Origin of the sequence: Rhodospirillum centenum SW (assembly GCF_000016185.1) — a bacterium.
Lineage (GTDB): Bacteria > Pseudomonadota > Alphaproteobacteria > Azospirillales > Azospirillaceae > Rhodocista > Rhodocista centena.
Window position 1 is genome coordinate 3,777,592 of sequence record NC_011420.2, and the last position, 49,909, is coordinate 3,827,500.

The 49,909-nt window shown below is 70.7% G+C and carries 46 protein-coding genes, 1 pseudogene and 1 riboswitch (1 of these 48 cut by a window edge); of the genes and pseudogenes, 25 read left to right on the forward strand and 22 right to left on the reverse strand.

Annotation, left to right across the window (positions count from 1 at the left end; all coding sequences use genetic code 11):
• The first annotated feature begins 8 nt into the window (after positions 1 to 8).
• Positions 9 to 674, forward strand: a complete 666-nt coding sequence (locus RC1_RS17460; protein WP_012568775.1) for a PspA/IM30 family protein — start codon at positions 9 to 11, stop codon at positions 672 to 674.
• A gap of 40 nt (positions 675 to 714) precedes the next feature.
• On the forward strand, positions 715 to 1,023 hold the full coding sequence (locus RC1_RS20445) for a PspC domain-containing protein (RefSeq protein ID WP_012568776.1): 309 nt from the start codon (positions 715 to 717) through the stop codon (positions 1,021 to 1,023).
• A gap of 134 nt (positions 1,024 to 1,157) precedes the next feature.
• Here RC1_RS20445 and RC1_RS17470 read toward each other — a convergent pair whose 3' ends face one another.
• The 3 genes from RC1_RS17470 to ispH are packed head-to-tail and all read right to left on the reverse strand — an operon-like array spanning position 1,158 to position 2,875.
• Positions 1,158 to 1,583, reverse strand: a complete 426-nt coding sequence (locus RC1_RS17470; protein WP_012568777.1) for a hypothetical protein — start codon at positions 1,581 to 1,583, stop codon at positions 1,158 to 1,160.
• The gene (locus RC1_RS17475; RefSeq protein WP_012568778.1) at positions 1,580 to 1,846 is read right to left on the reverse strand and encodes a type II toxin-antitoxin system Phd/YefM family antitoxin; all 267 of its coding nucleotides are present in this window, start codon (positions 1,844 to 1,846) and stop codon (positions 1,580 to 1,582) included. Before RC1_RS17475 ends, RC1_RS17470 begins: the two co-directional genes overlap by 4 nt.
• Positions 1,847 to 1,906: 60 nt before the next feature.
• Complete coding sequence (ispH, locus tag RC1_RS17480) at positions 1,907 to 2,875, reverse strand: 4-hydroxy-3-methylbut-2-enyl diphosphate reductase (RefSeq protein WP_012568779.1); 969 nt, start codon at positions 2,873 to 2,875, stop codon at positions 1,907 to 1,909.
• Positions 2,876 to 3,024: 149 nt separating this feature from the next.
• On the opposite strand from ispH, the gene RC1_RS17485 reads away from it, so the two are divergent.
• From RC1_RS17485 to RC1_RS17510, 6 genes are all read left to right on the forward strand, one after another.
• Positions 3,025 to 3,594 carry a hypothetical protein gene (locus RC1_RS17485; RefSeq protein WP_012568780.1) on the forward strand — a complete coding sequence of 190 codons (570 nt, stop codon included), beginning with the start codon at positions 3,025 to 3,027 and terminating at the stop codon, positions 3,592 to 3,594.
• 170 nt (positions 3,595 to 3,764) lie between these two features.
• Positions 3,765 to 3,871, forward strand: a riboswitch (glycine riboswitch).
• A gap of 171 nt (positions 3,872 to 4,042) precedes the next feature.
• Positions 4,043 to 5,197 carry a glycine cleavage system aminomethyltransferase GcvT gene (gcvT, locus tag RC1_RS17490; protein ID WP_012568781.1) on the forward strand — a complete coding sequence of 385 codons (1,155 nt, stop codon included), beginning with the start codon at positions 4,043 to 4,045 and terminating at the stop codon, positions 5,195 to 5,197.
• Between the two features lie 120 nt (positions 5,198 to 5,317).
• Positions 5,318 to 5,686, forward strand: a complete 369-nt coding sequence (gene gcvH, locus RC1_RS17495) for a glycine cleavage system protein GcvH (protein WP_012568782.1) — start codon at positions 5,318 to 5,320, stop codon at positions 5,684 to 5,686.
• Complete coding sequence (gene gcvPA, locus RC1_RS17500) at positions 5,686 to 7,035, forward strand: aminomethyl-transferring glycine dehydrogenase subunit GcvPA (protein WP_012568783.1); 1,350 nt, start codon at positions 5,686 to 5,688, stop codon at positions 7,033 to 7,035. The genes gcvH and gcvPA overlap by 1 nt, the downstream gene beginning before the upstream one ends.
• Positions 7,036 to 7,037: 2 nt before the next feature.
• Positions 7,038 to 8,618, forward strand: a complete 1,581-nt coding sequence (gene gcvPB, locus RC1_RS17505; protein ID WP_419760925.1) for an aminomethyl-transferring glycine dehydrogenase subunit GcvPB — start codon at positions 7,038 to 7,040, stop codon at positions 8,616 to 8,618.
• A gap of 123 nt (positions 8,619 to 8,741) precedes the next feature.
• On the forward strand, positions 8,742 to 9,905 hold the full coding sequence (locus RC1_RS17510) for an aminotransferase (RefSeq protein ID WP_012568785.1): 1,164 nt from the start codon (positions 8,742 to 8,744) through the stop codon (positions 9,903 to 9,905).
• Here RC1_RS17510 and RC1_RS17515 read toward each other — a convergent pair.
• Positions 9,880 to 11,310, reverse strand: a complete 1,431-nt coding sequence (locus RC1_RS17515) for a hypothetical protein (protein ID WP_012568786.1) — start codon at positions 11,308 to 11,310, stop codon at positions 9,880 to 9,882. The genes RC1_RS17510 and RC1_RS17515 overlap by 26 nt on opposite strands.
• Before the next feature lie 270 nt (positions 11,311 to 11,580).
• Here RC1_RS17515 and RC1_RS17520 point away from each other — a divergent pair, with 270 nt between their 5' ends.
• From RC1_RS17520 to mnhG, 9 genes are all read left to right on the forward strand, one after another.
• Entirely contained in the window at positions 11,581 to 16,416 is a 4,836-nt protein-coding gene (locus RC1_RS17520; protein ID WP_012568787.1) for an alpha-2-macroglobulin family protein, read from the forward strand.
• Between the two features lie 158 nt (positions 16,417 to 16,574).
• Positions 16,575 to 17,564, forward strand: a complete 990-nt coding sequence (locus tag RC1_RS17525; protein WP_041785519.1) for a calcium/sodium antiporter — start codon at positions 16,575 to 16,577, stop codon at positions 17,562 to 17,564.
• Between the two features lie 389 nt (positions 17,565 to 17,953).
• A complete protein-coding gene (locus tag RC1_RS17530; protein ID WP_012568789.1) occupies positions 17,954 to 20,362 on the forward strand; it encodes a putative monovalent cation/H+ antiporter subunit A in 2,409 nt (802 codons plus the stop codon).
• Complete coding sequence (locus RC1_RS17535; RefSeq protein ID WP_012568790.1) at positions 20,359 to 20,790, forward strand: Na+/H+ antiporter subunit B; 432 nt, start codon at positions 20,359 to 20,361, stop codon at positions 20,788 to 20,790. Before RC1_RS17530 ends, RC1_RS17535 begins: the two co-directional genes overlap by 4 nt.
• Before the next feature lie 3 nt (positions 20,791 to 20,793).
• Positions 20,794 to 21,204 (forward strand): Na+/H+ antiporter subunit C, encoded by a 411-nt coding sequence (locus RC1_RS17540; RefSeq protein ID WP_012568791.1) that lies wholly within the window; start codon positions 20,794 to 20,796, stop codon positions 21,202 to 21,204.
• Positions 21,204 to 22,733, forward strand: coding sequence for a Na+/H+ antiporter subunit D (locus RC1_RS17545; protein ID WP_012568792.1), 1,530 nt, complete (start codon positions 21,204 to 21,206; stop codon positions 22,731 to 22,733). Before RC1_RS17540 ends, RC1_RS17545 begins: the two co-directional genes overlap by 1 nt.
• The gene (locus tag RC1_RS17550) at positions 22,730 to 23,203 is read left to right on the forward strand and encodes a Na+/H+ antiporter subunit E (RefSeq protein WP_012568793.1); all 474 of its coding nucleotides are present in this window, start codon (positions 22,730 to 22,732) and stop codon (positions 23,201 to 23,203) included. Before RC1_RS17545 ends, RC1_RS17550 begins: the two co-directional genes overlap by 4 nt.
• Positions 23,200 to 23,586, forward strand: a complete 387-nt coding sequence (locus RC1_RS17555) for an MrpF/PhaF family protein (protein WP_012568794.1) — start codon at positions 23,200 to 23,202, stop codon at positions 23,584 to 23,586. Before RC1_RS17550 ends, RC1_RS17555 begins: the two co-directional genes overlap by 4 nt.
• Positions 23,573 to 24,058 carry a monovalent cation/H(+) antiporter subunit G gene (mnhG, locus tag RC1_RS17560; RefSeq protein ID WP_012568795.1) on the forward strand — a complete coding sequence of 162 codons (486 nt, stop codon included), beginning with the start codon at positions 23,573 to 23,575 and terminating at the stop codon, positions 24,056 to 24,058. The genes RC1_RS17555 and mnhG overlap by 14 nt, the downstream gene beginning before the upstream one ends.
• A 131-nt stretch (positions 24,059 to 24,189) precedes the next feature.
• On the opposite strand, the gene RC1_RS22570 is transcribed toward mnhG, so the two are convergent.
• The gene (locus RC1_RS22570) at positions 24,190 to 24,711 is read right to left on the reverse strand and encodes a cold-shock protein (RefSeq protein ID WP_272912049.1); all 522 of its coding nucleotides are present in this window, start codon (positions 24,709 to 24,711) and stop codon (positions 24,190 to 24,192) included.
• A 349-nt stretch (positions 24,712 to 25,060) separates the two neighbouring features.
• On the opposite strand from RC1_RS22570, the gene RC1_RS17570 reads away from it, so the two are divergent.
• Positions 25,061 to 26,767 carry a long-chain-fatty-acid--CoA ligase gene (locus RC1_RS17570; protein ID WP_041786853.1) on the forward strand — a complete coding sequence of 569 codons (1,707 nt, stop codon included), beginning with the start codon at positions 25,061 to 25,063 and terminating at the stop codon, positions 26,765 to 26,767.
• A gap of 172 nt (positions 26,768 to 26,939) precedes the next feature.
• A complete protein-coding gene (locus tag RC1_RS17575; protein WP_012565724.1) occupies positions 26,940 to 28,061 on the forward strand; it encodes an ISAs1 family transposase in 1,122 nt (373 codons plus the stop codon).
• 45 nt (positions 28,062 to 28,106) lie between these two features.
• Here RC1_RS17575 and RC1_RS20985 read toward each other — a convergent pair.
• From RC1_RS20985 to RC1_RS21895, 10 genes and pseudogenes are all read right to left on the reverse strand, one after another.
• A pseudogene (locus RC1_RS20985) lies at positions 28,107 to 28,217 on the reverse strand (transposase); the annotation flags it as partial.
• A 197-nt stretch (positions 28,218 to 28,414) separates the two neighbouring features.
• Positions 28,415 to 29,481, reverse strand: a protein-coding gene (locus RC1_RS20990; protein WP_085978985.1) for an IS630 family transposase whose coding sequence is annotated in 2 segments (ribosomal slippage) — positions 28,415 to 28,993 and positions 28,996 to 29,481 — 1,065 coding nt in all. Because the reading frame shifts where the segments join, the coding sequence is not laid out codon by codon here.
• Between the two features lie 68 nt (positions 29,482 to 29,549).
• A complete protein-coding gene (locus tag RC1_RS20995) occupies positions 29,550 to 29,723 on the reverse strand; it encodes a CCE_0567 family metalloprotein (RefSeq protein WP_012568799.1) in 174 nt (57 codons plus the stop codon).
• 31 nt (positions 29,724 to 29,754) lie between these two features.
• Positions 29,755 to 30,267, reverse strand: a complete 513-nt coding sequence (locus RC1_RS17590) for a NifX-associated nitrogen fixation protein (RefSeq protein ID WP_012568800.1) — start codon at positions 30,265 to 30,267, stop codon at positions 29,755 to 29,757.
• Positions 30,268 to 30,270: 3 nt separating this feature from the next.
• Positions 30,271 to 30,756, reverse strand: coding sequence for a nitrogen fixation protein NifX (gene nifX / locus RC1_RS17595; RefSeq protein ID WP_012568801.1), 486 nt, complete (start codon positions 30,754 to 30,756; stop codon positions 30,271 to 30,273).
• Entirely contained in the window at positions 30,728 to 33,502 is a 2,775-nt protein-coding gene (locus RC1_RS21000; protein WP_012568802.1) for a bifunctional nitrogenase iron-molybdenum cofactor biosynthesis protein NifEN, read from the reverse strand. Before RC1_RS21000 ends, nifX begins: the two co-directional genes overlap by 29 nt.
• A gap of 224 nt (positions 33,503 to 33,726) precedes the next feature.
• Positions 33,727 to 35,265: a nitrogenase molybdenum-iron protein subunit beta gene (gene nifK / locus RC1_RS17605; protein ID WP_012568803.1), complete on the reverse strand. Its 1,539-nt coding sequence runs from the start codon at positions 35,263 to 35,265 to the stop codon at positions 33,727 to 33,729.
• Positions 35,266 to 35,307: 42 nt separating this feature from the next.
• The gene (gene nifD / locus RC1_RS17610; RefSeq protein ID WP_012568804.1) at positions 35,308 to 36,816 is read right to left on the reverse strand and encodes a nitrogenase molybdenum-iron protein alpha chain; all 1,509 of its coding nucleotides are present in this window, start codon (positions 36,814 to 36,816) and stop codon (positions 35,308 to 35,310) included.
• Positions 36,817 to 36,884: 68 nt separating this feature from the next.
• Positions 36,885 to 37,784: a nitrogenase iron protein gene (gene nifH / locus RC1_RS17615; RefSeq protein WP_012568805.1), complete on the reverse strand. Its 900-nt coding sequence runs from the start codon at positions 37,782 to 37,784 to the stop codon at positions 36,885 to 36,887.
• Positions 37,785 to 38,087: 303 nt separating this feature from the next.
• Positions 38,088 to 38,696 (reverse strand): DUF2478 domain-containing protein, encoded by a 609-nt coding sequence (locus RC1_RS21895; RefSeq protein ID WP_012568806.1) that lies wholly within the window; start codon positions 38,694 to 38,696, stop codon positions 38,088 to 38,090.
• A 226-nt stretch (positions 38,697 to 38,922) separates the two neighbouring features.
• Between RC1_RS21895 and RC1_RS21600 the strand changes: the two genes are divergently transcribed.
• A complete protein-coding gene (locus tag RC1_RS21600; protein ID WP_012568807.1) occupies positions 38,923 to 39,132 on the forward strand; it encodes a TOBE domain-containing protein in 210 nt (69 codons plus the stop codon).
• A gap of 77 nt (positions 39,133 to 39,209) precedes the next feature.
• Here the strand turns inward: RC1_RS21600 and RC1_RS17630 are convergent, their stop codons facing one another.
• The 7 genes from RC1_RS17630 to RC1_RS17660 all read right to left on the reverse strand — a co-directional run bounded on the left by RC1_RS17630 (position 39,210) and on the right by RC1_RS17660 (position 44,861).
• Positions 39,210 to 40,046 carry an SIR2 family NAD-dependent protein deacylase gene (locus RC1_RS17630; protein WP_012568808.1) on the reverse strand — a complete coding sequence of 279 codons (837 nt, stop codon included), beginning with the start codon at positions 40,044 to 40,046 and terminating at the stop codon, positions 39,210 to 39,212.
• A gap of 39 nt (positions 40,047 to 40,085) precedes the next feature.
• The gene (gene nifT / locus RC1_RS17635) at positions 40,086 to 40,295 is read right to left on the reverse strand and encodes a putative nitrogen fixation protein NifT (RefSeq protein ID WP_012568809.1); all 210 of its coding nucleotides are present in this window, start codon (positions 40,293 to 40,295) and stop codon (positions 40,086 to 40,088) included.
• Positions 40,292 to 40,582 carry a nitrogen fixation protein NifZ gene (locus RC1_RS17640; RefSeq protein WP_012568810.1) on the reverse strand — a complete coding sequence of 97 codons (291 nt, stop codon included), beginning with the start codon at positions 40,580 to 40,582 and terminating at the stop codon, positions 40,292 to 40,294. Before RC1_RS17640 ends, nifT begins: the two co-directional genes overlap by 4 nt.
• A 56-nt stretch (positions 40,583 to 40,638) precedes the next feature.
• Entirely contained in the window at positions 40,639 to 40,833 is a 195-nt protein-coding gene (locus RC1_RS17645) for a 4Fe-4S binding protein (protein WP_012568811.1), read from the reverse strand.
• 37 nt (positions 40,834 to 40,870) lie between these two features.
• Positions 40,871 to 42,349, reverse strand: a complete 1,479-nt coding sequence (gene nifB, locus RC1_RS17650) for a nitrogenase cofactor biosynthesis protein NifB (protein WP_012568812.1) — start codon at positions 42,347 to 42,349, stop codon at positions 40,871 to 40,873.
• Positions 42,350 to 42,540: 191 nt separating this feature from the next.
• Complete coding sequence (gene nifA, locus RC1_RS17655) at positions 42,541 to 44,214, reverse strand: nif-specific transcriptional activator NifA (protein WP_012568813.1); 1,674 nt, start codon at positions 44,212 to 44,214, stop codon at positions 42,541 to 42,543.
• 200 nt (positions 44,215 to 44,414) lie between these two features.
• A complete protein-coding gene (locus RC1_RS17660) occupies positions 44,415 to 44,861 on the reverse strand; it encodes a hypothetical protein (protein ID WP_148213497.1) in 447 nt (148 codons plus the stop codon).
• A 307-nt stretch (positions 44,862 to 45,168) separates the two neighbouring features.
• On the opposite strand from RC1_RS17660, the gene nifV reads away from it, so the two are divergent.
• The 5 genes from nifV to RC1_RS17685 all read left to right on the forward strand — a co-directional run.
• Positions 45,169 to 46,371, forward strand: coding sequence for a homocitrate synthase (gene nifV / locus RC1_RS17665; protein ID WP_012568815.1), 1,203 nt, complete (start codon positions 45,169 to 45,171; stop codon positions 46,369 to 46,371).
• Positions 46,362 to 46,679: a nitrogenase stabilizing/protective protein NifW gene (gene nifW / locus RC1_RS17670; RefSeq protein ID WP_012568816.1), complete on the forward strand. Its 318-nt coding sequence runs from the start codon at positions 46,362 to 46,364 to the stop codon at positions 46,677 to 46,679. Before nifV ends, nifW begins: the two co-directional genes overlap by 10 nt.
• Before the next feature lie 3 nt (positions 46,680 to 46,682).
• Positions 46,683 to 47,534, forward strand: coding sequence for an electron transfer flavoprotein subunit beta/FixA family protein (locus tag RC1_RS17675; RefSeq protein ID WP_012568817.1), 852 nt, complete (start codon positions 46,683 to 46,685; stop codon positions 47,532 to 47,534).
• 68 nt (positions 47,535 to 47,602) lie between these two features.
• Positions 47,603 to 48,715 (forward strand): electron transfer flavoprotein subunit alpha/FixB family protein, encoded by a 1,113-nt coding sequence (locus RC1_RS17680; RefSeq protein WP_012568818.1) that lies wholly within the window; start codon positions 47,603 to 47,605, stop codon positions 48,713 to 48,715.
• A 10-nt stretch (positions 48,716 to 48,725) separates the two neighbouring features.
• On the forward strand, positions 48,726 to 49,909 hold the 5' portion of the coding sequence (locus tag RC1_RS17685; RefSeq protein ID WP_012568819.1) for an FAD-dependent oxidoreductase. Its footprint extends 118 nt past the window's final position; the window shows 1,184 of its 1,302 coding nt (coding positions 1–1,184); the start codon lies at positions 48,726 to 48,728; the stop codon falls past the right edge of the window.

The window sequence follows — 49,909 nt, forward strand, 5'->3', positions numbered from 1 at the left end:
AAAGAACCATGGGCCTCTTCACCCGCCTCGGCAACGTCGTCGAAGCCAATCTGACGTCCATCCTGGACCGGGCGGAGGACCCGGAACTGACCCTCGCCCAGGCGATCCGGGAGATGGAGGACACCCTCACCGATGTGCGCGCCGGCACGGTCCGGCTGATCGCCGAGCGCGCCGAGGCCGCCGCGAAGTGGCGCGAGGCCGAGTTCGAGATCCTGGAGTGGGAACGCCGGGCCGAACTGGCCCTGAGCCACCGCCGCGAGGATCTGGCCCGTGCCGCCCTGCTGGCCAAGGACCGGGTGTCCCGCGCCGCGGCACCGGCCAAGGCCGAGCTGGACGCCATCGAGACCGCCATCGCCAAGCTGTCGGAGGATGCCGCCCGGCTGGAAGCGAAGCTGGCGGAGGCGCACGGCAAGCGCCGCTCCCTGGCCGCCCGTCACCGCAGCGCGGTGGACCGGCTGCGGGTCCGGACCCGGCTCTATGACGGCCGGATCGAGGAGGCGATGGCCGCCGCGGACCAGCTCGACCGGCACCTGGACGAGATCGAGGCCCGCAGCGAGGTGGCCGGCTACGGCCGCAAGCCCCGCGGCCTTGCCGCCGAGATCGACGAACTTGAGGCGGAGGAGCGGGTGAGCCGCGAACTGGAGTCGCTCCGCGCCCGTGTCGCCGCCCGCTGACCCCGACCGTTCCCCGCCCGCGAACCGATTGGAGAGAGACGTGACCACCTTCGACCACATCGCCCGCAGTGCCCGCAGCCGCCGCATCTGCAAGGACCCCGCCAACGGCCTGATCTTCGGCGTCTGCGCCGGCATCGCCTGGTGGCTGGGCATCAAGGCCTGGGCCGTGCGGGCCGCGGCGGTCCTGCTGCTGCTGCTCTGGACCGGCCCGGCCCTGGTCGCCTACCTGCTGGCCGCCCTGCTGCTGGGCAACCGCCCCTACGACCGTTACGAGGACTTCGTGCGCCGCTACGGCGATGACCTTGGCGGGTCCGCCGGCGACCGTTCCGGCCATCGCGGCTGGCGCTGACCCCGACCGGTCCCGGGCGGCCCTTGCGCCCTCCGGGACCGCCCGCGGCGGCGGGCGGGCCGCCGCAGCCCCGGACCCCGCCCGGACCTCGTGCCCGGGCGGGGTTCCGGCGTCCAGTGCTGGTGCGCCGCCTGTCAGGTCCGCGGCACCGCGGCCGGCGGCGGGTTGGACGACAGCAGCCGGTTCCGGAGTTCAAGGAACAGCTTCGCGGGTATCTTGCCGTAGGCGTATCGTCCGGGCCTGCCCGGCAGCGCGGCGAGATCGACTCCGGGCCAGACGAAGACATTGACCTCGTCGGTAACGATCCAGGACCGGTCATCGTCAAGGCCGAGATGGGCCTTGACCGCGGGCGGGATCAGAAGGCCGCGTTCGGGGCCAGGATTCCTGTGGGTTATCGGGGAGACCACGACGCGGGTCCTCCCGTCCGCGCCTGTGACCACGGCGTTGACGACGACCGCAGGCCGGTATTTCCGCCCATCCTCGGAACCGGAGTCGAACTCGTTCCGCCAGAGATAGGCGTAACGGATGACGAGACCGGGTGTCGGGACGGGAAGGGTCACCGGCCTTCCATCAGCCGGTCGAGGGCCAGCATCTCATCATCCGGCGCGGCTGTCCGGACGGCGTCGCGCAGGTCGGCGGGCAGGTCCCGGACGTGACATGCCTGACGGCCCTCCTTCGCCAGCGCCAGAAGCACCGCGTCGTCGGCCGAGATGAAGACGCCGGCCACCTTTCCCTGATCGGTGACCGTGATCTGCTCACGGGTCACCTGCTCGCGGTACTTTCCGAAGTTCCGGACGAACTCCGTTGCGCTAACGGTCGGCATTTCCGCCTCCAAGATCCGTTCCCTGTCCGACGTTCCGTTTCGCGGGCGGAGCCGGCACGCCTAGTCCGCCGCCAGCACCTTCGGCAGCTTGAAGGTCACGGCCTCGGTCGCTGTCACCACCTCCTCGATGGTGACATGGTAGCGCCCGCGCAGGGCGTCGATCACCTCCTCGACCAGCACCTCGGGGGCGGAGGCGCCCGCCGTGATGCCCAGGGTGGCGACCCCCTCCAGCAGCGACCAGTCGATCTGCTCCGCCCGCTGCACCAGCATGGCGCGGGTGCAGCCCTGGACCTTCGCCACCTCCACCAGCCGCACCGAGTTGGAGGAGTTCGGCGCCCCCACCACCAGGATCGCGTCGGCCCGGCCGGCGATGGCCTTCACGGCGCCCTGCCGGTTGGTGGTGGCGTAGCAGATGTCCTCCTTCTTCGGCCCGGCGATGTCGGGGAAGCGGCGGCGCAGCACCTCGACGATGCCGGCCGTGTCGTCCACCGAGAGGGTCGTCTGGGTGACGAAGGCCAGATTGTGCGGGTCCTCGGGGTTCAGCCGCTCGGCATCCTCCGCCGTCTCCACCAGCACGACCGAACCGGGCGGGAGCTGGCCCATGGTGCCGACCACCTCCGGATGGCCGGCATGCCCGATCAGCACGATCCGGAGGCCGGACTCGTGGTGCCGCTCGGCTTCGCGGTGGACCTTGGAGACGAGCGGGCAGGTCGCGTCCACATAGATCATGTTGCGCCGCTGCGCCTCGGCCGGGATCGCCTTCGGCACGCCGTGGGCGGAGAACACCACCGGGCGGTCGTCGGGCACCTCGTCCAGTTCCTTGACGAAGACGGCGCCCTTGCGCTCCAGGCTCTCCACCACGAAACGGTTGTGGACGATCTCGTGCCGGACATAGACGGGGGCGCCGAACTTCTGCAACGCCACCTCCACGATCTGGATGGCCCGGTCGACGCCGGCGCAGAAGCCGCGCGGGGCGGCCAGCAGGATATGCAGGGCGGGCTTGTCGGGGCTGTGCGTCACGGCAGTCACGGGGGCTGTTTCCAGAAGCTGCGGGCTGTGATCTCGGGTCGTCGGCCGGTCGGGTCCTGGGCTTGTGCCGGTCCGGCGGGTTCACTATTGTCGCGGTGCCGCGGGCGACCGCGGTACCACGCCCTGATTCTCCGGTGAGCCCCCGTCCGATGACCACGCGCGACGACCATAATACAGGAAATCCGCCCAGGAAAGCCGCCGCCCGGCCGCACGGGCGCGCCGTGATCGCGCGCGGACTTCTGGCCGCCGTGGCGCTGGCCGGTCTGGCCGGCTGCGAGAGCGCCAAGGGCTTCCGTCCGGGCTGTCCGAACGTCGGCGTGCTGCGCGACGCCGGCACCTACCGGGTGCCGGGCGCGGACGGGGCGACCTTCGCCACCGCCGTGATCAATCCGCCCGCCGCCCTGTGCGAGTACAGCGACGACGGCGTCACCATCGCCACCACCTTCACCATCAGCGCCCGGGCGACGGCCGGGTTCGACGGGACGGTGCCGGTGGATTACTTCGTCGCCGTCACCGACCCGCAGCGCAACGTGATCGCCAAGCAGGTCTTCTCGACCGCCATCCGGATGGACGGCGGCTCCGGCGCCGTGGGGGAGGAAACGGAGCAGTTCATTCCCGCCCCGAGGACGGTGGACGCCCGCTATTACGAGGTGCTGGTCGGCTTCCAGCTCCCGCCGGAACAGGTGGAGACGAACCGGCAGGTCAACCAGGGGCGCTGAGCGCGATCCTGACGCCGGCGGGGACCCGGCCCCACGGCCTGGCGACGGGGGCAGTGCCGCACCCCCGTCCCCTCTTGATGCTCGCTTTCCGGCGGTCTGCGCCGGGAGCGGCACGCCTTTCCTGCAATTGACTTTCGGCCGCCGGCCGCTAGTTTAGCCCCACACGCTGACGACCCCTCGCGGGAGAGATCGTCCCCGGGACACCGTGTCCCGGCGGGCGACGCCGAAGGAGCAACCGCCCCCGGAAACTCTCAGGCAGAAGGACCGCGGGGGAAAAGCGCATCTGGAAAGTGGCGGGGCCGACAGGAACCGCCCACCGACGGAGTAAACCGGCAGCCGGTGCGAACCGGCCCTGGGAACGACGCGGTCCGTGGCTCCGGCCGCGGCGCGGGTGCCCTATCCGGTGAATCTCTCAGGGGCCGTGACAGAGGGGGGCTGGCTGCGCGGGATGGCCTGCGCGGTCGAGACTCTGCCGGGAGACCCTGATTTGAGCGACCAGACCGAGCCCTTGCTGCGCACGCCCCTGCATGCCCTGCATGGGGAGCTGGGCGCCCGCATGGTGCCCTTCGCGGGCTATGACATGCCGGTGCAGTACCCCGCCGGGGTGCTGAAGGAGCATCTGCACACCCGCACCGGGGCGGGCCTGTTCGACGTCTCGCACATGGGGCAGGTCCGGCTGCGCGGCGACGACCCCGCCAAGGCGCTGGAGGCTCTCGTGCCCGGCGACATCCAGGGTCTGGCCGAGGGGCGCATCCGCTACACCCTGTTCACCAACGACCATGGCGGCATCCTGGACGACCTGATGGTCACCCGGGTCGGCCCGGGCGAGCTGTTCCTCGTCGTCAACGCCGCCTGCAAGCAGGCCGACCTCGCGCATCTGCGGGCCGGACTGCCGGGAGTGGCGGTCGAGTATCTGGGCGACGATGCGGGCCTGCTGGCGCTCCAGGGGCCGGCTGCGGCCGCGGTGCTGGCGCGGCATGTCCCGGCCGCCGCGGCGATGCCCTTCATGTCGGCGATCACGGCGGACATCCGGGGCATTCCGGTCCGCATCTCCCGCTCCGGCTACACCGGCGAGGACGGCTACGAGATCGGCGCCGCCGGCACTGATGCCGAGGCGCTGGCCCGGCTGCTGCTGGCCGAGCCGGAGGTGGCCCCGATCGGCCTCGGCGCCCGCGACTCGCTGCGGCTGGAGGCGGGGCTCTGCCTCTACGGCCACGACATCGACACGACCACGACGCCGGTCGAGGCGGCCCTGACCTGGGCCGTCGCCAAGCGCCGGCGCGAGGAGGGGGGATTCCCCGGTGCCGCCCTGGTGCAGCGCCAGTTCCGGGAGGGTGCGGTCCGCAAGCGGGTCGGCATCCTGCCCGAGGGCCGCGCCCCGGCGCGCGAGCATACGGAGATCCAGGGCGCCGACGGCGCCGTCATCGGCAGCATCACCAGCGGCGGCTTCGGCCCCAGCGTCAACGGTCCGGTCGCCATGGGCTACGTGGCTGCGGCGCATGCCGCGGTCGGCACGCCGGTGAACCTGATGGTCCGCGGCAAGGCGCTGCCGGCGAAGGTCGCGGCGCTGCCGTTCGTTCCGCACCGCTACTACAGGGGTTGACGGAACCGGGGCACGGGCGGGCGGATTGCCCCTCCCGCGCGATCCCGGTCTTCCGGTTTCTGACGAGGACGGCGCCGCGCCGCCGCGGTTGGCGGGTGCGGCACAATCAGGGGACAGGCAATGATCAGGTTCACCAAGGATCACGAGTGGGTGCGCGTGCAGGACGGGATCGCCACGGTCGGCATCACCGACTATGCGCAGCAGGCGCTGGGCGACGTGGTCTTCGTCGAGGTGCCCGAGGCCGGCCGCGCGCTGGAGCGGGGCAAGGATGCCGCCGTCGTCGAGTCGGTGAAGGCCGCGTCCGAGGTCTATGCGCCGGCCGACGGCACCGTGACCGAGGGCAACACCGGCCTGACCGACAATCCGGCCCTGGTCAACAGCGACCCGATGGGCGAGGGCTGGTTCTTCCGGATGAAGCTGGCCGACCCGGCCCAGCTCGACGGGCTGATGGACGAGGCCGCCTACTCCGCCTACGTCGAGGCGCTCTGATGCGTTACCTGCCCCTGACGGAGGCCGACCGCCAGGCCATGCTGGCGCGCATCGGCGTGCCGGACGTGGACGCGCTGTTCCGCGACGTGCCCCAGGCGGCCCGGCTGACGGCGCCCATCGACGGCCTGCCCCTGCACATGGGCGAGCTGGAGGTGGACCGCCTGCTCTCCGGCATGGCGGCGAAGAACCTGACGGCGGGCTCCGTCCCCAGCTTCCTGGGGGCGGGGGCCTACCGCCACCATGTCCCGGCCTCCGTGGACCAGATGCTGCTGCGCGGGGAGTTCCTGACCTCCTACACGCCGTACCAGCCGGAGGTCGCGCAGGGGACGTTGCAGTACCTGTTCGAGTTCCAGACCCAGGTCGCGGAGATCACCGGCATGGAGGTGGCGAACGCCTCCATGTACGACGGCGCCACCGGCACGGCCGAGGCGGTGCTGATGGCCACCCGCCTGACCCGCCGCAGCAAGGCGGTGCTGTCCGGTGGCCTGCATCCGCACTACCGCGAGGTGGTGGCGACCACCTGCGGCGTGCTGGGCATGGAGGTCGCGGCGCAGGCGCCCGATCCGACGGATGCGGAGGATCTGCTGCCGCTGGTGGATGACGCCACGGCCTGCGTCGTCGTGCAGACGCCGTCGCTGTTCGGCCATCCGCGCGACCTGTCGGAGCTGGCGGCCGCCTGCCACGCCAAGGGGGCGCTGCTGATCGCCGTCGTCACCGAGGTGGTGAGCCTGGGCCTGCTGACCCCGCCGGGCCGGATGGGCGCCGACATCGTGGTCTGCGAGGGCCAGTCGATCGGCAACCCGCTGAACTTCGGCGGCCCCCATGTCGGGCTGTTCGCCACGCGGGAGAAGTTCGTCCGCCAGATGCCGGGCCGCCTCTGCGGCCAGACGGCGGACGCGGAGGGCAAGCGCGGCTTCGTGCTGACCCTGTCCACCCGCGAGCAGCACATCCGGCGCGAGAAGGCGACCTCCAACATCTGCACCAACAGCGGGCTCTGCGCGCTGGCCTTCACCATCCACATGGCGCTGCTGGGCGGCGAGGGCTTCGCCCGGCTGGCCCGGCTGAACCACGCCAAGGCGGTGACGCTGGCCGACCGGCTGGCGGCGGTACCGGGGGTGGAGGTGCTGAACGGCGCCTTCTTCAACGAGTTCACCCTGCGCCTGCCGCGGCCGGCCGCTCCGGTGGTGGAGGCGCTGGCGCAGCGCCGCATCCTGGCGGGCGTTCCCGTCTCCCGTCTCTATCCCGGCGAGGCCGGGCTGGAGACCCTGCTGCTGGTGGCGGCGACCGAGACCAACACCGAAGCCGACATGGACGCGCTGGTCCACGGGCTTCAGGAGGTGCTGCGATGAGCATGAACAGCCAGGGCCGCCCGACCACCCCGCACGTCCCCTCGGCGTCGGAGGTGGCGCAGACCCACACCGGCAACCGGGCGCTGATGCAGGAGGAGCCGCTCCTGTTCGAGCTGGACAATCCCGGCGTCTGCGGCGTGGACCTGCCCGAGCCGCCGACGGCGGAACTGCGCCTGGGCAAGGTCCGCCCGCGCGGGACCCTTGCCCTGCCGTCCGTGTCGGAGCCGGAGGTGGTGCGCCACTACACCCGGCTGAGCCAGAAGAACTTCGGCATCGACAGCACCATGTATCCGCTGGGGTCGTGCACCATGAAGCACAACCCGCGGCTGAACGAGAAGATGGCCCGGCTCCCGGGCTTCTCCGACATCCATCCGCTCCAGCCGGTCTCCACCGTGCAGGGGGCGCTGGAGCTGATCGACGCGCTGGCGCACTGGCTGAAGACCCTGACCGGCATGCCGGCCGTGGCGATGAGCCCCGCCGCCGGCGCGCATGGCGAGCTGTGCGGCCTGATGGCGATCCGTGCGGCGCTGGCGGCGCGCGGCGAGGCGCACCGCCGGCGCGTGCTGGTGCCGGAATCGGCGCACGGCACCAACCCGGCGACGGCCGCCTTCTGCGGCTTCGCCGTGGACTCCATCCCGGCGGAGGATGACGGCCGCGTCAGCGTCGCGGCGGTGAAGGCCAAGCTCGGCCCCGACGTCGCCGCCATCATGCTGACCAACCCGAACACCTGCGGCCTGTTCGAGCCGCAGATCCGGGAGATCGCGGACGCCGTGCATGCGGCCGGCGGCTACTTCTACTGCGACGGCGCCAACTACAACGCCATCGTCGGCCGGGTGCGCCCCGCCGACCTGGGCGTGGACGCCATGCACATCAACCTGCACAAGACCTTCAGCACGCCGCACGGCGGCGGCGGGCCGGGCTCCGGCCCGGTGGTGCTGTCGGCGGCGCTGGCGCCCTTCGCGCCCCTGCCCTACGTCGTCCACGGCGAGGACGGCTTCCGGCTGGTCGAGCATGCCGGCGAGGCGGAGGGCCATCCCTTCGGCCGCATGAAGGGCTTCCACGGCCAGATGGGCATGTTCGTGCGGGCCCTGGCCTACATGCTCTCGCACGGGGGCGACGGGCTGCGGCAGGCGGCGTCCGACGCGGTGCTGAACGCCAACTATGTGCTGGCCAGCCTGAAGGACGTGATGAGCGCTTCCTTCGAGGGGCCGTGCATGCACGAGGCGCTGTTCGACGACCGCTTCCTCAAGGGTACGGGCATCACCCCGCTCGACTTCGCCAAGGCGCTGATCGACGAGGGCTTCCACCCGATGACCATGTACTTCCCGCTGGTCGTCCAGGGGGCGCTGCTGATCGAGCCGACGGAGACGGAGTCGAAGCAGACGCTGGACCAGTTCATCGGCACCCTGCGGGCGCTGGCCGAGCGGGCGAAGACGGGCGACGAGGAGTATTTCCACGGCGCTCCGCGGCTGACCCCGCGCCGCCGTCTGGACGAGACGGCAGCCGCGCGCAAGCCGGTGCTGCGCTGGACCCGGCCGGCCCCGGCGGCCCAGGCCGCGGCGGCCCAGGCCGCGGCGGAGTAGGCCCGCGGCGAGTACAGCCAGGCATCCTCCCCGGCGGCTTCGGCCGCCGGGGAGCCTGTTGACCCGCTCCGCCGCCGGTGCCAAGACGCTCGTTCCGAGTGGCGTTGCGGAGCGAGGAACCCCGTGAAACCCGGCAACAGCGTCCTGTCCTCCTACGGCACCACGATCTTCGAGGTGATGTCCCGGCTGGCGGAGGAGCACCGCGCCGTCAATCTCGGCCAGGGCTTTCCCGATGGCGGCGGCCCGCCGGAGGTGGTGGCCGAAGCGCAGCGCTACCTTGCCGAGGGCTGGAACCAGTACCCGCCGATGATGGGCCTGCCGGCCCTGCGTCAGGCCGTGGCCGCGCACGCCGCCCGCTTCTACGGGCTGGAGGTGGACTGGCGCCAGGAGGTGATGGTCACCTCCGGCGCCACGGAGGCGCTGGCCGCCTGCCTGTTCGGCCTGCTGGAGCCGGGCGACGAGGCGGTGCTGTTCGAACCCTTGTACGACAGCTACGTCCCGATCATCCGGCGGGCCGGGGCGGTGCCGCGCTTCGTGCCGCTGCGCGCGCCGGACTGGACGTTCAGCCGCGAGGATCTGGCCGCCGCCTTCGGGCCGCGCACGAAGCTGGTCGTGCTCAACAACCCGCTGAACCCCGCGGCCAAGGTCTGGTCGGCGGAGGAACTCGCGGTGCTGGCGGAGATGCTGGTGGCGCACGACGCCGTCGCCGTCTGCGACGAGGTCTATGAGCATCTGGTGTTCGACGGGCGCCGCCATCTGCCGCTGATGGCGCTGCCCGGCATGCGCGAGCGCACCCTGCGCATCGGCTCGGCGGGCAAGACCTTCTCCCTGACCGGCTGGAAGGTCGGCTATGTCACGGCGGCGCCGGCGCTGCTGCAGCCGGTGGCGAAGGCGCACCAGTTCCTGACCTTCACGACGCCGCCCGACCTCCAGCATGCGGTGGCCTGCGGCCTCGGCGGCCCGGACACCTATTTCGACGGGCTGGCGGCGGAGATGCAGCGCCGGCGCGACCGCCTTTCCGCCGGGCTGGCGGCCTGCGGCTTCGGGGTGCTGCCGGCCCAGGGCACCTACTTCGTCACGGCCGACATCCGGCCGCTCGCCGGGGACGAGGACGATGCCGCCTTCTGCCGCCGCATGACGGTGGAGGCCGGCGTCGCCGCGATCCCGGTCAGCGCCTTCTTCGAGCAGGCGCCGCCGCGCCACCTGATCCGCTTCTGCTTCTGCAAGCGGGACGCGGTGCTGGACGAGGCGGTGGCCCGGCTCAGGGGCTGGCTGGGGCGGACCTGATGCGGTCGCGGGCGTGCCACCACTCCAGCGCGCCCGCCAGCATCGCCAGCACGCCCAGCCAGACCATGCGGCTCTGGTAACGGTCGTGCGGGTTGGACAGGGCGCCGCTGATGAAGGCGTTGCCCAGCAGCGCCAGCAGCACCAGAGCGGCGAAGCCGGCCAGATGCCGCCGCCGGGTCGCCAGCGCCCAGGCCAGTACCCCGGCCGTGCCCGCCAGCGACAGCCAGGCCACCGGCCGGTGGACCAGGTTCAGCCCCGCGAACAGCTCTCCGATCGGCTCCTGCCGTTGCTGCCGGGCCGCGGCGAAGCCGGGGAGGTGCTCCGGCATGTGCCGGCGGAAGGTCCAGCGCGTGAAGTCCTGCCACTCGTCCAGCCCGTCGCCGGTGGCGACCCTGCCGAGCTGGGTCGCCGTCGCGCGCAGCGCCGTCAGCGCCACCTCCCCGGGATAGGCGGCGACCGCGTCGCGCACCATGCGCGCCAGCTCGGCATCGGCCCCGCCCCACCAGCCGATCCGGCGGAAGGGCGAGTCGCGGTGCCAGATGAAGTCATTCGCCGTCGTCGGCAGGTCCGCCTGCCAGGGGCACAGGGCGTAGGCGTCCGGGTCCTGCGGGCAGCGGTCGTCCAGCAGCCGTTGCACGATCCCGTCCTGCACCAGCCGGCCGAAGACGAAGACGGGGCCGCCCGGCGTGTAGGTGGCCTGTCCGACCAGCCCCAGATGCAGCAGCGGCATCAGCAGCAGACTTGCCGCCACCAGCAGCGCCGGCGGCCCCGGCCGCGGCCGGCCCAGGGGATCGCCCCCGCGGGCCAGCGGCGCCAGGAGCGCAATCCCGACCACCAGCCCCAGCCCCAGCGCCATGGTGGACATGTGGGAGAGCAGGGCGAGCATCCCGATTCCGGCGACCCCGGCCCGCTCCCACCGTCCCAGCCGGTCCCAGCGGAATCCCAGCAGCCAGAGGCAGAGCACCGCCACCGGCACCAGCACGTCGGGCATGAGCTGGGCCGTGAACCAGGGCAGGGCCGTCAGTCCCGCCAGCAGCGCCGCCGTTCCCGCCAGCGTGGCAGTGCCGAAGGGCAGATGCAGGGTCCGCAGGGTCAGCCGCAGCAGCCACAACACCACCAGACCGTGGACCAGAACCGGCCCCCAGAGGCTGAGCCAGCGCAGCGAGGCGGCCTGGAGGAACAGTCCGTAGAAGAGGGAGCGGCCGGGTTCCAGCTCCATCTCCAGGGCCCGCATCAGATACCCGCCGGTATCGAAGAAGACGACCGGAAAGCCGTTCCAGAGGGCGGGGTGCAGCAACGCCCCCAGGGCCAGGGCCAGCAGACCGAGGCGCAGGGTCAGCGGCAGCTCCGCCGGCCTGTGCCCCTGCGGGCCGGGGGCGGGGACGGGATCGGGACAGTCGTTCATCCCCTCAGCCTCCGGAATGGTCGTGGCGATCTCTGGGCAAAGCCGGGGCAGCGCTTGCATGCTGCGTTGCGGAGGCGCAAATAGCCAAGCCAGGATCGTTCATCTCACCAGTATGCCCTACAAGGAAGTGTCGCCCCAGCCTACAGTTCCGTTCAGGCCGGAGCGTCCTGTGCGCCCCGCACGGTCGGCCCTGCCGTGCGTTCTCCGACATGTGCCTGCCCGTTCCCCGGTTCCCCACCCCGACGAGACCTCATCCTGTCCGCCACACCCATGAAGCGCTTTCCGCCGCGTCTCACCCTCGCCTCGCTCCTGATCGCCGCCTGCCTGACCGCAGGCGGGGCGGTGGCCCAGATTTCCGGCCCGGGTCCCGCCGGTCGGCCGGCCCCGCCTCCGGCTGCCGCCCCGAAGGCCGACTCGAAACCGCCCGTACCGGCGGCCTTCGGCATCACCGGGGTGGAGGTGGCGGCCGAGCGCGACCGTCCGCAGGTCTGCTTCCGCTTCAACCGGGACCTGCCGCGGCCGCGGCGCGGCGCGCCCGACCTGGGCAGGTTCGTCAATGTCGCTCCCGCCGCCGACCATACGGTGGTGGCGCGTGACCGCGACCTCTGCCTGGAGGGGCTGGGCCACGGCCAGCGCTTCACCGTCACCCTGGGGGCCGGGCTGCCGACCGCCGACGGTACGGAGTCCCTGGCCGAGCCGGTGACGCGCGAAGTCGCGGTTCCCGACCGCAAGCCGATGCTGACCTTCCGCGGCCAGGGGTACATCCTGCCGCGCGTCGGCGCCGAGGGGCTGCCGCTGCGCACCGTGAACGTCGAGCGTGCCCGGCTCCAGATCATGCGGATCAACGACCGTGCCCTGGTCGAGCGCATCTACTGGGGGCGCATGAACCAGAGCCTGACCGACTTCGACATCGGCATCCTGCTGGACGAGAAGGCGGAAATCGTCTGGAAGGGCGAGATGACGGTCGGCAACACGCCGAACCGCACCGTCGTCACCCCGTTCCCGATCGATCAGGCGCTGGGCGCGCTGCCGCCGGGTGTCTATGTCGCGGTGGCGGAGAACGCGGCCCTGCCGGTCAGCGCCTGGGACCTGCGCGCGACCCAGTGGTTCGTCGTCTCCGACATCGGGCTGACCAGCTTCCGCGCCGGCAACGGCCTGTTCGTCTTCGCCCGCAGCCTCGGCACCGCCGACCCGCTGCCGGGGGTTGAACTGCGCCTGGTCGCCCGCGGCAACCAGGAGCTGGGCCGGGCCGTCACCGGCCCCGACGGTCTGGCGCGTTTCGACCCCGCGCTGCTGAGCGACGGGGAGAAGGCGCCGCAGGCCCTGTTCGCCACCGCCCAGGGCGGCGACTTCTCCCTGCTGGACTTCGGCACCCCGGCCGTGGAGCTGGGCACCCGCGGCGCCGGCGGGCGGGCCGAGCCCGGGCCGCTGGACGCCTGGCTGGCGACCGACCGGACGGCGTACCGGCCCGGCGGCACGGTGCATCTGACGGCGCTGCTGCGCGACCCCGACGCCCGCGCCGTGACCGGCCGCTCGCTGACGCTGCGTCTGTCCCGCCCTGACGGTCTGGAGACTGCCCGGCTGGCCCTGACCGACGGCGGCGAGGGCGGCTATTCCGCCGATCTTGACCTGCCGGCCACCGCCCCCGCCGGCCGCTGGAGCCTGACCGCCCACGAGCGCCCCGACGGTCCGGCCATCGGCCGCGCCGAGTTCCAGGTCGGCGAGGTGGCGCCGGCCCGGCTCGACCTCTCCCTCAATGCCGACCGCCGCCGCATCGCCGCGGACGGCAAGGCGACCCTCTACATGCGGGCCCGGCTGCCCGGCTCCGGTGCGGCTTCCGGGCTGCCGGGCGAGCTGGCGCTGACCCTGCGCCCCGCCGCCAAGCCCTATCCGGGCTATGAGGAGTTCCGGTTCGGGCTGGCGCAGGAGGATCTGGAACCGCAGCGCCGTGCCCTTCCGGGATTCGTCACCCGCGGCGACGGTGGCGCCAGCGCCGCCCTGGACATCGCCCCGCTGCCGGAGACCAGCCGTCCGCTGGAGGCGGTGCTGCGCGCCACGGTCTATGATACCGGCGGCCGTCCGGCCGTGCGCGAGCTGGTGCTGCCGGTGGACAACCGCGCCTTCGCCCTGGGCATCCGCCCCAGCTTCGCCGGCGATGCCGTACCGGAAGGGGCGACCGTCTCCTTCGACATCGTGGCCCTGGCCCCCGACGGCCAGCGCCTCGCCCGCGAGGACCTGTCCTGGGAGCTGTACGAGGAGGATTACGATTACCAGTGGTACGAGGCCGACGGCCGCTGGGACTACCGTGCCACGGTGAAGGACCGCCGGCTGACCGGCGGCACCCTGGACGTGGAGGCCGACCGGCCGGGCGTGATCGAGGAGCAGGTGAAGGCCGGCCGCTACCGGCTGGAGGTGTTCGATCCGGTCAGCGGCACGGCGTCCTCCGTCCGCTTCTCCGCCGGCTGGTGGGTCAGCGCCAAGCTGGGCGACATGCCCGATGCGGTCGATCTCGCCGTGATGGAGCCGTTGCACCAGCCCGGTGGAACCGCCCGCGTCTTCGTGCGCCCGCCCTACGATTCCACCGTGCTGGTGACGGTCGCGGACCGCAATGTCCGCCACACCGTGACCCAGGCCGTCGGCGCCGAGGGGGCTTTCCTCGACCTGCCCCTCGCCCCCGACCTGACATCGGGCGCCTATGTCCTCGCCACCGCCTTCGCGCCGGCCGATCCCGGCCGCCGGACGCTGCCGCGCCGCGCGGTCGGGGTCGCCTGGGTCGGGCTGGACCCGGCGCCGCGGACCCTGGGGGTAGAGATCGCGCCGCCGGAGCAGGCCCGTTCCGGCGCACCGCTGAGCGTGCCGGTCACCGTGACGGGACTGACCCCCGGCCAGCCGGCGCATCTGGTCCTGTTCGGCGCCGGCCGCTCGCTGGTTGCCGCCGGCACCGCGGCCAGCCCCGATCCGGCCGCATGGTTTCTGGGCAAGCGGCGGCTGACCGTTCAGATCCGCGACGTCTACGGACGTCTGCTTGAAACGGCCGCCGGCGCGGACCCGGCCGCCCCTGACGAAGGCCGTCCGGTGGCCCGGCCGGCGCCGCAGGCCACCGCCGCATCCGATGCTCCCGTGACCCTCTATTCCGGGATCGTCACGGTCGGGGCCGACGGCAGGGCCGAGGTGCCGGTGCGGCTGCCGGAAGCCGAGGCGTCGCTGCGTCTGACCGCCATCGCCTGGAGCGCCGACAAGCTCGGCCGCGGCGAGGCGGGGCTGGAGGTGCGCGACCCGGTGGTCGCCGGCTTCGAGCTGCCGGGCGTGCTCGCCGTGGGCGACAGCGTGTCCCTGCGCCTCAGCCTTGAGAACGTGGCCGGTCCGCGGGGGTCTTACATGGCCAGCCTCGTCGCCGAGGGGCCGGTCGCCATCGACAACGGCACCATCGAGTTCAAGTCGGTGCAGCGCGGCCGCCGTGTCACCGCCAACCGAACCCTGACCGCGACCGCGGCGGGGGAAGGCGCGCTGACCCTGACCGTCACCGGTCCGGAGGGCTTCGCGCTCTCGCGGACGGTCCCGGTCGTTGTCCGCCCGGTCCGCGGGCCGGTGGCGCGCAGCCTGTCCGGCGAGCTTCCGCCCGGCGGCAGTGTCGCGGCCACGCCACAGGTCGCCGAAGGGCTGCTGCCCGACGGTGCCACGGTCGCCCTCAGCGTGGGGCCGTGGGACGATTTCGACATGGCGGCGCTGCTGCTGACCGTCGATCCCCGCGGCCACGGCTCGGCCGAGCAGATGGCCGCGCGCCTGCTGCCCCTGCTCGTCGCCGGGACCGAGGTGCGGGAGCTGGGCCTGCTGTCGGAGGAGGCGCTGAAGCAGCGGGTCGGCGATCTGATCGACCGGCTGGTGATGCGCCAGCGCGGCGACGGCGCCTATGCCCAGTGGACGCTGGAGGGCCCGGCCGATCCCTGGCTGACGGCCTTCGTGCTGGACGTGTTGACCCGGGCGCGGGAGGCCGGCCATGCCGTGCCGGAGGCGGGCTACCGCCGCGGCCTGGACTGGCTGGTGCGGACCATCGGCAACGCCTGGGTGGACGAGGCGGACCTGCCCGGCCGCGCCTATGCCCTGTACGCGGCAGCGCGGGCGAAGGTCATCGACGCGGCGCCTGTCCGCTATTTCTACGAGACGCATTTCGCCAAGCTGCCGACCCGGCTGGCCCGGGCCCAGGTGGCCGGCGCCTTCGCCCTGCTGGGCGACGGCGAGCGGGCGGCCGGGGCCTTCGCCCAGCTCGACCTGGAGGCGGCCCGCACCACGCCGGTGCCTGTGCGCGACTATGGCAGCGATCTGCGCGACCGTGCCGGGGCGCTGGCGCTGCTGGCGGCCGGCGGCGCCGATCCCGAGCGTCTGGCGGCGGAAGTGGCGGCCGTGCGCGGCCTGTTGCGCGACCCTGGCCGCACCAGCGCGCAGGAGCGGGCCTGGCTGATCCTGGCGGCCCGCGAACTGGCGGCCCGCTCCGACGGCTTCAGCGTCAGCGTGGACGGCACGGTCGAACAGCGCGAACGCCCCCTGCTGCGCCGGCTGCCGCCCGGCACCGGGAGCCTCACCGTGGAGAACACGGGCGAGCGACCGCTGCACCGCTCGGTGACGGCCGTGGGCCTGCCCGCCGGGGAACCCGAGGCCGCGGCGAACGGGTTCGAGCTGACCCGCACCATCCTGGACCGGCGTGGCCGGCCGGTGGATCTGGCCAAGCTGCGCCCTGGCGACCTGCTGGCCGTCGTGCTGGAAGGCCGTGCGACCCAGCCCGTGACCGGCCCGGTGCAGGTGGTGGACACGCTGCCCGCCGGCTTCGCAGGGGAGACGCTCAGGCTGGCCGGCAGCAGCCAGCTTGGCGACCTGTCGTGGATCGGCACCCTGTCGGAGACGGCACAGGCCGAATTCCAGGAGGGACGCTTCACCGCCGCCCTGGACCCGCTGCCCGCGGACGGCGGCTTCCGGCTGGTCTATCTCGTCCGTGCCTCGGTGCCGGGCCGCTACGCGCTGCCGCCGGCCCGGGTCGAAGATCAGGCCGATCCGGACCGCTTCGCGCGGACCGCTCCGGGCACCGTCAGCATTCTGGCGGGCCGCGGCTGATCCCCTGTGCGGAAATGACGGTCATGCCCTGCCTGGAGTAATCCCCGGCGGGGTGTGATCATCCGGTCTTGGAATTCTGTCCGCCCGCCCAATCTAAGCGTCGGCCGCGGTCTTCCGTGGCCGGCTATTCCCGGACGGAAGACGGCGGAACGGCGGACATGATCTATCTTTCAATTCTGGCTGGCCTGTTGCTGCTCCTGGCCGGCGGCGAATTCCTTGTGCGCGGTGCCGTGGCCGTGGCGAAGCGGCTGGGGGTGTCGCCCCTGCTGATCGGCCTGACCCTGGTCGGGTTCGGCACCTCGACCCCGGAACTGATGGCCAGCGTGCAGGCCGCGCTCCAGGGCTCCAGCGGCATCGCCGTCGGCAACGTGGTCGGCTCCAACATCGCCAACATCCTGCTGATCCTGGGGCTCGCGGCAGCCATCATCCCGGTTCCGGTGGACAGGGGTGCGCTGCGGCGGGACGGCTTCGTGGCGGTGGCCGCGGCCGTGCTAGCCACCGCCTTCTGTCTGATCGGATCGTTCGACCGCATCGTCGGCGGCGTCTTCGTCCTGCTGCTCGCCGGCTATATCTACTGGGCCTATCGCACCGAGCAGGTGGAGATCGCGGCGACCGGCCATGCCCAGCACGCCGACGGTGCTGCGACCATCCCGTCCACAGGTCTGCTGCCGGGGGTGTTGATGGCGCTGGGGGGGCTGGCGGCGATCATCTTCGGTGCCGACCTGCTGGTCGGTGGCGCCATCGTGCTGGCCGAGAGGGTCGGTGTCTCCGACGAGGTGATCGGCCTGACCCTGGTGGCCGTGGGCACTTCTCTGCCGGAACTGGTGACCTCGGTCATGGCGGCGCTGCGCCGGCAGCCCGAACTGGCCTTCGGCAACATCATCGGCTCCAACATCTACAACGTCTTCGGCATCCTGGGCGTGACCGCGCTGGTGAAGCCGATCCCGGCCCCGCCGCAGATCGCGGCCTTCGACACCTGGGTGATGGTGGCGGTGACCCTGCTGCTGATCCTGTTCGCGGTGACCTCGTCGCGGATCAAACGCTGGGAGGGGCTGGTGATGCTGGCCCTCTATGCCGCCTATCTCGGTGTCCAGACCAGCCCGTTCCTGCGCGGCGCCATCGGCCTGACCCTGCCCGCCGCCGGATGAGAGGACGCGGCGCCGAGGTGATGCCGGCGGCCCGCGTGTCTTCGGGAAGGGCGGGGTCAGATGCCGTATCGGTGCCGAGAGGGCGACGCCAGGGATTATTCCGTCTTTAGTGGCGTTGTCCGGCTCTGGATTTGGGTTGATCCGGAGCGCGCCACCCCCATATAGGCGACAACCAGGCACGGGGTGGTGCGGGACAGGTCCGTATTGCCGCGCGCCGGACCCACCGGCCGCGGGCGGCGCCCCGCGGCAGCCGGATCAAGGTGAAAGGACGCCGCCGGTCGCCCTCCGGGTGCCGGTCAGGCTTTCCGTTGGCCGGCCGTAACGGTGGACCAGGACAGGGAACCCGGCCGGGGCACGGACGGGCGTGACGGGAGAGGGGAAAAGGGCTGATGCTGACAGCGGTGCTGGTGATCTTCCTGCTGGCGGCGATCGCGCCGACTGTGCATCGCGCCCTTCCCGGAATATCGCACTGGCTGCTTGCCGCTGTTCCTGCCGCTGTCACTCTCTGGTTCGCCAGTTTCCTTCCCGCCGTGGGGGCGGGGGAGGTGGTGCTCCAGGCCGTGCCCTGGGTGCCGTCGCTGGGGGTCGAGCTGGCCTTCCGCCTGGACGGACTGTCGCTTCTGTTCGCGCTGCTGATCCTGGGGATCGGCACGCTGGTCGTGATCTATGCCGGCGGCTATCTGGAGGGCCACCCGCAGCTCGGCCGCTTCTACCTGTTCATCATTGCCTTCATGGCGTCGATGCTGGGACTGGTCCTGGCCGACGACGTGGTGACGCTGTTCGTCTTCTGGGAGATGACCAGCATCACCTCCTTCCTCCTGATCGGCTTCAACCACGAGGATGCGCGCTCGCGCCGCTCGGCCGTGCAGGCGCTGCTGGTCACCGCCACCGGCGGGCTGGCGCTGCTGGCGGGGCTGGTGCTGCTGGGCATGGCCGGAGGCACCTGGACCCTCTCGGGGATCGAGGCATCCGGCGTGGACCTGCGGGCGCACGCGCTCTATCTGCCGATCCTGGTGCTGGTCCTGGTCGGCGCCTTCACCAAGTCGGCGCAGGTGCCCTTCCATTTCTGGCTGCCCAACGCCATGGACGCCCCGACCCCGGTCAGCGCCTACCTGCACTCCGCCACCATGGTGAAGGCCGGTGTCTATCTGCTGGCGCGGTTGAACCCGACGCTGGGCGGGACCGAGGTCTGGATGCTGACCCTGGCCGGTTTCGGCACCGTCACGGCACTCTGGGGCGGTCTGATGGCGCTGCGCTCCACCGATCTCAAGCGGGTGCTGGCCTACACGACGCTGATGGCGCTGGGCACCCTGACCATGCTGGTCGGGCTGGGCACGGAGTACGCGATCAAGGCCTATGCCGCCTTCCTGCTGGCGCACAGCCTGTACAAAGGCTCGCTCTTCATGGGCGCGGGCTCCGTCGATCACGGGGCCGGCGGACGCGACCTGAGCGAGCTGTCGGGGCTGTGGTCCTCCATGAAGGTGACCGGCGTCGCCATCGCGCTCGCTGCCCTCTCCATGGCCGGGTTGCCGCCCTTCTTCGGCTTCATCGGCAAGGAGTTCATGTATACGGGCATGCTGGAGGCCGGCGGCCTGGGCCTGCTGGTGATCGCCGGCATGGTGCTCGCCAACGCCACCATGCTGGGTGCGGCCGGGCTCGTCTTCTGGAAGCCCTTCACCGGCGCGCCGTCGGCGCTCGCGGCCGGAGCGCATGAGGGCGGGCCGGCGCTCTGGCTCGGCCCGGTGGTGCTGGCGGGCCTGGGTCTCGCCTTCGGTCTCGGCGCCATCCCGGAGACGGGGTTGGGGGAGGGATTGCTCGGCGCCGTGGCCGTCGCCGTGGCCGGGCGCCCGGTGCCGTTCGACCTCTATCTCTGGCACGGGTTCAGCCCCGCGCTCGGCCTCTCGGCCCTCACCATCGCCCTGGGCCTCGGGCTGTTCCTCGGGCTGGCGCGGGTCAAGCGGGCGCTGGCGGCCCTGGCGCGTGCCAGCCGGATCAACGTGGACGCCGCCTGGGACCATATCCTGGCCGCCCTCCAGGCGCTGGCGGAGGCGACCACCCGGCGGCTCCAGACCGGTCGGCTGCGCGACTACATGCTGGCCTCCTTCCTGACGCTCGCCATCCTGCCCGGCGCCACGCTGCTGCTGCGCGACGGGCTGCGGTTTCCGGCCCTGCCGCCGGAGATCGCCTATCTCGGTCTCTTCATGGCCGGGCTGATGGTGGTCGGCACGGTCGGCACGATCCTGGCCCGCTCGCGCCTGGGGGCGATCGTCTCCCTGTCGGTGGTCGGCCTCTCCATCGCCATGTTCTTCCTGGTCTACGGCGCCCCCGACGTGGGTATCACCCAGCTCATGGTGGAGACGCTGACCGTCATCATCATCGTGCTGGTGCTGGCGAAGCTGCCCTCCTTCCGGCGGGCCGAGGACGGGACGGTCGGTGAGCGCGCCCGCAACGCCGTGGTCGCCGTGGCCGTCGGCGCCGTCACGACGGCCATCGTGCTGGCGGTGGTGTCGGTGCCCTATGAACTGGACCTCACCCGCTTCTTCGCGGAGAAGAGCTACCTTGAGGGCTTCGGCCGCAACGTCGTGAACGTCATCCTGGTGGACTTCCGCGCCTTCGATACGCTGGGCGAGATCAGCGTGGTGGCGGTGGCCGGGCTGGGCGTCTATGCGCTGCTGAAGGCCCGCATCGGCCGGCCGGACGCCGACGACAGACCCCCGGACAGTCTGCCGGCCGACCCGCCCGACCGTCCGCTGGCCGGACCCCGCCCCGCCCTGGACAGCGCCGGAGAGCCGCGATGATCCACTCCCTCATCCTTCAGACGGCGACCCGCATGCTGATCGCCCTGATGCTGGTCTTCGCCCTGTTCATCCTGTGGCGCGGCCACAACGAACCGGGGGGCGGCTTCATCGGCGGGCTGATCGCGGCGGTGGCCGTGGCGCTGCACGGGCTGGCCTTCGGCGCGAAGGAGATGCGCCGCATCCTGGTCGCGGACCCGCGCAAGGTACTGGCGGCCGGGCTCGCCCTCGCCATCGGCTCGGGACTGTTCGCGCTGTTCAAGGTGGGCGGGCCGCTGCCCTTCATGACCGGGGCCTGGTACGTGACCTATACCGAGACGGGCGAGAAGGCGTTCGCTATCGGTACGCCGGTGCTGTTCGACGTCGGCGTCTTCCTGGTCGTGGTCGGCGCCATCGTCGCCATGGTGCAGGCGCTGATGGAGGAGCAGTAAGCCATGGAAGTGGTGATGGCCTTCGTCATCGGCGTCCTGGTCGCCGGCAGCGTCTATCTCCTGTTGTCCCGCAACGTGCTGCGCGCCGTGTTCGGCGTGATCCTGCTGTCGAATGCGGTGAACCTCGTGATCCTCACGGTCGGCGGGCTGTCGCTGGGCCTGCCGCCGCTGATCGGGCCGGAGGCCAAGGTCCTGGCCGAACCCTATTCCAATCCGCTGCCGCAGGCCCTGATCCTGACGGCCATCGTGATCGGCTTCGGCCTGCTGTCCTTCGCTCTGGCTCTGGTCTACCGCGCCTATCAGGAACTGGGGACGCTGGACAGCGACGGCATGCGTGTGGCCGAGCCCCCGGAAGCGGGACCCGCCGCTGATGCCGGTGAGATGGCCGACGCCCGCAGGCGGGAGGCGGCGTGATGGTCGCCTGGCTGGTCGTCTCCCCCATCCTGGTGCCGCTGACGACGGCGGCCCTGTGCGGCCTGCTCTGGGGCCGGGTGAAGGCGCAGCGCGCCGTCTCGCTCGCCGGGTCGGTGCTGCTGGTGATCTGCGCCGCCCTGCTGCTGGGGCAGGTGGCGGAGCATGGCATCACCGCCGCGCAGATGAGCAACTGGCCCGCTCCCTTCGGCATCACCCTGGTGGCCGACCGGCTGGCCGCGGTGATGGTGCTGGTGGCCTCGGTCATGGCCGTGGCCGCCGCCGTCTACGCCCTGGGGGACATCGACCCGGTGCGGGAGCGCAACGGCTTCCACCCGGTCTTCCAGGTGCTGATGGTGGGCGTCTGCGGCTCCTTCGTCACCGGCGACCTGTTCAACCTCTATGTCTGGTTCGAGGTGATGCTCATCAGCAGCTTCATGCTGCTGGCCCTGGGCGGTCGCCGCGACCAGATCGACGGCGCCGTCAAGTATGCCCTGCTGAACCTGATTGCCACGGCGGCCTTCCTGATGGCGGTGGCGCTGCTGTACGGCATGACCGGCACCCTGAACATGGCGGACCTCGCCCTGCGCCTGCGCACGGTGGAGGCACCGGGGACGGTCACCACGGTGGCCGTGCTGTTCATCATCGCCTTCGGCATGAAGGCAGCGGTATTTCCCCTCTTCTTCTGGCTGCCGGCCAGCTACCACACCCCGGCCGTGGCGGTGCAGGCGATCTTCGCCGGGCTGCTGACCAAGGTCGGCGTCTACGCCCTGCTGCGCACCTTCACCCTGATCTTCGTCGGCGATGTCGGCTACACCCACGGGCTGATGCTGTGGATCGCCGGCCTGACCATGGCGGCGGGGGTGTTGGGGTCGCTCGCGGTGTCAGACCTGCGCCGGGCCTTCTCCTGGCAGGTGGTGGCGCATATCGGCTACATGGTGATGGGGCTGGCGCTCTATACGCCGCTGGCCATTGCCGGTGCCGTCTTCTACCTGGTCCACGACATCGTGGTGAAGACCAACCTGTTCCTGGGCGCGGGCCTGGCCCGGCGGCTGACCGGCAGCCACGAGCTGCCGGCGATGGGCGGGCTGTTCAAGGCGGCGCCGCTGCTGGCCGTGGTGATGTTCGTGCCGCTGGCCTCGCTCGCGGGCTTTCCGCCGCTCTCCGGCTTCTGGTCCAAGCTGGTCCTGCTGGAAGCCGGCCTGGAGCGGCAGGCCTATGTCATCGTCGCGGTCTCCCTGGTGGTCAGCCTGCTGACCATGTGGCTGGTCGGCCGCATCTGGGCCGAGCTGTTCTGGAAGCCGCATCCGGCCGGGGCCGCCACCGGCACCGTATCGCTGCCGCCCGGCGGCCGTTTCGCGCTGGTGGCCCCGCTGGTGCTGCTGTCCGGCCTGACGGTCGGCATCGGCCTGTTCGCCGAGCCGGTGATGGCCCTGGCGCGCGACGCCGCGGCCGAGCTGATGCACCCCGAGCCCTATATCCGCGCCGTCCTGGGGCGGGGGCTGCCTGCCACGGCGGAGGCGCTGCCATGACGCTGTTGCTGCTGAACATCCTGCTCGCCATCGCCTGGATGGGGGTGAACGGGGACTTCAGTCTGGCGGGCCTGCTGGTCGGGCTGACGCTGGGGCATCTGGTGCTGTTCATCGTCCGGCCGATGTTCCCGGACGATGGTTTCTTCAGGCGCCTGTGGGGCGGGGTGGGCTTCTTCTTCTGGTTCCTCAAGGAGCTGTGGCTGTCCAGCATCCGCGTGGCGAAGGCGGTGCTCTCGCCCGGCATCGGGGCGCGGCCCGGCGTCATCGCCATGCCGCTGGACGCCCGCAGTGATGCCGAGATCACCTTGCTCGCCTGTTGCATCACGCTGACGCCCGGCACGCTCAGCCTGGACGTCTCCCCCGACCGGCGCACGCTCTACATCCACGCCATGTTCGTGGACGATCCCGAGCGGCTGAAGCAGGAGACCAAGGACACGATGGAGCGCCGCATCCTGGAGTTCATGCGATGAGCCTGGACCTCATGCCCCCCGGCATCGGCACCATGACCCCCTTCCTCGCCCTCTGCGTGGATCTGGGCATGCTGGTGATGCTGGTCTCCTTCGTGCTGTGCGTCGTGCGGCTGCTGCGCGGCCCGACGCTGCCCGACCGCATCGTGGCGCTGGACCTGTTCGGGTTGCTGGCGGTGGCCTTCATCGCGCTCTACGCGCTCTGGGACGGCAAGGCCGTGTTCGTGGACGCCGCCATCGCCCTGGCGCTGGTGGCCTTCTTCGGCACCGTCGCCTATGCGCGCTTCGTGGAACAGCGCGGCGGCGATCTGCGCCCGGGCACCGGAAGTCCCGCCGCGGCCGATCCGCAGCCGGAGGGGAAGGGGGCGTCGCATGACCGCGCATGAGATCGTGCAGGCCGTTGCCGGCCTGCTGGTGCTGGGCGGCGCCTTCTTCTGCTTCGTCGCCGCCCTGGGGATCGTGCGGTTGCAGGACGTGCTGATCCGGATGCACGCCTCCTCCAAGGCGGGGACGCTGGGGGCGGGCATGATCCTGCTGGCGGTCGCCCTCTACTTCGCGGAGGTGTCCGTCGCCGCCCGCGCCGTGGCGGCCATCGCCTTCCTGGTGGTGACGGCGCCCGTGGCCTCGCACATGATCGGCCGCGCCGCCTATGTCTACGGCATCACGCTCTGGGAGGGCACGGTGCTGGACGAGATGCGCGGACGCCTGATCCCGCCCAAGGCGGGCAGCCCGCCCGACACCGCGGCCGTAGCGGACGGGGAGGCGACGCCCCCCACCGGAGCGGCCCCCTCCCGGGCGGAGACGGCCCGGTCGGACACCGCCGCACCGGCGGGCATGCCGGAGGGCACGGGCGGCTGACGGTGGGCTGCTGACGGAGAATGGCAGCCGGCCTCGGACACCGGACCTCTGGGCTACACCGGACCTCTGGGGTCAGGTATCCGCGCCGTCACATCCCGGCGGCGTGACGTTTCCGCTGGCGGGGGCCTCTGTCAGTCCAGAAGCTGGATCCAGGTGGCCTCGCGGCCCTTCGGCGCCTCGGTCACGCGCATCAGCACGCGCTCCCCGGATTGCAGGCTTTCCAGCCCGGCGCGGCGCAGGATGCTCTTGTGGACGAACACGTCCTTGCCGCCGTCATCGGTGGTGACGAAGCCGAAGCCCTTGTCGTCCTTGAACCACTTGACCGAGCCCTCCAGTTCGACCTCCGGGCCGCCGGGGGCGGCGCGGGACGGGGCCGGGCGTTCCCGCCGGGGCGAGCCGCCGCCGATCACGTCCACCAGCCGGATGACCTGGGGCCCCTTCGGTCCGGGGCCGATGACCACCATCACCTCCGCCCCCTCGGCCAGATCGGAGAGGCCGACACGGCTCAGCACCGAGGCGTGCAGGAAGGCATCCGGCGTTCCGTCGGCCGGGGCGACGAACCCGAAGCCCTTGACGCCGTTGAACCATTTGACGGTGGCCCGGACGGGCGGACCGTCCAGTCCGGAGGGGGAGGGAAAGTCATAGTGCGACAAGCGAGTCGACCCTTGCCAGTCCTGCGGACCGCCGCCCCGCAGGGTGCGGTTCCGGTTGCCTGGACCAAATAGTTGCACAGAGGAGCCTCCGCCGCCACTACGTTTTTGCAGCGGGCCATGGGGGCTACCCCGCGCGGCACCTTGGCCCGTTCCGGGCTGGACTGCCCATCCCTTGGTCTTCTCTACCCCGTTGGCGAAGGTCTTTGTGCGACGCACCATCCTGCGGACGGCCCTGTCCATCCGGTGAGGGAGGCCAGTATTTTCTTGAGATGGTTAGCGGACTTGCAGATATAGGGATCAAGCCGCGCTTCTGAAGGAAGCGGCGTCTCCGGGAGTGGGAGTGACCAAGATGGCCGATGCGGCCGCCAGCATGCAGCAGACCGACCATGTATGGGAACGGCACTATCCCCAGGGGGTGGACTGGCATGCCGACATCCCCAAGCGGTCGCTGATCGCGCTGTTCGACGATGCCGTGGCCCGCTACGGCGACAAGCCCTTCCTCGAATTCCTGGGCAAGCGCTACACCTACCGTCAGGTTTCCGCGCTGGTCGACCGCTTCGCCAAGGGCCTGCAGGGCCTGGGCGTGCGCAAGGGCCGTACCGTCGGCCTGTTCCTGCCCAACACCCCCTATTTCGTGATCGCCTATTTCGGCGTGCTGAAGGCCGGGGGCACCGTCGTCAACTTCAACCCGCTCTATGCCGAGCGCGAGATCGCCAAGCAGATCGACGACAGCGAAGCCACCATCATGGTGACGCTGGACGTCAAGGCGACCTACACCAAGCTGGCACGCATGCTGGTGGAGACGCGGCTGGAGAAGATCGTCGTCTGCCCCATGGCGGACGTGCTGCCGTTCCCGAAGAACTGGCTGTTCCCCTTCGTCCGCCGCCAGGATCTGGCCCTCATCCCGCACGATGCGCACCATGTCCGCTTCCGCGAGCTGACCGCCAACGACGGGCGCTTCACCCCCGTCGCCATCGACCCGGTGGAGGACGTGGCCGTCCTGCAGTACACCGGCGGCACCACCGGCGTGCCGAAGGGGGCGATGCTGACGCACGCCAACATCTACGCCAACACGGTGCAGGCGGCGCTGTGGTTCCCGGAAGCCGTGGACGGGGCGGAGCGCATGCTGGGCGTGCTGCCGCTGTTCCATGTCTTCGCCATGACCTGCGTGATGAACCTCACCATCTACAAGGGGGGGGAGATCGTCCTGCTGCCGCGCTTCGATCTGGACCAGGTGCTGGAGACGATCGACAGGAAGAAGCCTACCCTGTTCCCCGCGGTGCCGACGATCTATACGGCGATCAACAACCACAAGCACCGCGAGAAGTACGACCTCTCCTCGATCAAGCTGTGCAACTCCGGCGGCGCGCCGCTGCCCGTGGAGGTGAAGGCGAAGTTCGAGGAGATCGCGGGCTGCAAGCTGGTGGAGGGCTACGGCCTCTCCGAAAGCTCGCCCGTCGCCACCATCAATCCGCCCGACGCCAGCGTCCCCGGCTCCATCGGCATGCCGCTGCCCGGCACCGTCATCGAGATCATGAGCCTGGAGGACCGCTCCCGGCCCGTGGCCCTGGGCGAGCGGGGCGAGGTCTGCATCCGCGGCCCGCAGGTGATGAAGGGCTACTGGAAGCGCCCGGACGAGACGGCGAACACCATCGTGGACGGCCGTCTGCACACCGGCGACGTCGGCTACATGGACGAGCGCGGCTACACCTACATCGTGGACCGCATCAAGGACATGATCCTGGCCGGCGGCTACAACGTCTATCCGCGCAACGTGGAAGAGGCGATCTACCTGCACCCGGCGGTGCATGAATGCATCGTCCTGGGCGTGCCCGACCCCTACCGCGGCCAGACCGTGAAGGCCTATATCCGCCTGGGCGAGGGGCAGCAGATGACGCCGGAGGAGCTGAAGGCGTTCCTGAAGGACAAGCTCAGCCCCATCGAGATGCCCAAGCAGGTGGAATTCCGCGAGGAACTGCCCAAGACCATGATCGGCAAGCTCTCCCGCAAGGCGCTGCTGGACGAGATGGAAGCCCAGGGCAAGGCCGCCGGCTGACAAGGCGCCCTGCCGGACGAGAGAAGAACCCGCGGGAGCAGCCCTCCCGCGGGTTTTTGGTTGGGGGCGTGGCCCCCAACGTGCATCCACGGGAATCGCATTAGGGAAAGTTTTGTAGCGCGGTGTTGGGAAATGGATTCTGTATGTCGGCCCTGATTTATGGGAGGGGTCGATGGCTGGAATTTTTCGGATTTCGTTTCAAGGTCTTCCCGATCCGCGGACAGGGAATGCGCGGCGTCACGCTCTTCTGGATGTTCTGACGATTGCGTTGACGGCGTCGATCTGCGGGGCGGAAAGCTGCGTGGACTTTGCGACCTTCGCGCGGGACCGGCGGGCCTTGTTCGAGGAGTTCCTCGAGCTTCCCGGCGGGCTGCCCAGCCACGACACGTTTTCACGGGTATTCCGGCTTCTGGACCCGGTGGCGTTTTCCCGCTGTTTCCAGCAGTTCCTTGATCATCTGGGGGAGGATGGGGCCGGGGTCCTGGCCATTGACGGCAAGACGCTACGGCGCTCCTTCGACCGGGCGGCGGGGCGTTCGGCTCTACATGTGGTGAGCGCGTTTGCGTCCGGCGCGCGGATGATCGTGGGGCAGCGGGCGGTGGCCGCGGGCGAGAACGAGATCGTGGCGGCGCGGGCGTTGCTGGAACTGTTCGATCTCAAGGGTGTGCTGGTAACCGGTGACGCTCTGCACGCGCAGGAGCGGACGGCGCAGACCATCCTGGAGCGGGGCGGCGACTGGCTTTTTCCGCTGAAAGACAACCGCCCTGCGCTACGGGCCGAGGTTGAGCGCTACTTCGCGGACCCGGCAACGGTTCTGGCCGTGCCCCATGTCACCACCGATGCCGACCACGGTCGTATCGAGGTGCGCCGCCACTGGGTAAGCCACGACGTGGCCTGGCTCGCCTCCGACCGACGTTTCCCCGACGAGGCCGTACTGCCGGGCCTGAAGATCCTGGGCCTGGTCGAACGCACGGTCACGAGCCCCGACGGCCGCACTACCGCCACCCGAACCCTCTATCTCTCCTCCGCCGCGCTGGAGCCCAAGACGCTCGCCCGCGCCGTCCGCGCCCACTGGAGCATCGAGGCCGCCGTCCATTGGGTGCTCGACACCTCCTTCGACGAAGACCGCGCCCGTAACCGCAAGGACCATGGCCCGGAAAACCTCGCCACACTCCGAAAACTCGCACTCAACGTCGTCCGCTCCGCCAACAACCAGGATTCCATCCGCCTCCGCAGAAAACGCGCCGGATGGTCCGACGACTATGCCCGAACCATCCTCGGGCAAATGCGATAGCCGTGAACGTGCATCCCGCCGTCCTTGACCGTCCATATGAAGCAAGGTCGCCGGGTTGATCCCGTGCCGTCGGCACACCTCCGCCGCCTGCTGCCCAGCCTCCTGCTCCGTCAGAACCCCGCTGATCTGCTCCGCATGGAACCGGCTATTCCTGATGGTCCGTCCTCCTCGTGGAGGACTCTACCTCAGCCCGGATGCATTTCAGGGGGCACGTCAGGAGCTGAACATCCCGTCCTGGTCCGGCCGACGTCCACGCATCCCGACACCTATGCCTGCATTCTCGCCGGCTGAGAGAATCACGCGTAGTCAGACGGGGCCAAGAGGTTCTTCAGCAGCCTGTTATACCGCCGCGCCTAAGCATTGACACATGGGAGCCACGGATAGCTGGTGAGGGAGCGTAGACGTTCTGGTGTGGCGGTGAGGGCGTTCCAGGCGTCGCAGCAGGCTTGGACGACGGCGTCGTAGTCGTCCAGGATCTGGTGGGACAGAAAGCGCTCGCGCAGGTACAGCCAGACGCGCTCGACCGGGTTGAGTTCGGGGCTGTAGGGCGGGAGCGGGACCAGCGTGATGTTGTCCGGGACGACCAGCGCCCGCGCTCCGTGCCAGCCGGCCTGATCGAGCACGAGCACCGCCTGGACGTCCGGTTCCAGGCTCCGGGAGAAGCCGTCCAGGAACAGGCTCATGACGGCAGTGGAGACGGTCGGCATCACCAGCGCGAAGTCGGCGCCGCTGGCTGGGCAGACGGCGGCGTAGAGCCAGGCCGAGGTGAAACGCTTGTCGCACAACCCGAGTGGGCGCTGCCCGCGCTCCCACCAGCGGTGTGCGGTGCGGCCCTTCTGGCCGATGCGGGCTTCGTCCTGGAACCAGAGTTGAAGGCGACGCTCCGGATGCGCGGCACCTGCGGCCTTCAGGGCTTCGCGCAGCCCCTTTTTTGGAAGGCGGCCTGGGTCTTGGCGTCGGACTGCGGATGGCGGGGCCGCGTCTTCTGCTTCGACAGGTTGAGCCGGCGGACGATGCGCGACAGGCTGGCCGGATGCAGCGTCTTGGCGAAGCGTTCGGCGATCACCTCGCACAGGATCGGCAGGGTCCATTCCACGCAGCCATGCCGCTTGGGATCGGGGCCGGCGAGGATGATGGCCTTGAGCGTCGCCTGCTCGCCTTCGCTCAGCCACTCCGGCCGGCCGGGCAGCGGGCGGTCGTAGAGCCCGGCTACGCCTTCCGCGTTGTAGCGCACAACCGCGTCGCGCAGGGCTTGGCGGTCCATGCCGGCCAGCCGCGCCGCTTCCGCCCGGCTCACCCCCTCCAAGGCATGGGCGATCGCGAACATCCGCGCCGCCACCCGCCCTTTGCTCTCCCGCCGCGCCAGGGCACGCAATTCGCTGGCGCTCAGGTCTTCCCGGATCGGCAACGCCGCTGGCATTCGCTCCTCCCCATCGCGATGGGGAATCGAATCACGGATTGCCAGCCTTGGGAATCCCTCTCAGTGTGTCAGCGGCTCCGCTCGCCGGTATCATAGGCGGCGTGGCACTCGGCCGCCACGACCGGGATGCGCTCCCAGCCGACCGGCAGGTCCTCGGACAGGTCGTGCAGGTCCATCTTCAGGCGGGTGGCGCGGGCGTTCAGCGCCTTGACCTCCGCCTTCAGGGTATCGATGTCGCTCATGGTCGGTTCCTGGACTGGTTGGGGCGGCGGATCAGGCGTCCGCCACCTCGGGGAAGCGGCGGATCAGGGCGGCGGCCTCCTGCGCGGCCGTCTCCCCCGCCTCCTCCAGCCGGGCGAGGCTGTCATGGCCGTAGCGGTGGACATCGCGCAGGTGGCGGGAGAGGACGACCAGCCGCCCCGCCAGCAGCACCACGCGGCCGAAGCCCTCATGGTGCATCTTCATCATGGGGGAGGCGACCTGCCCGGTGAGCTGTTCGATCCGCAGCCCGACGGCACCGTAGAACTTCTCCACCCGCCAGAGCGTATCGGGGTCGGGATCGCCGATGAGGGGGATCAGCCGGCGCTCCTCGCGGGTGACGATGTAGTCGGCCAGAAGATCGGCATCGGACCGGCGCTCCCAGGCCCCGTGGCTGTCCTCCGCCCGCAGCAGGCGGACCAGCACGGTCAGGAAGGGGCTGTCCACGGCGGTCGGGGCAGTGTCCGTCTGGGCGGTGTCCGCCGGGGCGGTGTACGTCGAGGCGGTGTACGTCGGGGCGTCGGTCATGCCTCAGTCCTCCGTGAAGTCGCGCGGCCGGTCCGCGTGCAGGATCTTGCGCAGCCAGGGCGGCGGATTGCCCGACAGCATGGCCTGGACCCGCGCCAGCACGCCGTCGATCGGTTCCGGCGCCGGCAGCTTCAAGGGGTGCATCCGTGCCGCCACGACCTTGGCCGCCGCCGGCCCGCCGATGGCGAGCACGAACAGCAGGTGGCAGCCCTGGAGCGCCGCCACCTTGGGACCGATCCGGTCGTCGCCGTCGGTGCGGTGGCTGCCGCTCTCGTCGGCGGTGTCGGAAAAGCCGACCGCCTCCACGAAGCGGCGGCTGTCCGCCGTCACGTCGTAGATGGCGAAGGTCCGGGCCGAGCCGAAATGGGCGTTCAGGAACTTCATGTCCTGGGTGGCGATGGCGACGCGCAGCGTCCCCGCCGCCGGCGCGCGGCCGGCGGGGGCCGAGCTGTCGTCCGCCTCAATGAGCGCCAACCGACGCGCCGTCATGGCCGCCTCCCTTTGTGTCGTGGTGGTGGGACCGGGCGTCGAGCAGCAGGTTCGCCGCCTCGAAGACCAGATCGCGGGTGCCGCGGTAGCCGACGCGGCGGAGATGCGCCGGCCCCAGCCGGTCGAAGACGGGGAAGCCGGCGCGCAGCAGCGGGATGCCCAGCCGCTCCGCCGCCTGCCGCCCGTGCGCCGTGGTGACCAGCAGGTCGGCACCGGCCTCCCGCATCAGCGTCTCGCACAGGCCCAGGTCGCCGACATGCACGGTCGGCGCCTCGATGCGGGCCAGCAGCGGCGAGCGGTCGGTGGAGGCGACGGCGACGCTGATCTCCGCCCCCAGGCTGCGGAACAGCCCGGACAGGGCGTAGAGCAGGTCCGGATCGCCGGCCACGGCGACGCGCCGCCCCTCCAGATAGAAATGCCCGTCCAGCAGCGCGTCCTGGAGCTGGCTGCGCTGCCGCTTCAGCGCCGGCGGCACCTCCCCGCCGGCAAGCTCCAGCAGGGCGCGCACCAGCCGGTCGGTGGCCCGGAGGCCGGTCAGCGAGGGCAGCAGGCGGAAGGGCACGCCGGCCCGCCGCTCCAGCGCCTCGGCCGCGGCGCGCATCTGCTCGCCCACGGCAAGGGTCAGCCGGCCGCGGGCAAGGCCCGTCACATCCTCCACCGTCGCCCCGCCGTTGGTGGACCCGGACCAGCTCTCGGGGATGTGGCCGTCCAGCGACCCCCCGATGTCCGGCACCACGACCGGGACCAGCCCGAAGGCCGCCACCATGTCGCGCAGTTCGTCGATGTCGGCGGCGGTCAGGTGGGAGCCGGGCAGGATGTTGACCTGCCGCGCATTGACCGCCCCCGGTGCCCCCGCCGGCACCATCTCCTCCACCATCGCGTGGACGGCCCTGCCCCAGCCCGTCTCGATGGCGCCGTCATAGTCGGGGGTGGAGACAAGGCAGATCCGGGTGTCGGCGAACTCCGGCCGGCGCTGCCGGATCAGCCGCAGGTCGCCTGCGATGTCCTCGCCGCGCGTCTCCATCAGCGCCGTGGTGGCGATGCCGATGACGCGCGGCTTCGCGCGGTCCCGCAGATTGTGGATCGCCTGCTCCAGATTGTCGGCGCCGCCGAGGATCGTCGTCACCTCGTTCATCGCCGTCGTCTGAAGCGGGATGTTCTCGCGGAAGTGCCGGACCGCCAGCACCAGCGCGAAGCTGGTGCAGCCCTGGCTGCCGTGCAGCAGCGGCATTGTCCGGTCCAGCCCCATGAAGGCCAGCGCCGCCCCCAGCGGCTGAGAGGATTTCAGCGGGTTGCGGCTGTGCGCGGCCGTCGGCAGCCGGACCGGCGTCGTGCCGGGGGCCTCGGCCGGCTCCGCCCCGGAGCCGGGCTCCCACGGGGCGGGCGCCCGCACCTCGGCCCAGACGGGGTTGCCCAGCTCGGTGGCGAGATCGCGCACCAGCTCGACCAGCCCCGCATAGCCGGCATAGGGGCGGTGGCGCTCCTGGTTGATGTCCAGCCAGGGCGTCCTGGATTTCAGCGCCACGAACTGGCTGCGCCCGCCCGACAGCATGATGTCCGCCTCGCTCTCCCTGAGCATGCGGTACATCTCCTTCGGCGGGATGGCCTCGAAGGTGTGGGCATCCTCGCCCATGATCTCCTGGATGCGGGCCTTGTCCTCCTCCGTGCTCTTGCGCACGGAGGTGCCGGTCACGACCATCCCCAGTTCCTGAAGGGCGGAGACGACGGACCAGGACTTCACCCCGCCGGTGTAGAGCAGGACCCGCCGCCCCTCCACCGCCGGGCGGAAGACGGCGATGGCGGCGCGGGCCTTCGCCTCCTCCTCCGCGATCAGGGCCTCGGTCCGCCCGATCAGGTCGGGCGGCGCACCGCGCTCCACCAGCAGGCGGGCGCAGGTGCGCAGGGCGGCCGAGGTGTCCTCGATGCCGTAGAAGGAGACCTCGGCATAGGGGATGCCCCAGCGCTCCTCCATCTTGCGCGCCACGTTGATCAGCGCCATGGAGCAGATCATCAGGTTCAGCCGCGCCCGGTGGGCGCCGGCGATCTCGGCATAGCGCGCGTCGCCCGTCATCCGGGCCAGGATGCGGATGCCCAGGCGGCGGAACAGCGGCTCCACCTGCCACAGCTCCCCGGCCAGGTTGAAGTCGCCGATGATGTTGATGTCGGTCGGGGTGGTGACCTCCGGCTCCATCGTCCCGATGACGTGATCCAGCAGGGTCTCCCCCGCCAGCTTGTTGCCCAGGTTCTTGGAGCCGACGAAGCCCGGCACGTTGACGGGGATCACCGGCAGGCCGAAGCGGTCGGCCGCCGCCTTGCAGACCGCCTCCACATCGTCGCCGGTCAGGGCCGGCACGCAGGTCTGGTAGACGAAGACGGCGGCGGGGCGGTGCGCCTCGGCGATCTCGCGGATCGCCTTGAACAGCCGTTTCTCCCCGCTGCCCATGATGATGTCGAGTTCGGAGAGGTCGGTCGTGAAGCCGGTGCGGTAGAGCGTCGGCCCGGAGGAGAGCGAGCCCCGGTTGTCCCAGCCGTTGCCTTCGCAGGCCAGCGGCCCGTGGACCAGATGGGCGGCGTCCGTGATCGGCTGCAACACGATCTTGGCGCCGTCGAAGGCGCAGCCACCGGCGGCGGCCCCCGGCGTCAACGGCTTGCCGCAGCCCTTGCGCCGAACCGCGGCATCCTTCGCCCGGTTCCGGTCGCAGGCGGGTTCGTTGAAGACATCGGCCAGTTTGTCGGCAAGCGACATGGGGGCCTCCGGCGGGCGCGGGGAAGGACCGGCAGGCCGGGTGGCGCCAGGGCGCCCGGCCTGCGTCATGCGGCACGCGGAGCATTTCCAGAACCGGCGGGAAACGCTCCGCGTGTTTCGTGCTCCTCAGTCGCCGGGCCACCTCCGGCGGCTTGGCTTGCGCCCCTTGCGGGGCGGGGCTGCGGTCGCAGCCCTGCGTCTTTCCAGACGGGCTGGAAAGACGCCTATCGCGTCAGGTCGAAGGCGTAGTCCGTCGTGCCCGTCTCGCTGGACTCGGCGTCCAGCGTCTCGAAGATCCGGTCCAGGATCTTCACCAGCACCGACAGGCCGCCCTGATAGCCCATGATCGGGAAGCGGTGGTGGTGGTGCCGGTCGAAGATCGGGAAGGTCAGCCGGATCAGCGGCGTGCCCGTGTCCCGCTCCAGATACTTGCCGTAGGAGCTGCCGATCATCAGATCGACCTTCTCCGTGAACAGGAACGAGCGCAGGTGCCAGAGGTCCTTGCCGGCCCAGACGTTGCAGCCCTTGCCGTAGGGCGACGAGGCCAGCAGGGTGTGCATCTGCTCCTCCCACGCCTTGTTGCCGTTGGTGGCAAGGCAGTGGACCGGCTCGCCGCCCGTCTCCAGGACGAAGCGGGCCATGGCGTAGACGAAGTCCGGATCGCCGAAGATCGCGTACCGCTTGCCGTGCAGGTAGGACTGGCTGTCGGCGATGGCGTCCACCAGCCGGCCGCGCTCCAGCCGGAGCTGCTCGGGGATGCCCTTGCCGGCCAGCCGCGCCACCTCCATCAGGAACTCGTCGGTGGCGGAGACGCCCAGCGGGTAGTGGAACGCCTTCACCTGCTGGCCCTTGCCCTCCACATACTCCAGCGTCTTGCGCGTGCAGTATTCCTGAAGCGACAGGGTGGCCTTGGCGTTCAGCGCCGCCCGCACGTCCTCCAGCTTCGTGCCGCCGGCGAACATGCGGAACTCGCCGTCCGAGGGCGTGTCGAACTGGTCGGAGGTGTCGGCCAGGACCGTCGCCTTCACCCCCATCAGCCCCAGCATCCGCTTCAGCTCGCGGATGTTGCCGACGCAGAAGCCGTCGAAGCCGGGGATGATGTTGATGCGGTCGGTGTGGACGTGCTCCCGGTCCTTCCAGAAATTCTCCAGGATGCCCTTCACCATGACGTCGTAGCCATCGACATGGCTGCCGACGAAGGCGGGGGTATGGGCGTAGGGCACGTCGAAGTCCTGGGGCACGGAGCCCTTGACCTTGGCGTTCGTGATGAAGGCCTGGAGATCGTCGCCGATGACCTCGGCCATGCAGGTCGTGGACACGGCGATCATCTTCGGCGCGTAGAGCGCATAGGCGTTCGCCAGCCCGTCGATCATGTTGTTCAGGCCGCCGAACACCGCGGCATCCTCCGTCATCGACGAGGAGACGGCCGAGCACGGCTCCTTGAAGTGGCGGGACAGGTGCGAGCGGTAGTAGGCGACGCAGCCCTGCGAGCCATGGACGAAGGACAGCGTGCCCTCGAACCCGGCGGCGGCGAACACCGCGCCCAGCGGCTGGCAGGCCTTGACCGGGTTGATGCTCAGGGCCTGGCGGGCGAGGTTCTTCTCCCGGTATTCCCAGGACTTCGTCCATTCGCCGATCTGCACGACCTTCTGGTCGGGATGGCCGCACTCGAACTCGGCCTTCTTGCGGGCGAACATCTCCTGATATTCGGGCTCGCGGAACAGCCGGGCGTAGTCGAGCACCGTCTCAGCGGACTGGGGCATCGTCGTTGCCTCCTCTCGTATGGCAGGCCGTCTCGGGGCGCGTCACTCGGCAGCGGCCGGCATGACGTCCCAGGGCGCCTTGAAGAGGCCCCAGACGGGATTGTTGATGGCGAGGTCCATGTCGCGGGCGAAGATGGCGAAGCCGTCATAGCCGTGATACGGGCCCGAATAGTCCCAGGAGTGCATCTGCCGGAACGGGATGCCCATCTTCTGGACCGGGTACTTCTCCTTGATGCCGGAGCCGACCAGATCGGGGCGGACGCCCTCGATGAACTTCTCCAGTTCGTAGCCGGTCACGTCGTCGTAGATCAGCGTGCCGTTCTTCACGTAGTGGCCGGTGCGCTGGTAGTCGTCGCTGTGGGCGAACTCGTAGCCCGTGCCGACGATCTCCATGCCCAGATCCTCGTAGGCCGTGATGACGTGGCGGGGACGCAGGCCGCCGACATAGAGCATGACCGTCTTGCCCTCCAGCCGGGGCCGGTACTTGGCGATCACGGCATCGACCAGCGGCCGGTACTTCGCAATCACCGCCTCGCAGCGGTCGATGATCTCCGGCCCGAAGTGGCGGGCGATGGTGCGCAGGCTCTGCTCGATCTGGGTCGGGCCGAAGAAGTTGTATTCCTCCCAGGGGATGCCGTGCTTCTCCTCCATGTGCCGGCAGATGTAGTTCATCGACCGGTAGCAGTGGATCAGGTTCAGCCGGGCCTTGGGCGCCCGCTCGATCTCGGCCAGGGTGGCATCGCCGGACCAGGCACCGATGACCCGCAGGCCCATCTCTTCAAGCAGGATGCGCGAGGCCCAGGCATCGCCGCCGATGTTGTAGTCGCCGATGATGTTGACGTCGTTGGGACCGGCCTCGAACGCGATCTCCTTCTTGTCCAGCACCCAGTCGCGGATCACGTCGTTGGCGATGTGGTGGCCGAGCGACTGGGAGACGCCGCGGAACCCCTCGCAGCGCACGGGCACGATGGTCTTGCCGTGCTCCTTGTTCTTCTTCTTGGCGACGGCCTCGATGTCGTCGCCGATCAGGCCGATCGGGCATTCCGACTGGATGGAGATGCCGTTGGCGAGCGGGAACAGGTCCACGATCTCGTCGATCAGCTTCTCCAGCTTCTTGTCGCCGCCGAAGACGATGTCCTTCTCCTGGAAGTCCGAGGTGAACTGCATCGTGACGAAGCTGTCCACCCCGGTCGTCCCGGTATAGTAGTTGCGCCGCTGGCTCCAGCTGTAGTGGCCGCAGCCGACGGGGCCGTGGCTGATGTGGACCATGTCCTTCACCGGCCCCCAGACCACGCCCTTGGAGCCGGCATAGGCGCAGCCGCGGATGGTCATGACGCCGGGGATCGACTTGATGTTCGACTTGACGTCGCACTCGGTCACCGGCTGGTCGGTATCCGCCGCCTCCTCGCCCGGTGCGGCGACGGCCAGATGCTTGCGCCGGCGCTTGGCCGACTTCTCGGGATAGCGGGCGAGGACGTCCTCGATCAGTCTCGTGTTGAACTCGGCCTCGGCCTGACCGTCTTCCCGGCCGCTCGGCAACGTGGTTTCCATGGGTGGGGCTCCTTGGTCGGGGGACAGGGGCCCGGGCGGCCGGAAGGCCCGCGCCGGTCCGTCCGGGATCAGCCGGCGACGGCGGTGGCGGCTTCCTTGGCCTGGAGTTCGGCGAGCTGCTGCTCTTCGGTCTTCATGATGCCGAACTCGATCAGCATGTCCTCCAGCTCCTCCATGGTGATGGGGGTGGGGATGACGCCCTTGCCGGAATTCTCGTGGATCTTGCGGGCCAGCTCGCGGTACTCCGCGGCCTGCTTGCTGTCCGGGGCGTACTGGATGACCGTCTGGCGGCGCAGCTCGGCGTGCTGCACGATGTTGTCACGCGGCACGAAGTGGATCAGCTTGCAGCCCAGCCGCGCGGCCAGCGCCTCGGCCAGCTCCAGCTCCTTGTCGGTCTTGCGCTCGTTGCAGATCAGCCCGCCCAGGCGCACGCCGCCGCTGTGGGCGTACTTCAGGATGCCCTTGGCGATGTTGTTGGCGGCATAGAGCGCCATCATCTCGCCGGACATGACGATGTAGATTTCCTGGGCCTTGTTCTCGCGGATCGGCATGGCGAAGCCGCCGCAGACCACGTCGCCCAGCACGTCGTAGGACACATAGTCCACGTCGTCGTAGGCGCCGTTCTCCTCCAGGAAGTTGATGGCCGTGATGACGCCGCGGCCGGCGCAGCCCACGCCCGGCTCGGGACCGCCGGACTCGGTGCACTTGATGCCCTTGTAGCCGACCTTCAGCACGTCCTCCAGCTCCAGGTCCTCGACCGAGCCGGCCTGGGCGGCGAGGTGGAGCACGGTGTCCTGGAGCTTGGTGTTCAGGATCAGGCGCGTGCTGTCGGCCTTGGGGTCGCAGCCGACGATCAGGATCTTCTGGCCCATCTCGACCAGGGCGGCGAGCGTGTTCTGCGAGGTGGTGGACTTGCCGATGCCGCCCTTGCCGTAGAAGGCGATCTGGCGGAGCTTGTTGCGGGCCATGGGAGCGCTCCTGTCTGGTGTCGCATACCGTCATGCGGGCCGCGCCATCGGCGGCACGGACCCTGGAAGAGCAACCGCCATGCCAAGCGGGTCCGGCCCCGGACCAACCCGATATAGTACTTGTTTTTCAATTGCTTATAGAAAGTGGCGCGGACCGATGGCGGCTGTCGGGCCGTTGTCGCAAACGCGACAAACGTCGGACATTCGGCGCCCCTCCGCCGCAAAGAAAACGCCGGCGCTGGAGGGCGCCGGCGTGTCGAGGGGGACAGGGGAACGGAACGGGTCAAAGACCGGAGTCAGGGATCAGGCGTTGAGGCCCTGCCAGGGTTCGCGCGCCAGGGCGGCGAGCGGCGGCAGCCGGCGCCGCCGGCGCCCGTCCTGCCACCAGTCATGCAGGACGGAGAGGCGGGGATAGAGCAGGGTGCCGCGGCCGCCGGAGAAGGCCATCCAGGCTTCCACCGTGCTGCGCTTCACCGCCGTCAGGACGGGCACCCCGGCCATCACCGCCCGGGCGATCTCGTCGCGCAGGCCACCGCCCGACGCCTCCTGCTTGCCGAAGCGGGAGACGAAGACCAGATCGGGCGCGGCCAGTGTCGCCATCCGGACCCGCAGGGATGCCGCCAGCAGGCGTGCGGGGTCGAGCCGGCAACTGCTGGCCCCGGGACCGAGATCCTGACAGATGCGGATCACTTCGTTGCTGCCGACGTCCAGCACCTGCATCAGGGCGCGCGGGCCGCACCCCTCCGGCCCCGGTGGAAGCTGCACGACACCGCCGATGCGCTCTCCGGCGGCGGACAGTTCAGCCGCGAACTGGCCCATCAGCAGATCGACGTTGACGCCGCTGTCATAGACGATGGCGGCCAGCGCCCAGGGATTGAAGAAGTCGGTGTCGTCCAGTTCGGTCACGGCCATGTCGGCTCTCCCTGCTGCCTGCGGACGGGGTCCGGGGTTGACTGTCGCGGCTGCCTCATTTCCGGGCAACCCCTTGATACGGTGGGAAACTGCCCCGCGACCGGAGCGACCGCGGACTTGCCAGGGCATCCCGTCGGTTGCATGCTGGCAGGCGCAGCCCCGGCTGCCCGTGGCATCCTCGCTGCCAATGTCCCTGCCCTCGCCCCTGACGGGAGACCAGACCGCCATGAGACTGTCCGCCCGCAACCAGATGCCCGGAACCGTCGTCGCCGTGACCCGCGGCGCCACCACCAGCCACGTGAAGATCGAGGTGGCGGCCGGCATGATCATCACCGCCGCCATCACGAACGAGGCCGCGGAGGAACTGGGCATCGCCGTGGGCCGCAAGGCGACGGCGATCATCAAGGCATCCGACGTGCTGGTCGGGATGGAGTGACGGCCGGGGGCGGTCCGGTCGCCCTGGCCTGACCGCCCCTGGTGGCGTGCCCGCCCCTGGATCTTGCGGCGGCGCCATCACACCCGTTCCCCCGCCAGCACGGGGACGAGATCGGCCAGCGGCGCGTCGATCCGGGTGATCCCCTGCTCCGTCAGGAAGCGCGCCTCGTTGCGGGTCGGCGCGCCGTCCAGCACGGCGTAGTGCGGGCCCTGCGACCGCTTCATGATCTGCCGGGCGAAGATGCGCAGCATCTGGTCGTCGAAGCGGCAGCCCAGGAACAGGAAGCCGCGCCCCGTCCGCCGCTCCTTCACCATGGGGGGGATCGGCGTCTGGATGTCGATCTCCGTCAGGACCTCGACATAGTCGGAATCCGACACGAGCATGTCGGCATCGGGCTCGACCGCGCCGTGCGGCCGGTAGACCAGGGTGGACCAGGTGTCCGACACCTCGTCCGGCACGGCCCGGCCGGCAGCGTCGCGGGTCTTCCACCACCAGCTCGGGCAGCCGGCCGGGCCGACGCCGTGGCGGCTGGTCCCGGCCACGCTGCCCCACCCCACCGATCCGGCCAGCGCCGTCTCCAGCGTCCGGTCATACCAGGCGGAGACGACCAGAGGCGGCCGCGCCCGCGCCACCAGCCGGTGCAGCGCGTTGGGACGCAGCGGCGGGGCGAAGGCCTCGCGCATCAGCGCACGGACGGTCTGGCGGTGGCGTGCCCCCTCGATGTACTGCGCCGTGGCCCAGACATTGCCCCGCACCCGCCTGGGCAGGGCGACCCTGGCCGCGAAGAACGCCGCCAGGGCCTGCGGGCTGTCCGGCACCGGGCCGGGTCCGTCGAGCGACAGCACGCCCGGCCCCAGGAACGGGACCAGCCGGCCTTCGGCAAGTCCGTCGGCGATCTGCGGCAGCATCGGCATGGACCTTCTCCTGAGCCAGGGGACTGGGACAAGGGGTGCTCACTCCTCGCCGCGGCGGCGGGCCTCCACGGTCACCGGCAGGCGCGTGTCCGCCGCCATCTCCGGCAGGTCCAGCACCCAGCCGTTCTTCAGACGGACCCAGCCGCCCCAGAGGGCGGGGTGTTCCATCTCCACGACCGGCTGTTCCAGGTCCTTCTTGGGGACGTAGATCGAGGGTCCCTTGGCGGTCCGCCTGACCATCACCTTCATGGCCGGCCTCCCGGCGCCGCGGCAGTCTCCTCGGGACGGAGCAGTTCCTTGCCGCGCATCCCGACGACGACGCCCCGGTCCACCCATTCCACGGCATAGACGTAGAACTGCTGGAGGAAGGTGCCGACGTCGCGCACATAGCCGAGGTCGCCCTTCAGCACCAGCACGTCGCCGATGTCGCGGCCGGGAAAGGTGCCGTCGTTCTTCACCCGGTAGCGGGCGACGACCTTCTGGCCGGGCCGGAAGACGGGCGGCCCCGCCAGTTCGTTGACGGTTTCCCTGCGCATGGGCTTCTCCTGCGGGGTAACGGAGCCCGCCGGCGGGGGGCGCCGGCGGGCGGGGATCAGGCCGGGACGCAGGTCTTCGGCACCGGGCAGACCTCGGCGCACTGGGGCCGGTCGAAGCTGCCCTGGCATTCGGTGCACTTGGTGGCGTTGATGATGTAGGCGTCGCCCTTCATGGCGATGGCCCCGTTGGGGCATTCGAATTCGCAGGCGCCGCAGGCCGTACACTGCGAGACGATGATCTTGTAGGCCATGGCAAAGGCTCCTTCGCTGGAAGAGGGGTCGGGGGATTCAGGCGGTGACGGCCGTCGCCCCTGCGCGCCCGCCCAGGGCGGCGGCGATGGCCGTTTCGATGTAGTCGTAGGCGTGGGCGTCGCTGACCTCGATGCCGGCCGCGGCAAGGCGCTGGCGCGGGCAGTCGCCGATCCGGGCGCAGAGGACGAGGGCGATGCCGTCCAGTGCTGCGAGCAGGCCCTCCAGCCCGTCCTCGTCGCCCTGGCCGCCCTTGCAGTAGGTGTCGTCCAGGCGGCGCAGGCCGGCGAAGGCGATGCGCCCACCGCGCGCCTCGAAGATCTGGAATTCGCGGGCATGGCCGAAATGCTGGTTCACCCGCCCGCCGCCCTTGGTCGCCACCGCGACCAGCAGGGCCGGCGTGTCGGCCAGGGCGGTGACGGCCTCCGCCGCCGCCGCGGCGCGGTCCGCCCGTTCCGCCGCCACCCAGGCGCGGTATTCGGCGCGGGCGCTCCCGTCGTCCAGGACGGGCTCCTGGACCGGGTCGCCCAGCCTGTCCAGGGTGAACTCCTGGCCGCGGTCCTCCCCCAGCAGGCCGACCGCGTCGGCGCGGCACTGGCGGCAGTGGCGCATCAGCTTCGCCCCGCCTTCCAGCCGGTCCTGCAACGCCGACAGTTCGCGCGCCGTGGGGCCGCGCTGGCCGGCGAGACCGAAGGCCGTGCCGTGCGCCGGGTCGGAGATCAGCGGCATGATGTTGTGCAGGAAGGCGCCGCGCGCCGTGACCTGGCGGTTCACCTCCTCCAGGTGCGCGTCGTTGATCCCGGGGATCATGACGGAGTTGACCTTGACCAGCACGCCGCGCGCGGTCAGGCGCTCCAGCCCCTCCATCTGGCGTTCGTGCAGGAGGCGCGAGGCGTCGCGGCCGGTCCAGCGGCGGTGGCCGTGGTAGATCCAGGGGTAGATGCGCTCGCCGACCTCGGGATCGACCATGTTGATGGTCACGGTCACATGGTCGATGTTCATGTCCACGATCTCGTCCACCAGCTCGGGCAGGGCGAGGCCGTTGGTGGAGAGGCAGAGCCGGATGTCCGGCAGCCGGCGCGCCACCAGCGCGAAGGTGGCGCGGGTCCTGGCCCAGTCGTAGCAGGCGTCCCCCGGCCCCGCGATGCCCAGCACGGAGAGCTGCGGCACCGAGGCGGCGACGGCCAGCACCTTGCGCGCGCCCTCCTCCGGCGTCAGCCGTTCGGAGACGACGCCCGGCCGGCTCTCATTGGCGCAGTCGAACTTCCGGTTGCAGTAGTTGCACTGGATGTTGCAGGCCGGCGCCACCGCGACATGCATGCGGGCGAAGTAATGGTGCGCCTCTTCCGAGTAGCAGGGATGGTCCTTCACCTTGGCCCAGACGTCCGGCGGCAGGCTGGCCGCCCCGGCGGCGGAGCCGCAGGTGCCGGCGGAGCATCCCGCTTTCGGGGCCGAGGCCGGAACCGGGGCCGCCGCCTTGCCCGTCAGCAGACTGTCGAGCGGGATCACCTGGGCCATGGTCGGACCTCCGGGCTGAGGAGCGGGTCATCACCCCTGAGCAAGCCCGGTGCCAGTTGCGGGGAATCCAGGAAATGCAGGGCTTCCGGCCGGTCCCGCCGGCGATGCGGCGGACGTTTGTCGGGGATGCGACACAGCCGATGTGGGGAAGCCGACAGGCCGCCGGACAGCGCCGCCGGGCGGCAGCGCGCTCAGAATCGCTGCACCTCGATCCCGTGCTTGCGCAGGGCGTAGCCGATCTGCCGCGGCGTCAGCCCCAGGATGCGGGCCGCCTTCGCCTGCACCCAGCCGGCCGTCTCCATGGCCTGGATCAGCCGTTCCTTCTCGCTCTCGTCCGTCAGGCTGCCATGGCCGGCGTGCGGAGCGGGGGCGGGCGGCGGCGGGGGCGGCGAGGCCGGCCGGGGACGCGGCGGCGCCAGCTTCACATCGGCCAGGGGCGTGAAGCCCTGGGCCGGGGCCGCCTTCATCTCCCGCGACGGCAGAAGCTGGGCGGACAGGCAGGATTCGTGCTGGCAGGTCAGTTCGGGGGCCGTGATGACGGAGCCGCGGGCCAGCGTCGCCGCCCGCTTCACGCAGTTCTCAAGCTCGCGCACGTTGCCCGGGAAGTAGCATCCCTGAAGGACGGACAGGGCGGCGGGGGCGAAGCTCAGGTTGCGGCCGTTGTCGGCGTTGAACCGCTTCAGGAAGGCCTGGGCCAGGGCCGGGATGTCCGACCGGCGCTCGCGCAGCGGCGGCAGCAGCACCGGCACCACGGCGATGCGGTAGTAGAGATCGGCGCGGAACCTGCCGGAGCGGACATCCGACTCCAGGTCGCGGTTGGTCGCGGCGATGATGCGGGTGTTGACCCGGATTGTCTGGCTGCCGCCGACCCGCTCCAGCTCGCCTTCCTGCAGGACACGCAGCAGCTTCGCCTGGAAGGCGGGGGAAATCTCCCCGATCTCGTCCAGGAACAGGGTGCCGCCGTCGGCCAGCTCGAAACGGCCCTTGCGCCGTTCCAGGGCGCCGGTGAAAGCGCCCTTCTCATGCCCGAACAGCTCCGATTCCAGCAGCGTCTCCGACAGGGCGGCGCAGTTCACGCGGATGAACGACGCCTTGGCGCGGGGCGACAGTTCGTGGATGGCGCGGGCGAAGATCTCCTTGCCGGTGCCGCTCTCGCCGCGCAGCAGCACCGGCGCCGACGACGCGGCGATCGGCGGCAGCCGGTCCATCACGGCCCGGATCGCCGGGGCGGACCCGATGATCCCGTTCAGCGTGGGGCTGGACGACAGCGGCAGCGGGCGCCGGCTCTGCTCCTCCAGTTCCTTCTGGAGCCGCCACTGCTCGGCCAGCAGCCGCTCGCGGTCCTCGGCCACCTTCTGGTGCAGGACGACGCTCTGTCCCACCAGATTGGCGACCATGGAAAGAAAGCGGGTATCCTCGTCCAGCCGGGCGGCGCCGTGCGTCTCCCGCTCCGCGGCCAGCACGCCCAGCACGGCGCCGTTGCCGCGGATGGGGGCGGCGACCAGGGCGACCTGCCCGGCCGTCCCGGACGGAACCAGACCGTCGAACAGGGGATCGTTCAGGATGTCGGCGATGACCAGCGGCATGCCGTGGGCGACGACGGCGTCCAGCACCTCCCGCGGTGGCTCCAGGTTGGTCCGGCCCTCGCTGCAGATGCCCGCGGCCACCCGGTAATCCCCCAGGTCCTGGCGCAGGATCACCGCGCCGAAGCGGAACTCCAGGAACCAGAACAGGATGCGCAGCACGTCCCGGCACGCCGCTTCCATGTTCAGCGAGGAGCTGAGGATCTTGGAAATCTCATAAAGGCCCGTGAGCGCCCGGACATCGCGCTTGTTCTGGCGCCGGGCAACCTCCGATGGCTCCATCGCGGGACCTGCCTGACCTGAGGTCATCACGCCACCCCGAAACTACGGCGCCCCCGTCCCTGTCCGTGCCGCCCGTTTCCGCAGCCGGGCGTTTCGTATCGTTTCCCGGACACAAGCGTGCGCATCGCGGATCGGCAAAGTCAAGATGCCTGCCCTATCCGATTCGGACTGACCGGGCGACAGAGGGGGCGCCGGGCCGCTCAGCCGCTGCCGGGCACGGGCTCGGTGGCGCCGTGGTTCAGCTCGTCCAGGACATTGAGCCCGACGCCGAGGCGATCCATGGGCAGCAGCACGAACCAGCGGTCCAGCGGCCGGTCGGGATTGCCCTCCTGCCCGGCCTCGGTACCCGGGACGGCCAGCCAGCTCCCGCCCGGCAGCCGGCGCCCGGCCACCGACTCCAGTTCGACGCGGAATGCCTCCATGGCCGAGGCCGGCGTGTCGCCCAGGGCGGAGACGGCCGGCCCGCCGGGCCACGCCGCCTCCAGCCGGATCGCCTGACCGTCATCGCTGGCATGGGCGGTGGCGCGCAGGAGGATCACGCCGAGATCGTCCCACCCGGTCAGGGGCCGGGACGGCGCACCATGGCCTGTCTGCCCGGTCCGGTCACTACGGCCGCTGTCGTTCCCGCCCGTGTCGTCGTTCCTCACCACCGCCTCCCCTTGCCCGTCGTTTCGCCCTTGCCCGTCGTTTCGATGGTCGGTGCCGCCGGTTTCCGGTCCCGGCCGCGGGTGCCGACCGACACGCGAATCACTCTAACAGCCGGCACGCGACAAGGGCAGCACACATCCGGTCCGGCCCTTGTCGTGAATGCGACAAGGGCGCCGCCGGCCCGCTTTGTCGCATTCACGACAGGTCCCGTCTGAGTTTTTTCAAAGGGTTACGGAGTGGCACGCCCCTTGCCAATCCCCTCCCGCGGCCCCCGTTCCGGGGCGTCGGGTCAGGGAGTGGCACAGCATGGTGGTGTCCAGGCAGAGCGCGGCGCAGCCGGCCGGCACGGGCGGTCCCCTCCCCCCGCCGCGGGTGCTCGTCCACGACACCACCCTGCGCGACGGGGAACAGGCGGCCGGCGTCGCCTTCACCCGTGCCGAGAAACTGGCCATCGCCAAGGCCCTGGCCGCCGCCGGCGTGCCGGAGATCGAGGCCGGCATCCCCGCCAGCGGCCCGCACGAGATCGACGCCCTGCGCGCCATCGTCGAGGCCGGCCTGCCGCTTACCGTCACCGCCTGGGGACGGCTGCACCTGGGCGATGTCGAGGCCGCGGCGCGGACCGGCGTCACGCGGCTGCATCTGGCGGTTCCCGTCTCCGATATCCAGCTCTCGCACAAGCTGGGCCGCAGCCGGGACTGGGCACTGGCCGAGATCGGCCGTGTCGTCGGTGCGGCGACTGCCGCCGGCTTCGCCGTCTCGGTCGGGGGTGAGGACGCCTCCCGCAGCGATCCGGCGTTCCTGCTGGACTGCATCGCAGCGGCAGAGGCGGCGGGGGCCGTCCGCTTCCGCATCGCGGACACGGTCGGCGCGCTGGAGCCCTTCGGGACGCTGGATCTGTTCCGCCGGCTGCGCGCCGGCACGACGCTGGATCTGGAGATCCATGCCCACGACGATCTGGGGCTGGCGACGGCCAACACGCTCGCGGCCGTGCTGGGCGGCGCCAGCCATGTCTCCACCACCGTGGTCGGGCTGGGCGAGCGCGCCGGCAACGCACCGCTGGAGGAGGTGGCGGTGGCGCTCGCCACCCTGCACGGGCGCGACACCGGGCTGGACCTGACGGCCCTGCCCCGGCTGGCCGCGCTGGTGGCCGGCGCCTCGGGCCGGCCGATCCCGGCGGGCAAGAGCATCGTCGGCGCCGCCGCCTTCCGCCATGAATCCGGCATCCATGCCGACGGGCTGCTGAAGGACCCGCGCACTTATGAGGCGCTGGCACCGGCCCTGGTCGGCCGCCGCCACGAGCTGACCCTGGGCAAGCATTCCGGCGCCCGCTCGGTGGAGGCCGCCTGCGCCGGGCTGGGGCTGCCGCTGGACCCGTCGCGGGCGCGGGAGGTCGCCGGCATGGTCCGGGCCTTCAGCGCGGAGACGAAGCGGGCCCCGTCCGTGGCCGACCTGACCCGGTTCTGCGCCAGCGTCGAAGCCGCCGAAGGGGAGACCGCGCGATGCGCCTGATCGACACCCTGATGCGGCTGTCCGCGGCCGAGGAGTTCTTCGAGGTGCTGGCCGTGCCCTACGATCCGGCGGTGCTGCGGGTGGCGCGGCTGCACATCCTGCGCCGGATGGGGGAGCGCCTGTCCGGCACCGATCTGGCCGCCCTTCCCGACGGGGCCGTGCGTGCTCTGGCACGGTCGGCGCTGGAAGCGGCCTACGCAGAATTCACCCGGACCCGTCCGATCGACGCCCGCGTCTTCCAGGTCCTGAAGACGGCCCGGCATCCACGCGGCCGGTCCTTCGTCCCCCTCTCCAGCCTCCGCAGGTGAGCCATGCATCTGGTGGTCTGCATCAAGCAGGTGCCCGACAGCGCGCAGATCCGCGTGCATCCGGTGACCAACACGATCATGCGGCAGGGGGTGCCGACGATCATCAACCCCTATGACCTGTTCGCCCTGGAGCAGGCGCTGCGCCTGCGCGACGAGTTCGGCGGCAAGGTCACCGTGATGACCATGGGGCCGCCGATGGCATCCGACAGCCTGCGCCGCGCCCTGGGCGCCGGGGCCGACGCCGCGGTGCTGCTCACCGACCGCTTCTTCGCCGGGTCCGACACGCTGGCGACCAGCTTCGCCCTGTCCCAGGCGATCCGGAAGATCGGGGAGAGCGAGCCGGTGGACATGGTCTTCTGCGGCAAGCAGACGATCGACGGCGATACGGCCCAGGTCGGGCCGGGCATCGCCACCCGGCTGGGACTGCAGCAGCTCACCTATGTCGCCAAGGTCTGCGAGGTGGACCGGCAGGCCCGCACCATCACGGTGGAGCGCCGGGCCGAGGGCGGCGTGCAGGTGCTGCGGACCGCCCTGCCCTGCCTGATCACCATGCTGGAGGGAACGGCGCCGCTGCGCCGCGGCAGCCTTGCCGACATGCTGCGCGCCGCCCGTGCCGAGATCACCACCTGGAGCGCCAAGGACGCCGGCATCCAGGACGTGATGAACTGCGGCCTGCGCGGCTCCCCCACCGTCGTGAAGCGGGTCTTCGCGCCCCAGGCGCGGGCGGAGAAGGCGGCGCAGATCGCCGTCGCCGGCCGCAACCCCGACGAGATCGCGGAAGAGGTGCTGGAGCTGATCCTGGACCGCTCCCCCGGGCTTGAGGACGAACTGCACCGCCGTTCCGCCGTTGCCTGACCCCGTCGCCTGATCCCCGCGCCCGTTGCGCCGCGCCCGTGACCCCGGGCCAGAGGAGGACCGAACCGATGTCCACCCCGCCGACCCCCGCACCAGCCCCCGCATCGCCCCAGGCCGGCGGCCGCGCCAGCATGAAGAAGGAACTGCCCGAACGCTTCCGCAACCACCGCCATGTCTGGGTGGTGGTGGAGCTGGAACGGGGCGAGGTCCACCCCGTCTCCTGGGAGCTGCTGGGCGAAGGCCGCAAGCTGGCCGACAGGCTGGGCGTGGATCTGGCCGGCGTGGTCATGGGTCCGCCGACGGAGGCGACCCGCCGCGCCGCCGGAGAGGCCTTCTGCTACGGCGCCGATCTGGTCTATCTGGCCGAACATCCGGTGCTGGCGCAGTACCGGACGGAGGCCTATGCCCGCGCCCTGACCGACATCTGCGAGAGCTACAAGCCGGAGATCCTGCTGCTGGGGGCCACGACCCTGGGCCGCGATCTGGCCGGGGCCGTCGCCACCACCCTGCTGACCGGCCTGACGGCCGACTGCACGGAGCTGGCGGTGGACCAGGACGGCAGTCTGGCGGCGACGCGGCCGACCTTCGGCGGTTCGCTCCTCTGCACCATCTACACCCTGAACTTCCGGCCGCAGATGGCGACCGTGCGGCCGCGGGTCTTCGCCCTGCCGCCGCGGGTGGAGACGCCGGTCGGCCGCATCGTGCTGCACACCGTCCAGTTCGCGGAGGAGGACATCGTCACCAAGGTCCTGGACTTCGTGCCCGACGCGCTGACGGCCAAGTCCCAGCTCGCCTATGCCGATGTCGTCGTCGCCGGCGGCCTGGGCCTGCAGCAGCAGGAGAACTTCCAGCTCGTGAAGCAGCTCGCCGCCACCCTGGGCGCCGAATACGGCGGCTCCCGCCCGCTGGTGCAGAAGGGCTGGATACCGGCGGACCGCCAGATCGGGCAGACCGGCAAGACGATCCGGCCCCGGGTCTACATCGCGGCCGGCATCTCCGGCGCCATCCAGCACCGTGTCGGGGTGGAGGGGGCGGACCTGATCGTCGCCATCAACACCGACCCGAACGCCCCGATCTACGATTTCGCCCATGTCGGCATCGTGGCGGACGCCGTGCAGATCCTGCCGGCGCTGACCCGCGCCTTCACGCGGCGGCTGTCGTTCACCCGCCTGGCCGGCTGAGGAGGACCCCATGCGCGAGCATTTCCATGCCATCGTCGTCGGCGCCGGTCCGTCCGGCAACGCCGCCGCCTATACCCTGGCCAAGGCCGGGCTGAAGGTCCTGCAGATCGAGCGGGGCGAGTATCCCGGCTCGAAGAACGTGCAGGGGGCCATCCTCTACGCCGACGCGCTGGAGCGCATCATCCCCACCTTCCGCGAGGACGCGCCCCTGGAGCGGCACGTCGTCGAGCAGCGGATCTGGATGATGGACCAGGACGGCCATGCCGGGGCGCACTACCGCTCCAGCAGCTTCAATGAGGAGAAGCCGAACCGCTACACCATCATCCGCGCCCAGTTCGACAAGTGGTTCAGCCGGCAGGTGCAGGCCGCGGGCGCGCTGGTGATCTGCGAAACAACGGTGACGGCGCTGCTGCGCGGCGAGAACGGCCGGGTCGAGGGCGTAGTCACGGACCGGGAGAACGGCGTCGTCACCGCCGACATCGTGATCCTGGCGGAAGGCGTGAACGGCCTGCTGGGCACCCGCGCCGGCCTGCGCACCCGGCCGAAGGCGGAGCATGTGGCGCTGGCGGTGAAGGAGATGCACTTCCTGCCGCAGGAGACGATCGAGGCCCGCTTCAACCTGAAGGAGGATGAGGGGGTGGTGATCGAGGCCACCGGCACCATCACCGAGGGGATGGTCGGCACGGCCTTCATCTACACCAACAAGGAGAGCCTGTCGGTCGGCATCGGCTGCCTCGTCTCCGACTTCGGGGAGACGAAGACGAAGCCCTACGAGCTGCTGGACCGCTTCAAGCGGCACAGCTCCGTCCATCCGCTGATCGAGGGGGCGGAGGTGAAGGAGTACGCCGCCCACCTGATCCCGGAAGGCGGCTACAAGGCGATCCCGCAGCTCTACGGGGACGGCTGGCTGATCGTGGGCGACGCCGGCTCCTTCGTGAACGCCGCCCACCGCGAGGGGTCCAACCTCGCCATGACGACCGGCCGGCTGGCGGCGGAGACGGTGATCCACAACCGGCGGATGGGCCTGCCCAACGTGGCGGAGAACCTGAAACGCTACAAGGACGAGCTGGACAGGAGCTTCGTCATGCAGGACCTGAAGAAGTACAGGAACCTGCCCGAGACCCTGCATACCAATAAACAGTTCTTCACCACCTATCCGCACCTGATCTCCAGCGCCGCGCAGAAGCTGCTGCG

Bases quoted from the DNA above. Each gene is read 5' to 3' on its own strand.
- nifV (WP_012568815.1), top strand. From the start codon at position 45,169: ATGGTGGTGTCCAGGCAGAGCGCGGCGCAGCCGGCCGGCACGGGCGGT.
- nifX (WP_012568801.1), bottom strand. From the start codon at position 30,756: ATGACGGCGCGTCGGTTGGCGCTCATTGAGGCGGACGACAGCTCGGCC.
- nifW (WP_012568816.1), top strand. From the start codon at position 46,362: ATGCGCCTGATCGACACCCTGATGCGGCTGTCCGCGGCCGAGGAGTTC.
- RC1_RS17645 (WP_012568811.1), bottom strand. From the start codon at position 40,833: ATGGCCTACAAGATCATCGTCTCGCAGTGTACGGCCTGCGGCGCCTGC.
- RC1_RS17515 (WP_012568786.1), bottom strand. From the start codon at position 11,310: ATGAACGACTGTCCCGATCCCGTCCCCGCCCCCGGCCCGCAGGGGCAC.
- RC1_RS17630 (WP_012568808.1), bottom strand. From the start codon at position 40,046: ATGCCGATGCTGCCGCAGATCGCCGACGGACTTGCCGAAGGCCGGCTG.
- RC1_RS21895 (WP_012568806.1), bottom strand. From the start codon at position 38,696: ATGGCCGTGACCGAACTGGACGACACCGACTTCTTCAATCCCTGGGCG.
- gcvPB (WP_419760925.1), top strand. From the start codon at position 7,038: ATGAACAGCCAGGGCCGCCCGACCACCCCGCACGTCCCCTCGGCGTCG.
- RC1_RS17545 (WP_012568792.1), top strand. From the start codon at position 21,204: ATGGTCGCCTGGCTGGTCGTCTCCCCCATCCTGGTGCCGCTGACGACG.
- RC1_RS17570 (WP_041786853.1), top strand. From the start codon at position 25,061: ATGGCCGATGCGGCCGCCAGCATGCAGCAGACCGACCATGTATGGGAA.
- RC1_RS17675 (WP_012568817.1), top strand. From the start codon at position 46,683: ATGCATCTGGTGGTCTGCATCAAGCAGGTGCCCGACAGCGCGCAGATC.
- RC1_RS17680 (WP_012568818.1), top strand. From the start codon at position 47,603: ATGTCCACCCCGCCGACCCCCGCACCAGCCCCCGCATCGCCCCAGGCC.
- nifT (WP_012568809.1), bottom strand. From the start codon at position 40,295: ATGAAGGTGATGGTCAGGCGGACCGCCAAGGGACCCTCGATCTACGTC.
- RC1_RS17535 (WP_012568790.1), top strand. From the start codon at position 20,359: ATGATCCACTCCCTCATCCTTCAGACGGCGACCCGCATGCTGATCGCC.
- mnhG (WP_012568795.1), top strand. From the start codon at position 23,573: ATGACCGCGCATGAGATCGTGCAGGCCGTTGCCGGCCTGCTGGTGCTG.
- RC1_RS17590 (WP_012568800.1), bottom strand. From the start codon at position 30,267: ATGACCGACGCCCCGACGTACACCGCCTCGACGTACACCGCCCCGGCG.
- RC1_RS21000 (WP_012568802.1), bottom strand. From the start codon at position 33,502: ATGTCGCTTGCCGACAAACTGGCCGATGTCTTCAACGAACCCGCCTGC.
- nifD (WP_012568804.1), bottom strand. From the start codon at position 36,816: ATGGAAACCACGTTGCCGAGCGGCCGGGAAGACGGTCAGGCCGAGGCC.
- RC1_RS17520 (WP_012568787.1), top strand. From the start codon at position 11,581: ATGAAGCGCTTTCCGCCGCGTCTCACCCTCGCCTCGCTCCTGATCGCC.
- gcvT (WP_012568781.1), top strand. From the start codon at position 4,043: ATGGCCTGCGCGGTCGAGACTCTGCCGGGAGACCCTGATTTGAGCGAC.
- gcvPA (WP_012568783.1), top strand. From the start codon at position 5,686: ATGCGTTACCTGCCCCTGACGGAGGCCGACCGCCAGGCCATGCTGGCG.
- RC1_RS17555 (WP_012568794.1), top strand. From the start codon at position 23,200: ATGAGCCTGGACCTCATGCCCCCCGGCATCGGCACCATGACCCCCTTC.
- nifA (WP_012568813.1), bottom strand. From the start codon at position 44,214: ATGGAGCCATCGGAGGTTGCCCGGCGCCAGAACAAGCGCGATGTCCGG.
- RC1_RS17485 (WP_012568780.1), top strand. From the start codon at position 3,025: ATGACCACGCGCGACGACCATAATACAGGAAATCCGCCCAGGAAAGCC.
- RC1_RS20995 (WP_012568799.1), bottom strand. From the start codon at position 29,723: ATGAGCGACATCGATACCCTGAAGGCGGAGGTCAAGGCGCTGAACGCC.
- RC1_RS17550 (WP_012568793.1), top strand. From the start codon at position 22,730: ATGACGCTGTTGCTGCTGAACATCCTGCTCGCCATCGCCTGGATGGGG.
- RC1_RS17475 (WP_012568778.1), bottom strand. From the start codon at position 1,846: ATGCCGACCGTTAGCGCAACGGAGTTCGTCCGGAACTTCGGAAAGTAC.
- nifB (WP_012568812.1), bottom strand. From the start codon at position 42,349: ATGGCCCAGGTGATCCCGCTCGACAGTCTGCTGACGGGCAAGGCGGCG.
- RC1_RS17575 (WP_012565724.1), top strand. From the start codon at position 26,940: ATGGCTGGAATTTTTCGGATTTCGTTTCAAGGTCTTCCCGATCCGCGG.
- nifK (WP_012568803.1), bottom strand. From the start codon at position 35,265: ATGCCCCAGTCCGCTGAGACGGTGCTCGACTACGCCCGGCTGTTCCGC.
- RC1_RS17640 (WP_012568810.1), bottom strand. From the start codon at position 40,582: ATGCGCAGGGAAACCGTCAACGAACTGGCGGGGCCGCCCGTCTTCCGG.
- RC1_RS17540 (WP_012568791.1), top strand. From the start codon at position 20,794: ATGGAAGTGGTGATGGCCTTCGTCATCGGCGTCCTGGTCGCCGGCAGC.
- RC1_RS17460 (WP_012568775.1), top strand. From the start codon at position 9: ATGGGCCTCTTCACCCGCCTCGGCAACGTCGTCGAAGCCAATCTGACG.
- gcvH (WP_012568782.1), top strand. From the start codon at position 5,318: ATGATCAGGTTCACCAAGGATCACGAGTGGGTGCGCGTGCAGGACGGG.
- RC1_RS21600 (WP_012568807.1), top strand. From the start codon at position 38,923: ATGAGACTGTCCGCCCGCAACCAGATGCCCGGAACCGTCGTCGCCGTG.
- RC1_RS17530 (WP_012568789.1), top strand. From the start codon at position 17,954: ATGCTGACAGCGGTGCTGGTGATCTTCCTGCTGGCGGCGATCGCGCCG.
- nifH (WP_012568805.1), bottom strand. From the start codon at position 37,784: ATGGCCCGCAACAAGCTCCGCCAGATCGCCTTCTACGGCAAGGGCGGC.
- RC1_RS17525 (WP_041785519.1), top strand. From the start codon at position 16,575: ATGATCTATCTTTCAATTCTGGCTGGCCTGTTGCTGCTCCTGGCCGGC.